Genomic DNA, 57,671 nt, shown 5'->3' with positions numbered 1-57,671 from the left:
AGCCAAGAGGACAATAAATGTATAAACGAGGTTGCTGTCCAATAATACAGAGGGGGCTTTTCCATAAAAGGTTGCCCCGCGTTTTTGGGCACTAACCAATTTCCCGTTTCATACATGGTTTGAATAATACCAAAACTATAATTTTCATCTTGTTTCCAGGGAGTATGCCCATAAATACCAGGTAATAAATAAAGCAACGTGAAAGCTAGAAATAACAGTAATGCTTTGATATCTGTCTGAGTCAGTTTATTGGGTTTATTCATCAATATTTACCAGATTCAATTAACATTTATCTTCTCCATAAAAACCGATAACATCTTATACAATTAAAAATAATAACAAAAGGAACCTGCCATAACTAGATTAGAATTCAATCCATTATAGTTGGTTAATATCATTGATATTAACTTAATAAAATTAAATCTATTGAAATGAATTTCTAAATTTTACTGACAATATTAATTAATAAATACAATTTCTTCAGGGAATTTTTATTCCCACCCCAAGCCTTAATCCCACAAAAAACACTGTATGAATAACCACTATCAGTGCTATGATTGAAATTACCTTTACAAAACCAGATATGGCTGATTGCTTTTAATAAAGAAAACCATGCAGATAAATCACGTTGAACAAGGTTTTATACTGACTCGTCACTGGAAAGATACTTCGTCTGGCATCGAGTTAGTGTATTGGCTGGCGACAGATAACGGGGCACGTCGCATCACAATTCCTCATCAAAAAGCCGTTGCCTTTATTCCTCAACATGATTTACCTAAAGCCAAGCGTTTATTGGCACAAGAAAGACATTGCCAACTGAACGCCTTGCCACTGAAAGATTTCAACCGTCAGCCTGTCTCAGCACTGTATTGTTTACAATATCACCACCTGCAATACCTGGAAAAAAACCTTAAAGAACAGGATATTCCGCTCTACGAGGCTGATATTCGGCCGCCCGATCGGTTTATGATGGAGCGCTTTATTACCGCCCCTGTCTGGTTCGGCCAGAAACCTGACGGAAGTTATCAGATGAAAACCAATCCCACCTATCGCCCTAAGCTGAAATGGGTATCTCTGGATATTGAAACCAGTCAGCATGGGGAGTTGTATTCCATTGGCCTGGCGGGATGTGGTGAGAAAACAGTGTTTATGCTAGGGCCGAAGAACGGCAACCAGCAGGATCTCAATTTCAAACTGGAATATGTCGCCAGCCGTCCACTGATGCTGGAAAAACTCAACGAGTGGCTGGCTCATTACGACCCTGATGCCATTATTGGCTGGAATCTGATTCAATTTGATTTAAGGGTGTTACAGCAACATGCTGAGCGCTATAACGTGCCATTAAAATTCGGCCGTAATCAGGGCCTGCTCGAATGGCGTGAACATGGCTTTAAAGCAGGGCACTTTTTTGCCTCAGCAGAAGGCCGCTTGATTATTGATGGTATCGAAGCGCTGAAAACGGCAACGTGGAATTTTCCTTCATTCAGCCTTGAATATGTTGCACAAGCGCTATTGGGAGAAGGGAAATCCCTTGATAATCCCTATGACCGCATGGATGAAATCAATCGTCGCTTTCAGGAAGATAAGCCCGCCCTCGCCCACTATAATTTGCAGGACTGTATTCTCGTCAATCATATTTTTGAGAAAGCGGATCTCATGGCGTTCTTATTGGAACGCGCCACGGTAACAGGCTTGGCGGTGGATCGCAGCGGCGGTTCTGTGGCTGCGTTCACCCATCTTTATCTGCCAAGAATGCACCGGATTGGCTATGTCGCTCCCGTTCAGCCAACTTATTTCGATGATAACAGTCCGGGGGGTTTTGTGATGGATTCATTCCCGGGGTTGTATGATTCGGTATTGGTGCTGGATTACAAGAGCCTTTATCCTTCGATTATTCGCACATTCCTGATTGATCCCGTTGGCATGGTCGAAGGAATTGCCGCTCCCGACTATGAACATGCTGTCCCCGGTTTTAAGCAAGCCTTCTTCTCCCGTACGCAACATTGCTTACCCGATATCGTTACGCAAATCTGGTACGAACGTGACAAGGCCAAAAAGCAACAGAACGCTCCGCTTTCCCAAGCCCTGAAAATTATTATGAATGCGTTTTATGGGGTACTCGGTGCTTCCGGCTGCCATTTTTTTGATCCTCGCCTGACATCCTCAATTACCATGCGTGGGCATAAAATCATGCATCAAACCCGTGAGTTAATAGAATCACAAGGCTATCAGGTGATTTATGGCGATACAGATTCTACGTTTGTCTGGCTGAAACGCCTCCATTCTGAAAAAGAAGCCAGCCAAATTGGGCATGCGCTGGCGCAATTTGTTAACCAATGGTGGAAAAATCATCTCAAAACCGAATTCAACCTTGAAAGTGTGCTGGAATTAGAATTTGAAACGCACTATCGGCGCTTCCTGATGCCAACGGTACGAGGTGCGGAGCAAGGCAGTAAAAAGCGCTATGCCGGGCTGAGTGGCGACAAAGTGATTTTCAAAGGGCTGGAAACGGTAAGAACTGACTGGACACCACTCGCACAAATATTCCAAAAGGAGTTATATACTCTGATCTTCCATCAGAAACCCCATCAGAATTATGTCCGTGAGTATCTTGCCAAAACGCTGGCAGGTGAGTTTGATGATCACCTTGTTTACCGCAAACGGCTACGCCGCAAATTGTCTGAGTACCAGCGCAATGTTCCCCCTCATGTCAGGGCCGCACGTTTGGCGGATGAATATAACCAACAGCATCATCGCCCATTGCAGTACCAAAACGGAGGCTGGATCAACTATATCATCACTCAATCCGGGCCTGAACCGTTGGAAAATCAGACTTCACCCCCCGATTATGAGCACTATATCAATAAGCAATTGATGCCGATTGCTGATGCTATCTTGCCATTTATTCAGGATGACTTTATGACCTTGCTGACAGGGCAAATGAGCATCTCTTTTGAGTAATGGATATTTTTGCAGGTGACGGCTTGCTCAGCATCAATTAACATATCGCCCCTCTAAAGGGGAATGGTGCTTTTGTGACCTCGTTATCAAAAAACAGGCGCTATAAAGTCCATTGAAAACTATCCCTATCGATAACCAATGATGATCGATATCCAACAAAAGCAGCCATCCTGCAACCATAAATAACATTGTCTAACAGAAAACTGAGCCCAAATTTATGCCATTTACTCTTGGTCAACGCTGGATAAGCGATACAGAAAGCGAACTTGGATTAGGAACAGTCGTAGCGCTTGATGCGCGCATGGTAACGTTGCTTTTTCCTGCCAGCGGAGAAAACCGCCTTTACGCACGCAATGACTCCCCCATTACCCGCGTTATGTTTAATGTGGGCGATACCGTGACCAGTCACGAAAGCTGGAAACTCAAGATCGATGATGTTCAGCAAGATAATGGCCTGCTGATCTACGTCGGTACTCGTCTGGATACCGAAGAAGAAAATATCTGCCTGCGGGAAGTTTTTCTGGATAGCAAACTGACGTTTAATAAGCCGCAGGATCGTCTGTTTGCCGGTCAAATTGACCGCATGGATCGCTTTGCACTGCGTTTTCGCGCCCGTAAGCACCAGAGCGAACAATTTCGGCTGGCTGAAAGTGGGTTACGTGGTATTCGTGCCAGTTTGATCCCTCACCAGTTACACATTGCCAATGAAGTGGGTAAGCGTCACGCCCCCCGTGTGTTACTGGCGGATGAAGTTGGTCTGGGGAAAACCATTGAAGCGGGCATGATTATCCACCAGCAATTGATGGCCGGGCGTGCCGAGCGGGTGTTAATCATTGTGCCAGACAGCTTGCAACATCAATGGCTGGTAGAAATGCTGCGCCGATTCAACCTGCGTTTTTCGCTGTTTGATGATGGCCGGTATAGCGAAGCGCTGCATGACAGTGACAACCCCTTTGAAACCGAGCAATTGGTTATCTGTTCCCTGGATTTTGTTCGCCGCAATAAGCAGCGTTTCGAACATCTGCTGGAAGCGAGCTGGGATTTAATGGTGGTGGATGAAGCTCACCATTTGGCGTGGAGCGAAAAAGCCCCAAGCCGCGAATATTACGCTATCGAACAATTAGCAGAGCAAATTCCTTCTGTTCTGCTGCTGACAGCGACACCTGAGCAGTTGGGGCAAGAGAGCCACTTCGCCCGTCTGCGTCTGCTGGACGCAAACCGCTTCCACGATTATCAGGCATTTATTGATGAACAACAGAAATATCGTCCTGTTGCTGATGCTGTCACGTTATTGTTGTCCGGTGAAACGCTGAATAATGACCAGCAAAATGTGATTGTTGAGCTGATCAGTGAGCAGGATATTGAACCTCTTCTGAAAGCAGCAAACAGCCATCAGGATGAAGAGAGCGAAAATGCTCGCCGTGAACTGATCTCTATGCTGATGGATCGCCACGGCACCAGCCGGTTGCTGTTCCGTAATACCCGTGGCGGCGTGAAAGGTTTCCCTCATCGCGAACTGCACGAGATTAAGTTACCGTTGCCTGCCCAATACCAGACGGCAATCAAAGTTTCTGACATCATGGGCGCCAAAAAAACCGTGGAAGCGCGCGCCAAAGATATGCTCTATCCTGAGCGGATCTATCAGGAGTTCGAAGGTGAAAACGCCACATGGTGGAACTTCGACCCCCGCGTAGAATGGCTGTTGGGTTTCTTGATGGCAAACCGTGACGAAAAAGTTCTGGTGATCTGTGCCAAAGCAGAAACGGCGCTGCAACTGGAGCAAGTTCTGCGTGAGCGCGAAGGTATCCGCAGTGCCATATTCCATGAAGGCTTGTCCCTGTTGGAACGCGACCGTGCGGCGGCTTACTTTGCTTCTGAAGAAGAAGGGGCGCAAGTGCTGCTCTGTTCTGAAATTGGTTCCGAAGGGCGTAACTTCCAGTTTGCCAATCAGCTCGTCATGTTTGATCTGCCATTCAACCCTGATTTGCTGGAACAGCGTATCGGACGTCTGGATCGTATCGGCCAGAGCCGCGATATTAAGATCAGCGTGCCTTATCTGGAAAACACCGCGCAATCGATTCTCCTGCGCTGGTATCACGAAGGTCTGGATGCCTTTGAACATACCTGCCCGACCGGCCGTTCTATCTATGACAAGTATTATGAAGTTCTGTTGAACTTCCTTGCCAAGCCAAACGAGCAGGCGGGTTTCAATGAATTTATTGCGGAATGCCGCACACATCACGAACAACTCAAACAACAACTGGAACAAGGCCGTGACCGTCTGCTGGAAATGAATTCTAACGGCGGCGAGCAAGGCCAAAAACTGGCAGAAACCATTGCCGCACAAGATAACGATACGGATCTGGTGAATTTTGCCCTGAACCTGTTCGATATCATCGGCATCAATCAGGAAGATCGCTGCGATAATATTATCGCCCTGCAACCATCCGATCATATGCTGGTACCTGATTTTCCCGGATTACCGAAAGATGGCTGCTCCATTACGTTTAGCCGTGAGAAAGCGCTATCCCGTGAGGATACTCAATTCCTGAGCTGGGAACATCCAATCATCCGTAATGGTCTGGATTTAGTCTTGTCAGGAGATACCGGAAGCTGCGCTGTTTCTATTCTGAAAAACAAAGCACTGCCGGTCGGTACGCTGTTGGTTGAGTTAATTTACGTTGTTGAAGCACAAGCGCCTAAACATCTGCAATTGACCCGCTTCTTGCCACCAACGCCTGTGCGCCTCTTGTTGGATCTGAAAGGCACCAATCTGGCTCCTCAGGTAGAGTTTGAGAGTTTCAACCGCCAGTTAAATGCCATCAATCGCCACAATGCCAGCAAACTGGTTAATGCGGTACAAAAAGAAGTTCATGCGATTTTGCAGCAATCAGAGCCTCTGATTGAAAAGCAAGCGCGTAAATTGATTGAGAAAGCCAAAAAAGAAGCAGATGAAATCCTGTCAGCAGAATTATCACGTCTGGAAGCCCTGAAAGCGGTTAACCCGAATATCCGTGATGATGAGCTGGAAGCGATTGAATCTGAGCATAAGCATCTGTTGCTTAACCTTGATCAAGCGAACTGGCGTCTGGACGCTATTCGTCTGGTGGTTGTTTCTCATCAATAATAGTTTCTCACCAGTAATAGCGGTTTATCAGTAATGGCTTATCGCCAATCATTGATTTAAACTCAGGGGGTTTTCTTCACGAAAGCCCCCGTCATTTTTCCGATTTGACTATTTTTCGACTTTTCGACATAACTATTTTTCGACATAACTATTTTTCGACACGACTATTTTTCAACACGATCATCCTTCAACATATGGGAGCTATTATGCTGGAGTCTTATAATCCCCCGACAGATCCTTGGTTATATGTGCTGTACCAAGACGAGCACATTATGGTTGTCAATAAACCCAGTGGATTGCTTTCTGTGCCGGGCAAAGCAGAAGAGCACAAGGACAGTATCATGACACGGGTACAAGCGGAATTTCCCACTGCTGAATCAGTACATCGATTGGATATGGCCACCAGCGGTATCATGGTTGTTGCGCTGACTAAAGCCGCCGAACGTGAATTGAAGCGTCAATTCCGCGAGCGTGAACCGAAAAAAGTCTATATCGCGCGGGTATGGGGAAAACTGGAGCCGGAAGAAGGATTGGTGGATCTACCGTTAATCTGCGACTGGCCGAATCGCCCGAAACAGAAAGTCTGTTTTGAAACCGGCAAATCGGCACAAACAGAGTATCAGGTACTGGAGTATGAAGCACAAGCAACGCGGGTCAGGCTGGCACCAATCACAGGGCGCTCTCATCAGCTCCGTGTACATATGTTAGCACTTGGCAACCCTATTCTGGGGGATCGGTTCTATGCCCATGAACAGGCAAGGGAATTGGCACCTCGCCTGCAATTACATGCCCAAGAACTCTTCATTACTCATCCGGCTTATGGCACTCCAATGTATTTTGAGTGCCAGGCAGATTTTTAACGCATGCGCTTTTGGCACATTTGGATAAGCGCTATTTAAAGCCCTTCTCTTTTTTAATTAAATCGTAAGCAGACTGGATGGACTGCGCTTTTTGTTTCGCAAGTTCCATCATTTCTGGTGGTAAACCTTTCGCCACCAGTTTGTCGGGATGATGTTCACTCATTAGTTTTCGATAAGCCCGCTTAATGGTTGTGGCGTCATCCTGTTCATTGACGCCCAATACCTTACAGGCATCTGACAACGTCGCACGCTGCTGCCCACGACCTTGGTAATGCCCGTATTGCTGATTCTGCCCACCAAAATTCTGCCCGTCAAAATGACGCCCGCCTTCCATCATGGCAAGGAACTGTTCAAATTGAATACGGGAAATTCCCAGTTCTTCGGCGATAACAAATAAAACTTTTCTTTCGTTAGGATGCAGTTCACCGTCAGCAAATGCAGCCTGTAACTGAATTTCCAAAAACATCCGAGTCAGGTCAAAACGACCAACGCAAGCACGCCGTAATTGTCGTAATGTTTCACGCAGAGGGAACTGAGGCTGTTTGCCCTCACGAAATGCCTGCTGGGCGGCAAGCCTGGCTTCACCATGCAGTTGCATTCTGTCCATCAGTTGAGTGGCAAGCTGGATATCTGTTTCTGTTACCCGGCCTTTTGCTTTGGTTATATGCCCCAATACTTGGAAAGTACTGCGAAAAAACAGGGACTGTCGGGTCGGGCCTTTAGCATCGGCACCCAAATTTCGGGCCCTGACTTTGTCAAGAATGTGACCCAACAACACGCCAATCACAATCCCCCAAAAACCAGCACCAGACGCAATACCAAATATTAATCCAAATAATTTTCCCCAATACTGCATATAGTCTTCAATTCCCCAATGCCCTTAGCGCAATTTTGCATTATCATACTATTCATTAAGCTCTGTGCCTAACAACAAGATAAGCAAAGTTAAACTTTACTCTGGTGCATATATCTCAACTACGTTAGTCTCTGAACATTTGCCGGCACGATGGCACTGATGACGGAACCGCATAAACATCTATGAACAAATGTTATCCTACCCTGCTGGCCACGATGGTATGGGCCGCACTTTACAGTCAGCAAGCACATGCTGACCTCGCAGCACAATGTATGCTGGGTGTCCCTGTCTATGATAAGCCGATTATCACAGGTGATCCCAATAAAATGCCCGTTAACATTAAATCCGAAGATACTCGTGGCGAATATCCTAATGCGGTTGAGTTCATTGGTAATGTTGATATCCGGCAGGGAAATAAAACGCTGACAGCCGATAAAGTCAGGCTTGAGCAAACACAAGATAAAGAACTCGTTCGTACTATTACCGCAACAGGTAATGTCAGCTATGATGACCCTCAGATCATTTTGAAAGGGCCACGCGCCTGGGCTAATTTAAACAATAAAGACACCGACGTGGAACAAGGCAAATACCAGATGGTTGGCCGCCAGGGACGTGGCAGTGCAGATAAGATGATGTTGCGTGATGAAAACCGCTATACCATTTTAAATAACGGGATATTTACCTCTTGTTTGCCGGGCAACGATAGCTGGAGTGTTGTCGGTTCCGAAGTGATCCTGGATCGCGAAGAAGAAGTGGCTGAAATCTGGAATGCCCGTTTCCGGGTTGCCAACGTGCCAGTGTTTTACAGCCCGTATTTGCAGTTACCGATTGGTGATAAACGCCGCTCGGGTTTCCTGATCCCCAATGCCAGTTTCTCCAATAAAGATGGTTTCCAATTCCTGCTGCCGTATTACTGGAATATTGCCCCTAATTATGATGCCACGATCACTCCGCATCTTATCACTATGCGTGGCTTGAAACTGGATAATGAATTCCGTTACCTGACTAAAGCCGGTACGGGCACTGTTGCGTTGGATTGGATAGGCAACGACCGCCTGTACAGGGAAGACAAAAGACCTGAACGAGAGAGTGATAATCGCTGGCTCTTTTATTGGAACCATAGCGGCGTCATGAATCAGGTCTGGCGTTTTAGCGCCGACTATACCAAAGTCAGTGATCCAAGCTATTTTACTGACTTTACTTCTCAGTATGGTTCTAGCACGGACAGCTATGCGACCCAGAAATTCAGTATTGGTTATGCGCAACAGAACTGGAATGCCACACTCGCAACCAAACAGTTCCAGATTTTTACCATTGACGATAGAAGAAGAGCCTACCGGGCAGCCCCTCAGTTGGATCTGAATTATTATAAAAACGATTTAGGGCCATTTGATTTTCATGCCTATGCCCAAGCAGCTAAATTTACCAGCGTTGGTAGCCAGTGGCCTGATGCAACACGTTTGCATGTGGAACCCACCATTAACTTGCCACTTTCCAATAGCTGGGCCAGCATCAATAATGAATTTAAGTTGATGGCTACGCATTACCAACAGGATCTTACTGCTGCAACCAAAGCCAATAAAGTTACGGCTTCATTGGAGAGATCAGTAAACCGTCTCCTGCCTGTATTTAAATCAGATGCCAAGATGGTGTTTGAACGCGCCATGTATTTTAATCAGGATTATACCCAGACGCTGGAGCCACGCGCTCAGTATTTGTATGTGCCTTACAAGAATCAAAATAACATCAACAACTTTGATTCTTCCCTGCTGCAAGCCGACTATACCGGATTGTTCCGTGACCGCTTCTACAGTGGCTTAGACCGCATTTCATCTGCCAATCAATTTACGACGGGTGTAACTACCCGTATTTATGATGAAGATTTAGTTGAACGTTTTAGCCTGTCCGTAGGTCAAATCTACTACTTTGAACGTCCACGTACTGAAGATACTGAACCTAATTCAGGTTCTAAAGATATCATCGGGAACAAAAAGGGAACGGGCGCCACGACATGGGCTGGCGATACGCACTGGAGAATCAATGATTCCTGGGGATTCAAAGGCGGGCTGCAATATGATAACCGTCTGGGTAGTTTAACCATGGGTAATGCAGTAGTGGAATACCGTCGTGATGCTGATCGCATATTGCAGTTAAACTATCGTTTCGTTGACCGCGATTATATTCAGGCCACGCTCAAAGGCGGTGCGCCAGCTTATCAACAGGGTATTTCGCAGGTTGGAATGGTGGCAAGCTGGCCATTGACGGATCACTGGGCATTTGTCGGAGCGTATTACTACGATACCAAAGAGAAACAACCGGCGAACCAGATGGTAGGTCTGCAATACAACACTTGCTGTTGGGCAGTCAATGTGGGCTATGAACGCAAGATCGTCAACTGGAGATTCGGCAGCAGTCAGTATGACAACAAATGGTCATTCAATGTTGAACTTCGTGGCTTAAGTAACAATCACAGTTTGGGGAGTCAGAAAATGCTACAGCAAGGTATTCTTCCATACCAGCGCGCATTCTGATACCGATAAACTCTAATACCGATATACACAATAACCCCGCCAAGGCGGGATTGATATGATGGGAAATGTATGAAGAACTGGAAAGCGCTCATTCTCGGATTGATGTTTTCAGTAACCACTGTCGCAGTGGCTGCACCACAGGAACTCAATAGGGTAGCTGCCGTTGTTAACAATGATGTCGTACTGGAAAGTGACGTCAACAGCCTCTTACAATCCGTTAAACTCAATGCAAAGCATGCAGGCCAGCAAATACCGGATGAAAAAGCACTGCGTCATCAGATCATTGAGCGCCTGATTATGGATGACATCGTTTTGCAAATGGCAAAGCAGATGCAAATTACCATCCCCGATCAAGCCCTGGATTCTGCAATTACCGATATTGCTGCCCAAAACCACCTGAGCATGGCCCAGCTGAAACAGAACCTGACCGCAGATGGTATTAATTTTGACACCTACCGCAACCAAGTCCGCAAGGAAATGACGATTGCGGAAGTACGCAATAATGAAGTGCGCCGCCGCATCACTATCCTGCCACAGGAAGTTGATTCACTGGCGAATCAGCTCGAAAGCCAAAATAGTCAGGACTCGGAATTGAACATCAGCCATATTCTGATCCCTCTGCCAGAAAATCCAGATCAGGCTCAGGTAGAAAAAGCTGAAACCACGGTCAAAAAAGTTTTGTCTGAACTCAAGAATGGCGGGGATTTCGGCAAATTGGCCATCGCGTATTCTGGTGACAGCCAAGCCCTGAAAGGGGGAAATATGGGCTGGAGCAGGCTGCAAGAATTGCCAACCCTGTTCGCTGAACAGCTCCAATCTGCGCACAAAGGGCAGATTATTGGCCCGATTCGTTCTGGTGTGGGTTTTCACATTCTGAAAGTGAATGATATCCGTGGTGGTCAGACGCCGATTGCAGTCACTGAAGTGAATGCCCGTCATATTCTGCTGAAAACATCACCGGTTATGAACGACGAGCAGGCGCGTAACGAATTAATGAAACTCAGGGAAGAAATTTTAAGCGGCAAAACGACATTCGAAGCAGCAGCAAAAGAGTATTCTGAAGATCCCGGTTCCGCCCTGCGTGGTGGAGAACTGGGCTGGAATTTGCCGAGTGCTTATGACCCGGCTTTCCGTGATGCCTTGACCAAACTGCAAAAAGGTGAGATCAGCCAACCCGTTCACTCTTCTTTCGGCTGGCACTTAATTCAACTGCTTGATAGCCGCAAAGTTGACAGAACTGATACAGCACAGAAAGATCGTGCCTACCGTCTGCTATTCAACCGTAAATTCAATGAAGAGGCACAAAGCTGGATGCAGGAATTACGCGCCTCCGCTTATGTGAAAATTTTAGATGGTAGCGATGCACAACAATAAACCCACTATCAACCCCATTGTCATCACCCCCGGCGAGCCAGCCGGGGTTGGCCCTGATTTAGTTATTGCCCTCGCCCAAAAAGAGTGGCCCATCCAATTGGTAGTCTGTGCTGATCCAGAGCTGATGCTCTCCCGGGCCAGACAACTGAATTTACCTCTGAGACTACAAACATACTCCCCTGAACACATTTCTTCATCACAAGCGACCGGAACCCTGACTATTCTGCCTGTCTCTCTCCAATCTCCGGCTATTGCGGGTGAATTGAACCGAGAAAATGGTACTTATGTCACGGAAACACTGGCAAAAGCCTGCGATGGTTGCCTGAATGGGGAGTTTTCTGCTCTGGTAACAGGCCCGGTGCATAAAGGCGTCATCAATGAAGCTGGCGTGCCCTTTACCGGACATACTGAGTTTTTTGCTGACCACAGCCAATGCTCAAGGGTAGTCATGATGTTGGCAACAGAAGAGTTGCGGGTTGCGCTGGCAACGACACACCTGCCAATTTTAGATGTTCCCAAGGCGATTACCTTTGATTCCCTCAGGGAAGTCGTCACCATTCTCAACCATGATCTGAAAACCAAATTCGGTATCCGACGTCCCCACATCTATGTTTGCGGCCTGAATCCCCATGCGGGTGAAGGCGGGCATATGGGGCATGAAGAAATAGACGTGATCATTCCTGCACTGGAGAGCCTGAGAGCAGAAGGAATTTGGCTGGAAGGCCCATTGCCCGCGGATACACTATTTCAGCCCAAATATTTGGATAATGCTGATGCGGTGCTTTCGATGTATCACGATCAGGGGCTACCCGTGCTAAAATACCAGGGTTTTGGCAGGGCCGTGAATATCACATTGGGCCTGCCATTTATCCGAACTTCTGTCGATCATGGCACAGCACTGGAGCTGGCGGGGACAGGTCAAGCTGATGTGGGTAGTTTTATCACCGCATTAAATCTAGCAATTAAAATGATACAAAACAGTAATGAATAATAAAGTCCATCAGGGGCACCATGCCCGTAAACGTTTCGGGCAAAACTTTTTAACCGATCAGTTTATTATTGACAGCATTGTCGATGCGATAAACCCACAGTCCGGTCAGGCTGTAGTGGAGATTGGCCCGGGTCTGGGAGCACTGACTGAACCCGTTGGTGAGCGCATGGATAAAATGACGGTCGTCGAGCTTGACCGCGATTTGGCGGCCAGACTGCATGTCCATCCGAAACTGAAAGATAAGCTGACAATCATTCAACAAGATGCGATGACTGTTGATTTTGGTCAGATTGCCAGAGAGCGCGGGCAGTCACTGCGTGTATTTGGTAATCTGCCTTATAATATTTCCACGCCATTGATGTTCCACCTTTTCAGCTATACTGATGCTATCGCTGATATGAGCTTTATGCTGCAAAAAGAAGTGGTGAATCGTCTTGTCGCTGGCCCGGGCAGCAAAGCTTACGGGCGTTTAAGTGTGATGGCTCAATACTACTGTCAAGTAATCCCTGTTCTTGAGGTACCGCCTACGGCATTCACGCCAGCACCAAAAGTGGATTCCGCTATTGTGCGCTTGATCCCGTACAAGACCATACCTTATCCGGTTCAGGACATCAGCATGTTAGCCCGGATCACAACCCAAGCATTTAACCAACGGAGAAAAACTATCCGTAACAGCCTTGGAAATATTTTTTCTGTTGAACAGTTATCTGAACTGGGTATTGATCCAACCACTCGGGCTGAAAACATTTCTGTCGAGCAATACTGTAAAATGGCAAACTGGTTATCGTCTCAGTCTGAAGTTGCCTGAAACCAACAAACAGTCGTTACAGTAACAGGAGGCACTTATGCTCAATGAACCAAGAATTTATATTCAAGTACAAAGTACCTATGTAGAAAGTCAATCACAGCCGGAACAACAGCGCTTTGTATTTGCTTATACAATATCAATTCGCAATCTTGGGCATTTCCCAGTGCAACTGATTAGCCGTTACTGGCGCATAACCAACAGTGATGGTCACCGGACCGAAATTCAGGGTGAAGGGGTTGTGGGGAAACAACCTTTGATCCCGTCAGGAACAGAATATACCTACAGCAGCGGGACAATCCTGGAAACACCTCTGGGTACGATGGAAGGTCATTATGAAATGATTGATCACGAAGGCCACCCATTTCGTGCCACCATTCCCGTATTTCGACTGGCAATTCCGACACTGATTAATTAATTATGGCGACATACCTTATCGGCGACATTCACGGTTGTTACCGTGAATTACGTGCCTTATTAGAACAAGTTGATTTTCATTCCGGCAAAGATACATTGTGGCTAACGGGCGATTTGGTTGCCCGTGGCCCTGACTCTCTGGCAGTACTTCGTTATATCAAGCAGCTCGGCACAGCAGTTAAACTGGTACTGGGTAATCACGATCTGCATTTGCTGGCGGTTTACGCAAAGATCAGCCGTAATAAGCCGAAAGACTTGCTGGATGAATTACTCTCTGCACCAGATATTGATGAATTGATAAATTGGCTGAGAAAACAGCCAATGTTACAAATCGATGATGAGTTGAAATTGGTCATGGCCCATGCGGGGCTCACCCCACAATGGGATTTAGAAACTGCCAAAACATGCGCCCGTGAAGTGGAAGCCATTCTTCGCAGTGACAGTTACCCTTTATTTCTTAATGAAATGTATGGGGATATGCCAAATAACTGGGCCCCTGAATTAAGTGGCCTTGCCCGGCTGCGTTACAGCACCAATGCACTGACCCGGATGCGTTATTGTTTTCCAAATGGTCAGTTGGATATGATCTGTAAATCTAAGCCCGAAAATGCCCCTGCTCCGTTGAAACCTTGGTTCGAATTACCGCGCAACATTCCTGAAGATTATGCCATTGCGTTTGGTCACTGGGCTGCGCTGGAAGGGCAAGGTGCTCCCGATGGTATTTATGCGCTGGATACGGGCTGCTGTTGGGGAGGTAAGTTGACAATGCTACGTTGGGAAGATAAACAGTATTTCAGTCAGGATTCAATGCTCACAAAATCAAAAGACTGAATTGACGACGCCGGAGTGCCTAAGCACTCCGCACGTAAAATAAAATCACTTTCTGCGTTCTAAGATTTCAAAACAATAGCTGTGTGAATTGTTTTCGTCTTCATCGTGATATTCAGTAAAAACTGAATTCCACTCATCAGGTTCATAATCAGGGAAATGCGTGTCACCGATCACTTCTGCATCAATGTGAGTCAGATACATACGGTTAGCCAGAGGAATAAACTGCTCATAAATTTTTCCTCCTCCCATCACCATAATCTCTTCAACATCACCAGCCGCAGCTAAGGCAGCTTCGATGGAGCTTACCCAAGTGACCCGATCATCGCTTGCAGGTTGACTGCTGATCACGATATTCAGACGTCCCGGCAAAGGACGGCCAATTGATTCATAAGTAACTCGTCCCATCACAACCGGCTTTCCGAGTGTGTTGCGTTTGAACCAGGCTAAATCACCTGGCAGAGTCCACGGCATGGAATTTTCCATACCAATAACTCGATCCATGGCCATCGCAGCAATCAAGCTGATATTCATTAAGTCACCTTACAGGCAAGTAGTATGAAAATTTGGGACACTATACGGAAAGGGTTACGCTCAGTCGATAAAATTAGCAATTTATTCAGAACAAATTGTTAGACTACACTCTAAATGTTAAGCAATTTATAGCGTAATCAACTTCTGGTTAGCAAAAAAGCACTCTCATCGCAGCCCGGCTCAATCGGATGGGGTATCCACCACCGCTTTTCATTGCCATTCTGAGCTGCTGCCATTTCTCAAGGTTATTTATTTCTAAAGGTTACTATTCCTCAATGCGGTTTTTATCCAATGCCGAAGCTGGCAGGGTTAACAATTAGTCGTCCTGCAACTCCACGATCCGCCATTTCCAGTATCTGGCTGTAATACATGAAGGGGAAATTCTCATAAGAGGGCTGCATCATATTGACCAGTAGTTCTGCCCGTTCATCAATCCAGACAGTATCTTTCCAACCATAATCCTGTGGCTCTGGGCGATTGCCATTAAGGCTGATAACTTTAAATCTTACGCCTTCGATATGGAAAGGCTGGGGTGTTGAGGTTGTGATTATCCAACGTTCCCATGCACCTTGCTGGCTAGCTATGTCGGTTCGATGTTCATTCAGCACTGAACCATTAATCCCCTGCGAATAATCTCCCAAAGCTAGCTGCCTGCTTCGGATAGAAGAATTGATTTGTGTATTATCCAGCACGAGCTGAGAAGGTAATTGATCCGTCACCAGTGGGAGCAAACCACTGGCTTTAAGTGTCAATACTGTGGTGGATAACAATTTGGTTGAAGGTTCAAACAACCCTTTCAGACGATCCATCACGCTTGCGGATTCTCCCGCAGTAATAGTGACACTTTCCACTTTCGACATATCAACCAAGACTTCACGACGTTCGCCCGGGGCAAGTGGCAGTTGCTGTATGGCTACAGGCGCAGGCAACAACCCCTGATCAGTGCCAACCATATAGAAAGGACGCCCATCGCTGAGTTCTAATTGAAATCGCCGGGCATTAGAAGCATTCAGCAAACGTAGCCTGACCCAACCTCTGGCAACTTCAACAAAAGGATTTTCAACCCCGTTAACCACTAAAGTATCGCCAAGGAAACCCTGATTAGCTGGCGGGTCATATTGTGGTACGCCAAAATTATCCAGCCGTTTATCCTGCAAAATAACAGGGAAATCATCAACGCCATAATGTTCAGGTAAAGGCAAACCACGGCTGCTTTCGTCCTCCACCAGCCACATTCCGGCCAGACCAGTATAAACATGCCGTGCCATTCGGTGTGGTGTGTTGGCATGATACCAACAGGTAGCCGCAGGTTGATCTATCGGGATAACCGGCGACCAATTTTCACCCGGTGCTATCAAACGGGACGCCCCCCCCATCAGGGTTCCGGGCACCAGTAAACCACCTACCGTCATTGAAACCGGTTCAGACAGACGGTTGCTATATATCAGTTTGACATCGTCTCCTCGACGAACCCGGATAGTCGGCCCCAGATAGTGTCCGTTGATGCCCCAAACATGAACTTTATTCTGACCATTAAATGACCATTTGGCTTTCTGTATGGCTAAAAAGAGAGGTTGTCCGCCTCGGGGTTCCAGTAAGGGGGGAAGTGGCAATTTCGTTTGTTGATTTTTATTGGCTCGAACCGCAAAAGGAAGCGCCCCTAAACACATTGCCAAACCAGATGCCTGAATAAACTGGCGTCGACTCAGTGACATACTTTCTCCACAGCAGGAATAGTATCTACGACAAGAAATAGTATCTACGACAAGCAATAACAAGAATAGCAACCCACAATGATTGCTTATGTAAACGCAAACACTAACTAATGACTAAAAAACTCAAATAATTACTGGGATGAATATCCCGATATTGTGGCTATCAGGATTTATTATTCTATCGATTGCGTTTAATAAAAACATTAAGTTATTAAACGCAATCATATCGCGAATGGGAAATAAATTCTAAAAATATCTTAAATTGATAGCCAAAATCCATCCAAAGTGTGGGGAAATATATTTGACGATTTCGGCCATTTTATCGTCATCTGAAATTATCCTCGCTTATTCAGCGCCTCAACTTCTTTATCCAATTCTTCAATTTTAGATTGCATCATTTGCCGACAATGCCCCGCCAATTCACGAACCTGTTCTTTGGTATATTTCGTGGTATCAATCGGAGGTAACATTTCGACAATCACAGTGCCATTATTCCAACGATTCAGTTTTATTTTATCGTGTGTTGAAGAAACACACACTGGCACGATAGGTACACCTGCTGCAATGGCGGCATGAAAGGCCCCTGTTTTAAACGGCAATAATCCGCGACCGCGACTGCGCGTTCCTTCCGGGAACATCCAGACAGAAACCTGTTTTTTGGTAATTTGGTCAACAACCTGTGAGATTGTACCGTGTGCTTTTGTGCGGTTTTCTCTGTCGATCAAAATATTGCCTGTCAACCAATAAAGCTGACCAAAAAACGGAATAAAAACCAGGCTTTTCTTGCCCACAGTGACGGTACGTGGCTGCACTGCATTAGACATGGTAACCATGTCGTAATTGTTTTGATGATTAGCGATATAAATGCTAGGCCCGTATTTCTGAGCTTCTGCTGGAATACGTTCCACTAGTTTAATACCAAATATTTTATGCAGTTTGCCAAACGCATGGCCGAAAGTCATCACATGACGTGGATTGCGCGGACTGAATAAACAGTAGATACAACCAAAAATAAAGATCAGGATTGTAAACAGAATAACAATAATTCCACGAATGATTGCTAGCATAACGGCCTCTTGCAGAGCAGGCCAGTATCATACTGGCCCGCAATTATGATTTTTGTTGTTACTTAACTTATTGGTTAGGCGTTTCTACTTCAACACGTTCCACGCGCTGTAATCCACGAGGCAGTGAAGTTCCCTTACGCCCTCTTTCTGCCCTGAATTTCTGTAAGTCCTCTGGGCGGAGTTGCAATTTACGCTTACCAAAGTAGAGCGTAATGGTGGATTGTGGAGGCAGCACCAGCAACCAACTCAGCATATCTTCCCCTGATGCGGCCTGAGCTGCGGGAATAGACACAATCTTGTTGCCCTTGCCTTTGGAAAGCTGAGGAAGATCCGCTACAGGAAACATTAACACGCGACCTGCTTTGGTTATCGCCAGCAGCATATCATCCTGCTCGTTGTTAATTTCCAACGGCAACATCACCTTGGCGTTCTCAGGCAGGGTAATCAACGCCTTACCTGCGCGGTTCTTAGCAATCAGGTCACTGAAAGTACAGATAAAACCATAACCTGCATCTGATGCCATCAGGAGTTTCTGTTCTTCTTTCGCCATCAGAAGATGCTCAACGGATGCTCCAGCCGGCAATGCCAATTTCCCCGTCAACGGTTCACCCTGGCCTCTGGCTGATGGCAAATCCAACGGATCTATAGAGTAACTACGCCCGGTGTTATCAATAAAGACCACAGGTTGGTTACTTTTACCACGTACTGCACTGCGGAAGCTGTCACCAGACTTATAATTCAAGCCGGCCGGATCAATTTCATGCCCTTTCGCACTGCGCACCCAGCCCATTTCAGACATAACAACCGTAATGGGCTCAGATGGCAGGATGTCATGATCGCTCATGGCTTTCGCTTCCATGCGCTCTTTCAACGGGGAGCGGCGAACATCACCGTAGCTTTCAGCATCGGCAATAATCTCTTTTTTCAGCAAGGTATTTAATTTACGTTCGGAACCCAAAATCGCCTGAAGTTTGTCACGCTCTTTCGCTAATTCATCCTGCTCGCCACGAATTTTGACTTCTTCCAATTTCGCCAAGTGACGCAATTTCAGCTCCAGAATTGCTTCGGCCTGCGTTTCGGTTAATTCAAAACGCTGCATCAGCACTGGCTTTGGTTCATCTTCATTGCGAATCATGTGGATGACTTCGTCAATGTTAAGATAAGCCGCTAACAACCCTTCCAGAATATGTAAACGTTTAAGGACTTTTTCCAAGCGGTGATTCAGACGGTTACGCACTGTTTCACGACGGAAAACCAGCCACTCACTGAGGATCTCAACCAAGCCTTTAACCGCAGGACGGTTATCCAAACCGATCATATTGAGGTTAACGCGATAGCTTTTTTCCAGATCAGTCGTCGCAAACAGATGGTTCATGACTTGTTCGACATCAACACGATTCGTGCGTGGAACAATCACCAAGCGGGTTGGGTTTTCGTGATCAGATTCATCGCGTAGATCATCCACCATTGGCAGTTTTTTCGCCCGCATTTGGCTAGCGATCTGCTCCAAAATTTTCGCACCGGACACTTGGTGTGGCAGGGCAGTAATGACAACGTTGCCCTCTTCTTTCGACCAAACCGCCCGCATACGCACCGAACCACGGCCATTTTTGTAGATCTTGCGAATATCTTCTTTTGACGTGATGATCTCGGCTTCGGTGGGATAATCCGGCCCCTTGACATACTCCATTGCCTCATCAAGCGATAGATCAGGCTTATCCAGCATGGCAATCAGCGCATTCGCCACTTCACGGGCATTATGCGGTGGAATATCCGTAGCCATACCAACGGCAATGCCGGTAGTACCGTTCAACAGAATATTAGGCAGGCGTGCAGGCAACATTTTCGGCTCCTGCAATGTGCCATCAAAGTTTGGCACCCAATCCACCGTGCCTTGCCCCAACTCACTCAGCAGCAATTCAGCATATTTGGACAACCGGGATTCGGTATAACGCATCGCCGCAAAAGATTTCGGATCATCCGGGGCACCCCAGTTACCTTGCCCATCAACCAGCGGATAACGGTATGAGAAAGGCTGAGCCATCAGAACCATAGCTTCATAACATGCACCATCCCCATGCGGATGGTATTTACCCAGCACGTCACCCACAGTACGGGCAGATTTTTTAAATTTGGCGCTGCTGCTCAGCCCCAGTTCTGACATCGCATAGACAATACGGCGCTGAACAGGTTTTAAACCATCACCGATAAAAGGCAACGCCCTGTCCATGATGACGTACATGGAGTAGTTCAAATAGGCGTTTTCAGTGAATGTGTGAAGCGGCTGGCGCTCCACACCATCGTGAGTTATCTCACTCATGTATTAATTTCCTCAGAATCTGTATTGACTATCTATTGCGCTATATCTCAATGCGCTAAACTTCAATATCGATGGAATCACCCTTCTCTTGCAGCCAGTTGCGGCGATCTTCTGAGCGCTTTTTCGCCAGAAGCATATCCATGACTGAAAGGGTTTCCTGATAATTATCATCGTCGATAGTCAACTGCACCAGACGGCGAGTGTTGGGATCTAACGTGGTTTCGCGCAACTGCATTGGGTTCATTTCACCCAAGCCTTTAAAGCGCTGGACATTCGGCTTACCCCGTTTGCGACTCAAGCGATCGAGTATGGCGCTCTTTTCCCCTTCATCCAGCGCATAATGCACTTCTTTGCCGAGGTCGATACGGTACAGTGGCGGCATTGCCATATAGACATGTCCACGTTTTACCAGCGTCGGAAAGTGGCGGACAAATAGGGCACACAGCAGGGTGGCAATGTGCAATCCATCCGAATCTGCATCCGCCAGTATGCAGACTTTACCGTAGCGAAGCTGGCTTAAATCGTCACTATCTGGATCGATACCAATCGCAACAGAAATATCATGCACTTCCTGCGAAGCCAGTACTTCATCGGAAGAAACTTCCCATGTATTCAGGATCTTTCCACGCAGCGGCATAATTGCCTGAAATTCACGATCGCGGGCTTGTTTAGCAGAGCCGCCGGCCGAATCCCCTTCCACCAGAAACAGCTCCGTGATACTGAGATCCTGAGCGGTACAATCTGCTAATTTACCCGGCAATGCAGGGCCGTTGGTCAGCTTTTTACGTACAACTTTCTTCGCCGCACGCATTCTGCGTTGCGCACTGGCAATCGCCATTTCAGCCAGTTGTTCTGCTTCCTGAATATGCTGGTTCAACCACAGGCTGAACGCATCTTTCACCACACCAGAAACGAAAGCCGCAGACTGACGCGAAGAGAGGCGTTCTTTGGTTTGCCCTGCAAATTGCGGATCTTGCATTTTTAGGGATAACACGTAAGCACAGCGATCCCAGATATCATCAGCCGAGAGTTTAACGCCACGTGGCAGAATGTTGCGGAATTCACAAAACTCACGCATGGCATCAAGCAAACCTTGGCGTAAGCCATTAACGTGGGTTCCCCCCTGTACTGTCGGGATCAGGTTGACGTAACTTTCTGCCAGTAATTCTCCGCCTTCCGGCAACCAAAGCAATGCCCAGTCAACCGCTTCAGTATCCCCGCGGAGTGTGCCTACAAAAGGTGCTTGTGGCAACGTGACCAACCCATTAACGGCTTCCAGCAGATAATCTGTCAGCCCGTCGGCATAACACCATTTCTGCTCTGTATCGCTCAATTTGTCCTTAAAGACAATTTCAACACCCGGACACAATACCGCCTTGGCTTTCAGCAAATGTGTCAAACGAGTCGCAGAAAAACGGGGGATATCGAAATAGCTTTCATCCGGCCAGAAGTGAACACTGGTTCCGGTGTTGCGCTTACCGCAACTGCCGATAACGTCCAGCTCTTGTACTTTTTCGCCATGTTCAAAAGCGATCTGATGAACCTGACTGTTGCGACGAACCGTGACCTCTACCCGTTTGGACAGGGCATTGACCACCGAGATCCCAACACCATGCAAACCACCAGAAAACTGGTAATTTTTATTGGAAAATTTTCCCCCCGCATGCAGGCGGGTGAGGATCAATTCAACAGCAGAAACTTTTTCTTCAGGATGGATATCAACCGGCATACCACGGCCATCATCTATCACTTCCAGAGACTGATCGCTGTGAAGGATTACTTCAATATGCTTCGCGTGACCAGCCAGAGCTTCGTCCACACTGTTATCGATCACTTCCTGTGCCAGATGGTTCGGGCGGGCTGTATCGGTATACATGCCGGGACGACGACGAACTGGCTCCAGGCCACTGAGGACTTCAATGGCCTCTGCGTTGTAACTAGATTGAGTCATGTTGTAATTCTGTCGGTTGCTTCGTTATTAGAGGGCCAATCAGTATTGATATACTGTTGATAATACCAGTCGCTTACCTATTTTTGGCAATTTTTTTACTATTGCCACTGGTCAGACCCAAGAAATTGATGATTTGAGGGAAATAGTATTCGAGGCCAACAAAAGCATGATTCCCACCAGATTCAACCGTTTGCCGGCACTGCATCAGGTAAGCAACGGCCTGACGGTAGTCGAGCACTTCATCCCCGGTTTGCTGCAATAACCAGATAAGATCGGGCGATTCCAGCGGGTCAATGTGCATCACTTTGAGATCATGTATGTGGCTTTGTTCGAGAGTATACCGCTCTTCGGTATAGGGATTCACGTTTTCCCCGAGATAATCCTGAAGCAAATCGAATGGGCGTACCGCAGGGTTAACGACCACGGCAGGCAATCCAAAACACTGGGAAAGCCAGATAGCCAGATAGCCGCCAAGGGAAGAGCCCACCAGACCGATATTTTCACCGGCGCGCTCCATCACCAGTTCCTCCAGCAAGGTCGCCGTCTCTTCAGGATAAGGCGGTAATTGCGGCGTCAGCATCTCAATTTCAGGATGCTGCTGGTGCAACCATGTTTTCAGCGCATTGGCTTTCGCTGATTGGGGTGAGCTATTGAAACCATGTAGATAAAGTAACGTTGACATTAATACCCGTCCGAATCTAAATCCGGGCAAAACTCGTTACTCTTAAGCCTGTGAACCTGTGTTTGCAAACTTGCTTCTTTGTTGCCAGCCACAGACAGTTCGAGGTAACGCCATCCCGGAGCCACTGTATCAAGCATAAAATTAGTACAATGCGGCTTAAATTGCACACAGGTTGATGGTGTTGCCATAACACGAATGCCATTCCACATTTCATCAACGTCCTGATGGATATGCCCGCACAGTATGGCTTTCACTTGTGTTCTGCCTTTCAAAAACTCTGATAATTCAGGGGCATTACGCAAGCTGTGCTGATCCAACCATGTACACCCAGAAGGAATGGGATGATGGTGCAACATGACAATGGTATGGCGCTCACTGTGCTTATCCAGACATTTATTCATCCATTCGAGCTGATAATCCGTCAATTCTCCATGAGGAACGCCCTGCACCTGACTATCCAACATAATCAATTGCCAATGCTGGCCGATAAATATCTGCTTGGAAGGCGAAATCCCTGCTGCTGCCAACGTATCAACCATCGCCGGCTGATAATCATGATTACCGGGCAGCCAAACACAAGGCGCAGGCAAACGGGCAATCCCCTCAGCAAAATGCTGATAGGCATTGATTGTCTGATCCTGAACCAAATCACCTGTCGCAACGATCAAATCAATATCAAGATTCTGCTCAAGGATCTTATCCAACACAGCATGATAGCTACGATAAGTATTGATTCCCAGCAGTGAATCGCCTTTATTGGCGAAAAGATGCGTATCAGTGATTTGCAGTATTCTGGCTGTGGCGCCTTCTGCCACAGGTATTTCAAGCAGGCTTTCCAAATGGTTTCCTTTTCCTGTCGATCATAAGGATTATTCTAGCGTGTCTTTATGTAAAAGATCTGCTGACTGGGGCACACTTCCCGTTTTCCAGCATAAATTAGGAATTATTCCCCCAACCAATCTCTCTTCAGTTTTTCATGGTGCAACGCAAGCCACTGTATTGCAATAACCGAAGCGGCATTATCAATAATCCCCTCTTCCACCCACTGGTAAGCCTGTTCACGGCTGGCAACCAGAACGCGAATGTCTTCATGCTCACCTTCCAGACCATGAACGCCTGACGCAGTAGAAGCATCCACTTCACCAACAAAGATGTGCATGCGCTCTGTTGTACCGCCAGGGCTGGAAAGATAACTCAACGCAGGTTGACAGCGCTTAACGTCAATACCTGCCTCTTCCACTGCCTCACGGCGCACGACCTGTTCAGCCTCTTCGCCCTCTTCGATCATGCCGGCAATCACTTCCAGCAACCACGGTGTATCACTGGTTTCAACCGCAGGGATGCGGATTTGTTCAATCAAAACGACTTCATCGCGTACCGGATCATAAGGCAGTAAAACCCCCGCATGACCGCGTTCAAAAACCTCGCGTTTAACGGTTTCGCTCCAACCACCCCGGAACAGGCGATGCCTGAATTGATACTCCGTCATGGTAAAAAAACCGCGATAGAGCGTTTTTTGGGAAATAACTTCAACATCTTGTTTTGTAAAAGTGCGTGACGGGGAAAGATCTTCTTTCATAAAGGCTCCTGATTATTTTTAAAATTTCCTATTATTAAAAGGTATTTTTCTACATTGTCTAAATAAATTCATTTTGATGATACAAACAAGTTGAAAAATGAGGCAATATGGCACAAACAGCCACCCTGCCTTATTGGTATTTTCTGCTAGAATCTGTGGTATTTAGTTTTGATGCAGAGGCAACTTAAGCAAAATAGCTGCACAACAAGGAACGCAAATGAAAAAATTGCTCTCTCTTTTTATTGCTATGAATCTGGTAGGTTTTAGTACTTCAAGCCATGCTGCGGATTTACTCCAGATTTATCAGCAGGCAAAAGAAACAAACCCGGAATTGCTTAAGGCACAAGCTGATCGCAATTCAGTAGTTGAAAAGATTAATGAAACGCGTAGTACTTTATTGCCTCAGTTGGGGCTGAGTGCGGGTGTTGATTACAACAAAAGTTTTCGAGTTCCAAAAGATAAACAATCAGAAGGTCGTAGTAGCAGCGCTAAACTGCAATTGACCCAAACCATCTTTAACATGGCGAAATGGAATCAGCTAAATCAATCTGAGAAACGTGCTGGTATTGCCGATATCGATTACCAAACAGCTCAACAAAAATTAATTCTGGAGACCGCCAAAGCTTATTTTGACGTTCTGAATAGTATTGATGCCTTGACATATAGAGAAGCCCAGAAAGCCTCACTATATCGTCAGTTGGATCAAACTACCCAACGTTTTAATGTCGGTCTGGTTGCCATTACTGACGTACAGAATGCCCGCGCCCAGTATGATTCAATTCGAGCACAAGAGGTTTCTGATCGTAACACTCTGGACAATGCGTTGGAAAAACTACGCATGATTACCGGTACTTACTATCCACAACTGGCTTCATTGAATATTGATCAATTTAAAACTAAACAGCCAGAGTCTGCTGATAAAGTGCTAAAAGAAGCAGAAGCCAGTAACCTGAGCCTGCTGTCAGCGCGTTTAAAACAAGATCTAAGCCGCGAACAGATCAAGGAATCACAGACAGGCTATATGCCAACTGTTGAATTAACTGCATCTACAGGCATCAGCAACAGTCATACCCGTGGCGCTCAATACGAAAATACCTACAACGGGAATAACTCTGTTGGAGTATCCTTAAGCCTCCCCTTATTCAGTGGTGGAGCTACCTATTCTCAAGTAGAACAAGCAAAATATAATTTCGTCAGTGCCAGCCAGAACTTGGAAAACACTTATCGCCAAGTCACACAAGAAGTGCATTCCTCTACCAACAATATTTCTGCGGCGATCAGTAGTGTTGACGCCAACAAGCAGGCGGTACTTTCTGCACAAAGCTCATTGGATTCAATGGAAGCCGGTTATCAGGTAGGAACCCGTACTATCGTTGATGTGCTGGAATCGACAACCAAACTTTATCAAGCCAAACAGAATCTGTCTAAGGCACGCTACGATTACCTGCTTTCCCAATTAGGTAACCAACTGGCTCGTGGCACTTTGAATGAAAATGATTTGATAGAGCTGAACAAAATGTTAGGCACGCAAATCTCAACCTCTGCCAGCAATATCATTAAAGAGATGGAAACACCATCAATTCGCTGATTTAATATTCTATCGTTTTACATTAAAAAACGTTATATTAAAGACGCTATACTAAAGAAAGCAGCCCGCCGATTGTGTGGGCTGCTTTTTAAGCATATCCCAGAGAGCCAATCCCCTGGATATCCTACGTGGGACACGCTCTTAATCAGATACCTTTAAGATGGATGCCCCCTATGACAATTATTCCTTTAACACCCAGGAAACGGACAAAAGAGATAAACCGCGATTCTTTCCGCAAAACGTGGCGAAGCTATCGTCTGACACCTGTAGCGCTCGCTGTCAGTGCTGTTTTCATGCTTTCTGCCTGTGAACAAAATGATGAAACGGTGTCACTCTATACCAATGCCGATGAGTGCTCTCAGGCGAATCCTTCTCAAAGTGAACAATGTAAGACTGCTTACAATAATGCCTTGAAAGAAGCGGAAAAAACCGCACCGAAATATGCCTCTCGTGAAGAGTGTGTGGCTGAATTCGGTGAACAGCAATGTACTCAAACCCCTGCTCAGGCAGGCATCGGTCAAACTCAGGCTGAGGCACAAAGCAACAGTGGCAGTTTCTGGATGCCGTTGATGGCGGGTTACATGATGGGTCGCTTAATGGGCGGCAGCTCTGCACCATCACAACCGCTGTTTACCTCAAAATCAGCTTCCAGCCCGGCTAACGGCAAGTTTGTTGATGCGACAGGTAAAAGCTATGGCCCTGCTACCGCAGGTGGTCGCAGCATGACGGTGCCAAAAACCGCGATGGCCCCAAAACCCGCCACCACAACCACGATTACCCGCGGTGGATTCGGTGAATCTGTGGCGAAACAATCAGCCATGCAGCGTTCGTCTGCCAGCTCAAGTTCCAGTTCTTCCCGTTCTATGGGTGGTTAATTAAAGATGAAACGCATTGGTATTACCGAGCGCCCGGATTGGCGCGAAAAGGCTGAAGAATATGGCTTTAACTTTCATACTATGTATGGTCAGCCTTACTGGAGTGAAGATGCTTATTACCAGTTCACTCTGAACCAGATTGAAGACATTGAAGATGCGACAGCAGAACTGCACCAAATGTGTTTGCAGGTCGTGGAAAAAGTGGTCAACAGCGAAGAGCTGCTGACAAAATTTCAGATCCCAAAACACTGCTGGGAGTTTATCCGCTCTTCATGGGTAACCAGCCAACCTTCACTCTATTCCCGTCTGGATTTAGCCTATGATGGCAAAAATCCGCCCAAGTTACTGGAAAACAACGCCGATACCCCGACGTCTCTGTATGAATCCGCTTTCTTTCAGTGGATCTGGCTGGAAGACCAGATCAATGCCGGTAACCTGTCGTCAGATGCAGATCAGTTCAACAGCCTGCAAGAAAAGTTGATTGATCGTTTTGTGCAGTTACGTGAAAAACATGGATTTGGCCTGCTGCATATGGCCTGCTGTCAGGATACTGAGGAAGATCGTGGCACCATCCAATATTTACAGGACTGTGCTGCGGAAGCCGGTATTCCAACCGAATTCCTGTTTATTGAAGATATCGGGCTGGGTGAAAAAGGGCAGTTTACTGACTTACAGGATCAAGTGATCGGCAATCTGTTTAAACTGTATCCGTGGGAATTTATGTTGCGTGAGATGTTCTCCACCAAACTGGCTGATGCGGGTGTGCGTTGGCTGGAACCGGCATGGAAAAGTATTATCTCCAACAAAGCATTATTGCCAATGCTGTGGAAAATGTTCCCGAATCATCCTAATCTGCTGCCTGCTTATTTTGCGGATGAACGCCCTACAGATATGGATAGCTATGTTATTAAGCCACTGTTTTCCCGTGAAGGTGCTAATATTCGTATCATCGAAAATGGACGGGAAATAGCCAGTGCCGATGGCCCCTATGGGGAAGAAGGCATGATCGTTCAGCAATTTCATTCATTGCCAAAATTTGGCGATAGCTATGTGTTGGTGGGGAGTTGGTTGGTGGATGATCAATCGGCGGGTATCTGTATCCGTGAAGATCGAGAGTTAATAACTCAAGATCTGTCACGTTTCTACCCGCATATTATTTTGGATTAATTCAATTATCCAATCTGAATAGACAACATACTCAAGGAGCCGTCTTCAATACCCTCAACCGGGATTGAAATCGGCTCTTTTTTATCCCATGTCCCCATCACATACAGCAACGGCAGGAAGTGTTCTGGTGTTGGATTAGATAGCTGACCATCTTCCCTATCCAAAGCACTAACCAAAGGATGAGGTTCTTCAAAGCTGGTTAAGCTCTCACGCACAAACTGCTCAAAAGAGAGTGCCCATGGGAAAGGCTCTGCCCCCGATACCGCGGCCGGCAAATTATGTACAACATTACCACTTCCCATAATTAAGACGCCTTCATCACGAAGCAGGGCTAATTTTTTGCCTATTTCGTAATAAAAAGACGCAGGCTGAGTGCGATCCATGCTCAATTGGACAACGGGAATATCTGCATCAGGATACATTTTAGCCAATATTCCCCAAGAGCCATGATCCAATCCCCAGTCTTTAAAATCAGTCTCGACTTCAATCGGCTCCAGAATATCTTGTACCAATACAGCGAATTCAGGATACCCTTTGGCCGGATACTGTTTCTCATGTAACTCTCTGGGAAAATTACCAAAATCGTGGATCGTTCTGGGCTGAGCCATGGCTGTCACTGCTGTACCTTCCGTATACCAGTGAGCAGAAATCACAAGAATCGCTCTTGGTCTGGGCAATTTTTTCCCCAGCTCAAACCAAGCGCGTGAATAGCAGTTATCTTCAATGGCATTCATTGGGCTACCATGACCAATGAACAATGCAGGCATTCTCAGGAGACTCATTCTCGCCCCTTATACAGCAAATTAAACATTTAGAATAATGGATTGTGCGTTATGGTAAAAAGACTATGACAAGATTAAGACTTTTCTTCCCTGAATACAGTCAATCAAAAATGATGGAGTGTTTCAAAAATACTGAAAGGCCACAGAAGATGGGCTGTAGCCTTTCATACGTGCATGCGATATTTTTCCCCATCTTTCAAGTTACTGTGACACCGCACAGTAACTCAAAATCTGTTGAGTATAACCGATATACTCTATTTGATTTGTTTTCCATCCACTATTTTCTATCCATATAAGGAAAACAATATCTCTTACACATCATGATGAATTGGTGTCTTAAAGTAACCTAATTAGGGAGGCTATTAACTCGCCGCCTTTGCTATTTTTAAGCGATAGTCCACCAAATCTTCGATAGTGACTACCGGCATACCATGCAGTTTTGCGAATTCAATCACTTCAGGTGCACGGGCCATTGAACCATCGTCGTTTGTCAATTCACACAGTACTCCCGCAGGCCTGAAACCGGCCAATTTAACCAAATCAATGGTGGCTTCAGTATGACCACGGCGAGTCAATACGCCTCCCGGTTGCGCCCGCAAAGGAAAAACATGTCCAGGCCGATTTAGATCGTTTGGTTGAGCACCGTCTGCAATGGCGGCTTGGATCGTGGTGATGCGATCTGCCGCAGACACGCCGGTGGTTACCCCCTGTGCGGCTTCAATGGTGACAGTGAAAGCTGTCTGGTACTGACTGGAATTATTTTCGACCATCATGGGCAAATTTAGCTGCTGACGGCGTTCTTCGGTCAGGCAAAGGCAAACAATTCCACTGCCATGACGGATGGTTAATGCCATTTGCTCTACCGTCATTGTTTCGGCAACGAAAATCATATCGCCTTCATTTTCACGATTTTCATCATCCAATACCATCACACCCTGACCCGCACGCAAAGCAACAAGCGCACGTTCAACACGTTCAAATGGCGTCCCATATGAGGAAAGTAGCGTCTGATTCATGGTAAAGAAACCTCTTTAAATGTATGGATTACCAGAATCAGGGCAATTTTGAGGAGTTCATGCTGCACAAAAATACGGCAACAAAAACAACAGACGAGCGCAAGCACTCGATTGATGCTGTTATTCTCTCCCATCCGGACTATCACCGTCGGCTCCAGAATCACACTGGATCTGCTGACCTCTGTTTTATTTCGTTACGGACAACAACAAACAGAGCGCTCGCGGGCTTCATAAAATTATCATTCGATCATTTCATGTTACCGCCGGTAGGGACTTTCACCCTGCCCTGAGATAAACAATTTCACTATAGCGCTAATAATCTGTAGGGGCAATCTACAAAATCAAATATGAAACCTGGCTCGCAATCATTTATGCTTTCATCATCAAGTATTAGAATACTGCCAACACAATTATGCCTAAAAGGATGATCATCATGCTTGATCCAAAGAAAATTGAACAAATTGCCCGCCAAATCCACAATGCAATGCCAAAAGGTGTCAAAGAGTTTGGTGACGACGTAGAAAAAAAATTACGTACCGTTCTGCAATCTCAACTGAGCAAGCTGGATCTTGTCAACCGTGAAGAGTTTGATGTCCAAACACAAGTTCTTCTGCGTACACGTGAAAAGTTGGTTGCGCTGGAACAACGCCTGACTGAATTGGAAGCCCGTCTGGAAGGTTCAGACAAAAAAACCGAGCAGGCTGAATAATGGTGAGAGGAGAATAGCTATCGTAGCTTCGTTCTCCTCCATCGTTTCCCTTTATTTTTAACATAAAAAATCATCTTATATTTTTCTCTATACATTTCACTCGAATAATATCTCTGTCATTTTGATTTGAGTCTTTCATACACGCCTTATATTTATCTCCATAATCTTTGAATTCCGCCCTTGCTACAGATAATGGTTTTTTTAATAAGTCTTCAATGAAACCGACGCTTCCCACTTCAAAATGTTGGTAATCTATAGGCGTATCCCAATATCCTCCCCACCGCATAAAACCATTCGACAGAAAGATATCAATGACTTTTTCTGCCATCCCTTCTCTGACCTCTTTTCCCGGTCTCTTTTCTATTCTATTGAGATATTTTTCTGCACCCGCTTCGGGTAAAACATAGGGAACACCAGATTGATTAAAGCCTAAGAATGGGTTCTGCACGGGATTAATATCTATAGCGGCACCATACGCATGCTTTGACCATGACGAAGCCCCTGTTATTTTCCTTCCATTAAATGCCGATGAATTATTATCGCGCATAGAGGCTTGATCATCACCATTATAGTGTTCCATGGGTAATGCCTTATGTATCGGAAAATTGGCTAACAACAATTCGTTAAAAATATTCTCAACCTGCGGTGAAAATATATCAAGCACCACTATTTCACCCGTATTTTCATTTCCGGAAAGATCAATGTATTTAAAATTAACGACATTTAATCGGTGACAAGGAATGGGATTATTTTCTGTTATCACACCAGATAATTCCATTTTCTGGCAATCTTTCTGTGTGATTGAAGATATTTTCGCTGAAACATAAACAGGAAACAACATAAAAAATAAGAAAGTAAATTTAAATAGTCTCATAAACCAATCACGAATAATAAATTAAACAATTTATTATCATAATTATTATTTTACCCAAGTAAATTATTCATTTTTGTATTATCGAAAGAAAAAATGATAAGTAACTTAAGAAATAAAAGATATATGCCGTTATGCTCACAAACAAGCATAACGGATACAATGCCAAACTTACTGGCGCTGAATGGTTTTAATGATATTGGTTGTTGAAATACCATCTTCGAAGTTCAATACCTTAACTTCGCCACCAGCCGCCCAAACTTCTTCGCTACCGGCGATCTCTTCTGGTTTGTAATCACCACCTTTGACCAAAATATCCGGCAGGATACCAGCAATTAAACGCTGAGGTGTGTCTTCTTCGAACTCCACAACCCAATCCACGGATTCCAGTGCCGATAACACAATCATACGCTGTTCCAGTGGGTTGACCGGGCGAGTTTCCCCTTTCAGTCGCTTGGTGGAAGCATCGCTATTAACGGCAACAATCAAACGATCACCTAATTTGCGCGCATTGGACAGGTAAGAAACATGTCCGGCGTGAAGGATATCAAAACAGCCGTTAGTCATCACAATACGTTCGCCGCGCTGACGAGCCTGTGCAACCACCTCTTTCAGTTGAGCTTCGCTCATTATGCCAAACCCGGTTTCTGCACGTCCACGCACGGCGTTTTCCAGTTCGACAGGCGAAACAGTAGAAGTTCCCAACTTGCCAACCACAACACCTGCCGCCGCATTGGCAAGGTAACAAGCTTCATTCAGCGGCTTGCCAGCAGCAAGAGCCGTTGCCAATACCCCAATTACGGTATCGCCCGCACCCGTGACATCAAAAACTTCCTGTGCCTGAGTTGGCAAATGCAGAGGTGTCTGCCCGACTCGCAGCAAGCTCATACCACGCTCAGAACGTGTGATCAGCAACGCTTTCAGTTCCAGATCCTGTACCAGTTGCGTGCCTTTCTGTACCAGATCATCATCGTCTTTACAGTGCCCTACAACCGCTTCAAACTCTGACATATTTGGCGTGAGCAATGTTGCACCACGATAACGCTCAAAATCGCTGCCTTTCGGATCGATAAGCACAGGAACGTCGGCTTCGTTGGCAAGCTTAATCATTGCCTGAACTTGGTTCAGCGCTCCCTTTGCATAATCCGACAGAACCAACGCCCCGATATGTGGCAAAAATTGTCGAATTTTCTCCAGCATCGGCTGAGCATCTACGTTCTGGAAACCTTCTTCAAAATCCAGACGAAGCAATTGCTGGTTACGTGACAAAACACGCAATTTTGTGATAGTTGGATGCGTTGGAACAGGAACAAAATCGCATTGGACTTTCACACTACTGAGTTTTTCGTTCAATGCCCTTGCTGCATCATCAACACCCGTCAACCCGACCAGACGTGAATTGGCCCCCAGTGACGCAATATTCATGGCGACGTTCGCCGCGCCACCAGGACGCTCTTCAATCGTTTCCACTTTAACCACGGGAACCGGTGCTTCCGGTGAAATGCGGCTGGTTGGGCCATACCAATAGCGGTCTAACATAACATCACCGACAACTAAAACACCTGCGCGGTGAAAATCAGGGAGTGTTACTTTCATCCCATGCTCCAAATATCAAAATAAACTGTGGTGGATATTACCATAACCCATCTGAATGCCAGTAAGATCAACAGCAAAACCGACAATTTCAACAATTATCTGCTAGCCACTTCTGCCAGCTATCACGCACCAATGTCTGCTGCTGGCTAAAATGGTCAGATGAAACCCGGCTGGGTAGTGTCTGCAAGGCAAGGTGGTGGAGTTCATCACGCATGGTGATATAAGCCTGCGTCAATGCCATCGCTTCCTGCTCATCCATAATATTATGATTCGCCATTAATTCGAAAATTCGCACATTATCAGACCAACGGGTCAATTTGGCATTTTCCGGCGCATAGCGCAGCACCTGATACTGGGCAATAAACTCAATATCCGTGATCCCGCCCGGATCAGCCTTGATATCAAATTGATCTTGTTGCTGACTGCCTAAATGCCGGTGCATTTTTTCCCGCATTTCACGCACTTGCTGGCGCAGAAACGCAGGGTCGCGAGGAATACATAATGTTTCACGACGAATGCGCTCAAAGTCACTACGCATTTTCTCATCGCCAAAAACCATACGCGCCCGAATCAACGCTTGGTGTTCCCAAGTCCACGCTTCATTTTTCTGGTAGTCATCAAAAGCCTCAAGCGTGCTGACCAACATTCCTGATTCACCGGATGGACGCAAACGGGCATCAACGTCATATAATATTCCCGACGCTGTTCGAGTACTGAACAGATGAATGATGCGTTGAGCAAGGCGCAAATAAAACTGACGGGCATCAATAGAGCGTGCACCGTCGGTCACGACCCCCATTGGGCAATCCAACAGGAAAACCAGATCTAAATCGGAACCATAACCCAGCTCCCAGCCCCCCAATTTGCCATAACCGATAATGGCAAATCCTAGCCCCCCTTGCCGGGATAAATGAACAGGAGTGCCGTAGCGCTTGACCATCTGGTTCCACGCCTGCTGCACAACAGCACCAATAATGGCTTCTGCCAGATAAGTCAGGTGATCACTCACTTTCATCACCGGCAAAGCACCTACAATGTCTTCTGCTGCAATCCGCAATAACTGGGCCTGCTTAAATTGACGTAATGCTTCCAGCAATTGCTCTTCATCATCTTCAGGGATACGCAGCAAATATTGATAAAGTTCATCGCGATAGGCTTCCATCGGCAACGGCTGATACAGCGATTTGGGATCGAGCAACTCATCCAGCAGCAAGGGGTGACGGGTAAGCTGGCTGGCAATCATCGGGGAAGCGGCACACAAGCGAATCACGTGAACCATGACTTGCTCTGATTCCAACATCAGTTCCAGATAAGTCGTTCGGCTGACGATACTGAGTAACAGCGGGATAATCCGCTCCAAAACGGTATTAGCATCCTCCCGCACACCAATTTTTGCCAACAAACGTGGCATCAGTTGGTCAAGTACATCTCGTCCCCTTGGGCCGATCGTGCGTTTACTGACGTCCTGACGAAAAAGTGCGATTACATCCAGCATTTTCCGGGCTTCTGCTGCATCAAGATGAGGGATCAATGTGATGAGTTCGTCCCTGTTCAAAGCCTCCTGCCATAAACTTTTAAATGGCACATGGTTAGCTTCCTCACCATTCTCTTCGCTTTCATCGCCTATCAACAGCTGGAAAATACCTCGCACGGCATACATTTTGCGTTCTGTTTCTGCCATCAACGCATCCCAATCCGGAAAACCCATTCCCCAGGATAAACGAGCGCGATCCAATATATTATCCGGCAAGGTTTGTGTTTGTTGATCGCGGATCGATTGCAGCAGGTTTTCCAGCCGACGCAAGAACAGATAACTTTCTTCGAGCTGCCTTACCTGTTCCGGTGGCAGTAACGCCAGGTTTTCGATGGACTTCAATGTTGGCAATAATGAACGGGATTGCAGACTCGGCTCCCTTCCGCCACGAATAAGCTGAAAAACCTGAGTGATAAATTCGATTTCCCGGATCCCGCCCGCGCCTAATTTAATATTGTCTTTTAATCCACGACGGCGAACTTCCCGCTCAATCATGCCCTTCATATTCCGCAAGGACTGGATCACGCTAAAATCGATATAGCGACGGAAGACAAAAGGACGCAACATCTGACGCAATTCCTGTGAATAAGCCTGCTCATCATGCCCCAAAATACGTGCTTTCACCAACGCGTAACGCTCCCAGTCACGCCCTTGTTCCTGATAATAGTCTTCCAGAGCAGGGAAACTGAATACCAAAGGCCCACTGTCACCAAACGGACGCAGCCTCATGTCCACACGATAAACAAATCCATCTGCGGTTTGTTGATCCAACACCTTAATTAGCTTCTGCCCCATGCGAGTAAAAAACTGGGAGTTATCCATTTCACGGCGTCCGCCTTGGGTGACGCCATTTGCCGGATAAGCAAAAATAAGGTCGATATCAGAGGAAAAATTGAGTTCTCCGCCGCCCAATTTACCCATTCCCAGAATTAACAACGGTTGTGCCACGCCATCACTATTGGTCGGCGTTCCCCAATCCTGACAGCAACGCAGGTAAAGCCAATCACGAGCGGCGACAATCAGGGTTTCAGCCAGCATACTTAACTGCTGTAAAGTCTGTTCTGTCGTGCTGCTCTGCAAAGCCTGTGACCATGCAGTCCTGACCAACATCCGATGACGGAACAGGCGCAAAACCCGCATCAATCCATTTTCATCATTTGCCGTAGACAATGCGTGTGCTAACCAGTGGGAATAACATTGCCATTCATCCGGTTGCGGCGGATTCTGGCGGATATCCTCCAGCCATGCGGGGTGAGAAAGTAAATTTTCTGCCACAAAATCACTTAATGACAGGACAGCCTGTTCATGAAGTGAAAAAGGCGCGACGGTTCCCTCTAATGGCTGGAAATTCGCGATGACACGCTGTAATTGCTGAGCTAAAGGTGATGAAAATGGCAACATGACTGGGTTTCCCTTGATTACCGTTTATTACCGCTTATTACCAACATGCTAATCATGATGGTAATAACACTGAATTTATCGAGACTGAGCCATCAAACATTGGGTTAACGCCAGCTTACATTGCAGCCATGAAGCGCTGTAACACAACATTTCTGCTTCTGCATCGGCAGTAGATAAGCGCTTCCTTAATTCGGAGAGTAAATCAGACAATCGTTCCAGTGCGGGTAAATGTCCGGTCTGCTTTTCAGTGAGCTGCATCACCGAATGTACAACACGAATCAATCCCGTTTTACCTTCGTTCAGTCCCGCCAACCATCCTTCTTCCTGTTCCTGCCATTGCATCAAAATTTCAGGCAGAAGCACAGACAATGGCTGCTGCCATTCCAATTCCTCAGGGACACATGATAACGCCTTATGCGACAAACCATGAGCAAGTGCATATCCCCGTGCTGCTTTGCTTTTATTCGCTAAACGCAGCCCATCCTGTGATGCCAGTGTATCCGCCAATGACAGAATATCGGTGATATTGCCGTTTATCAGCTCCAACTCAAACTCACAAATGGGTGATGTCTGCTTTCCAGAACCTGCCTTTCCAGAGAAAATACTTCCTTGATCCAACACCACTTCAATTTCACTCTGCCCATAAGTCACAAGCCATTTTTCACGAGTGAAATCGGTGCTGAATAATACGGTCAATTCAGCTTGCAGCTGTACAAGATCAGTATTTTCAGGCCAGATATGCGAGGGAAACTGTGTTAAATCCAGCTCAGGATGATGCAGGGGAACATTGAATTCGGGACGCTGGTGCAACCCACCAATCACTTTACCTGCGGTTTTGATTGTCATCTCATAGTGCCCGTCAAAACCACGGATGCGCAACCCCATATCCCAGCGCCGCAACTTATTATCCGGCGTCTCAAAATAAATATTTGTCAAATGCTCTGGTGAAGTGTGTTGATGAGGAAGCTGAAATAACTGCTGGCGAACTGCTGATATCGCATCAGGCTTAACAGACAGTTTCAACTCTATCTCTACAGAACTCATATTTTTTTATTCCTCAATTCATATAACAGAATTTTTTATATACTGTTCACACTTGCGTTAACAAAAGAGAAAAATAAACCACAATAGGGTGTTATCTCAACAATCATCATGCTCACCTTGTTAAAAAACCCCCTAACAAGGTCTGTATTCGGTCAGTTGAGAGAGGATTGATTCTGGTTTACTGATTGCACCCACAAACTTAACTCTTTACTATTATTTGAGTAGTTTGAATCACGATTGGTCCATACACAAAGAGACAGTTGAATACAGAATGAAAAAACTACATCGATTATTTATCTTATTGTTGGGTTTCACGCTACCATTATCCGTACACGCTGAAGAAACACGTTATGTTTCTGATGAATTATCAGCCTACATTCGTAGCGGCCCAAGCATTCAAAACCGTATCATTGGCTCACTGAGTTCCGGTGAAGAAGTCATCCTGCTCAGCTCAAAATCAGAAAATGGTTTCTTTCAGGTAAAAGACCACAAAGGACGTACAAGCTGGATCCTCGCAAGTGAACTCAGTGCCATTCCAAGCCTGCGTGAACGCCTGCCAGCTATGGATCAAAAAATCAAAACGCTGACCGAGAATTTGGCAAATATTGATGATACGTGGAATAAACGCACCGCTGAGTTACAAAACAAGGTAGCGACCAGCGATAAGATCATCAATGATCTGAAAAAAGAAAATGCACAGCTCCAGAGTAAATTAACCATCGCTGAGAAAAAGGTAGAAGCCGCTAATTTACAACTGGATGATAAACAAAGAGAAATTATCTTACAGTGGTTTACCTATGGCGGTGGCGTGGCTGGAATCGGCCTGATTTTGGGATTGGTATTGCCGCACATTATTCCACGCCGCAAAAAGAAAGATCGCTGGATGAGCTGATTTAAGGAAGCAAGAGTGAAAGTCTATTTGGTTGGCGGCGCCGTTCGCGATCAATTATTGGGGCTGCCCGTTACTGAAAGGGACTGGGTGATCGTCGGCGGGAATCCAGAGACACTTCTATCAAAAGGATATCAACAGGTTGGGAAAGATTTCCCCGTCTTCCTGCACCCTAAAACCTATGAAGAGTATGCACTGGCACGTACAGAAAGAAAATCTGGTCAGGGGTATACCGGTTTTACCTGTTATGCTGCTCCCGATGTGACACTGGAAGAAGATCTGCTGCGCCGTGATTTAACAATTAACGCCATGGCCCAAACACCTGAAGGCGAATTGTTTGATCCTTATCATGGTGCCGATGATCTCAAAAATCGCACTTTGCGGCATGTTTCCGCCGCGTTTTCAGAAGATCCCTTGCGTGTACTGCGCTTGGCCCGTTTTGCCGCCCGCTTTGCCCATTTAGGCTTTGCCATTGCACCGGAAACCCAATCACTGATTGCAGAGATGGTCGCAAGCGGTGAGTTATCATCATTAACCGCGGAACGAGTTTGGCGGGAAACTGAAAAAGCACTCGCCACACAATCACCACAGGTCTATTTTCAAGTGCTACGCGATTGCGGCGCATTGGCTGTTCTTTTTCCTGAAGTTGATAATTTGTTTGGCATTCTTCTGCCATTACGGGACGAACAACAGGAAAAAACGCATCTCAGGCTTGATGCCGGGCTTCACTCACTGCAAGTTTTGCACATATCTACCCAATTGAGCGAAGAGGCAGATATTCGTTTCGCCTCACTATGCAGCCATATCGGCATCATGTCAGTGAAGCAAATGTGCGAACGGCTGCGTATTCCCAACTCAGTACGCGACTTAGCCACAATTGTGGCGCAATACCACAGTTGGGTACATACCGCAGAGCAATTATCTCCCGAAACCCTATTAGCCTTGTTTAATGCTGTGGATGCCTGGCGTAAGCCACAACGAATCGAACAATTAATTATCTGTAGTGAAGCAGATTACCGTGGCTATACCGGCTCGGAAACGGCATCCTATCCACAAGGCAATTATTTACGCAAAGTGTTTACCCTTGCCAGCCAAGTCAGCGTCCAAGAAGTGATTGCCCGTGGATTTCAAGGCGCGGAAATTCGCACAGAATTAGAACGTCAGCGACGCTTCGCCATTGAAAACTGGAAACAGCATTCAATCGGTTAGTTGCCGATAATAAATAAAAAAGCGTTCCGATAATTCATTAAATTGGGACGCTTTTTTAATATGAGCGACTAAGTAACCAGCTAATTAACCTGCACTCCGCTCAATGACCACACCGACACTTTTTGCCTGTGCAACCGCTCCCGGTTTACTGACTTTGATCCTTACCCAAGGTGAATGAAATTGAGTCAATAAAATGTCCGCGACTTCTTCCGCCACCCGCTCGACCAAGGCAAAACGTTGGTTTTCCACATGGTTAATCACGGCTTGGCTTACCTTGGCATAATCCAGACAGTGCTCAACATTATCACTGGAAGAGGCTCGTTTGTTATCCCATCCCATTTCGATATCGAACACTAATTTCTGCTTAATTGTTTGTTCCCAGTCATAAACACCGATCGTGGTAGTCACTGTTAATTCTTCAATAAATACGATATCCATCACGCCCTTTTCCCCGTTTTTCGGTTCGCCAGATACCACTTCCGACGAAATATGCGTATTATCCACTGTTAGACTTAAGAAAACGACCCTTATCATTGGAGATATCTTATGAGTGCAATCGCGCTTGGCATGATCATCTTCGCGTACTTATGTGGCTCTATATCCAGCGCGATATTGATTTGCCGTTTGGCAAGGCTTCCAGATCCTCGTCAGCATGGTTCAGGCAATCCCGGGGCAACGAATGTACTGCGCATCGGCGGTAAATGGGCCGCATTAGCCGTGCTGATTTGTGACGTCCTCAAAGGGATGGTTCCTGTTTGGCTGGCGTACAAACTGAATATTCCCCCATTTTATTTAGGTGTTATCGCCATTGCCGCCTGTCTGGGACATATTTATCCCATTTTCTTCCATTTCAAAGGGGGAAAAGGCGTAGCAACCGCTTTCGGGGCCATTGCCGCCATTGGTTGGGATCTCATGGGATTAATCGCCGGCACATGGCTGCTGACAGTGCTGTTAAGTGGCTATTCTTCATTAGGTGCCATCATCGGGGCATTAATCGCCCCTTTCTACGTCTGGTGGTTCAAACCTGAATTCACATTTCCCGTCGCCATGCTGTCATGTCTGGTGCTGGTTCGTCACCATGATAATATCCAGCGACTTTGGCGAGGGCAGGAAAGTCGCATCTGGCAGAAGTTGAAAAAGAAAAAAGAAATGACGGATAAAGAGAAAATTCAAGCTGCCAAAGAGCGGGAGCAACAAGACGATTGATGTGGATGGCCTCAACAAGGGTAATAAGACATTTAAAAAGCTGAGCGCCAAATGACGTTCAGCCCATATCAAACTGCGTGTTTTTTATCATTTTTGCAGAGCAGGAAGATCCGCCAATGGCCAGCGTGCTTTCACCGTTACGCCCAATTCACCCGCAGTTCCGCCTTGCAGACGGATCATGCCAGCCAATGCGATCATTGCGCCATTATCAGTACAGAATTCAGGACGGGCATAGAAAACTTCCCCACCCAACTTTTCCATTAATTCCTGCATCTTGGTACGCAATGTCCGGTTTGCACTCACCCCGCCCGCCATCACCAGACGTTTAAATCCCGTCTGTTCCAGCGCGCGCTTGCATTTAATCGCCAGCGTATCCACAACCGCGTCTTCAAATGCACGGGCAATATCCGCTTTGGTCTGTTCATCCTCAACCGTATCATGGCCATGAATATTATTGCGGATTGTATTGGCAGCGAATGTTTTCAGACCGGAGAAGCTAAAATCCAATCCCGGACGATCCGTCATTGGACGCGGGAAGACAAAACGTCCTGCTTTGCCCTGTTGCGCCATACGGGAAAGTACGGGGCCGCCCGGATAATCTAACCCGAGCAATTTTGCCGTCTTATCGAAGGCTTCACCGGCTGCATCATCAATGGATTCCCCCAACAGTTTGTACTCACCAATACCCGTGACACTGATAAGCTGGGTATGGCCGCCAGAAACCAGCAAGGCGACAAAAGGGAACTCTGGGCTATTTTCTTCCAGCATCGGTGCCAATAAATGGCCTTCCATATGATGCACCGGAATAGCAGGCACATCCCACGCAAACGCCAGTGAACGTCCAATGGTTGCCCCAACCAGCAATGCGCCAACCAAACCTGGCCCGGCAGTGTAAGCAACAGCATCAATATCTTTATTTGTCAGGCCCGCTTCCTGCAAAGCCGCCTGAATCAAGGGAACCGTTTTACGAATGTGGTCACGGGACGCCAATTCAGGCACAACACCGCCATAATCAGCATGCAGCTTGACCTGACTGTACAATTGATTCGCTAGCAGACCGGCTTTGTCATCATAAATTGCGATTCCGGTTTCATCGCAGGACGTTTCTATACCTAAAACTCGCATTGCACTATTCGTCTCGTTTCGTCTCGTCACTATACATTCGTATTCCTCTGAACGGGCGTCAGTGTAACACTATCTGCGTAACACTATCCATGAACCATTACATGCTGGCTATTTTTCCTGTTTAGTCTATAATCAGTACCCTACTTGAATATCCTGTGTGGTTAATGTTAATAACGCCGACATCAGATTGCTTGTTTTACATACAAAAAAGCATCCTGTAACCCGTAGCGTTATAGGTTTCAATTTTCCTCGGCACTTTACAAAGCCGTGTTCATTGAAGTAAAATTCCGCACCATTTTAGAGACGGCTGGCACTATCACGCCAGCGACAAACCCGATTTCCATTGAGGTGAGAGGCACATGCCAGTAATTAAAGTACGTGAAAACGAGCCATTTGACGTAGCACTGCGTCGCTTTAAGCGTTCTTGCGAGAAAGCAGGCGTATTAGCAGAAGTTCGTCGTCGTGAATTCTATGAAAAACCAACGACTGAGCGCAAACGCGCTAAAGCTTCTGCTGTTAAGCGTCATGCTAAGAAGCTGGCTCGTGAAAACGCACGCCGCACTCGTTTGTACTAATCCTTGCGGTCAATCCGCTTAGTGGTTGTATTAACAAACTACTGCTGTTAAAGGCCGTGCTTTCCAACAGGAAGCGCGGCTTATTCTCGTTCATCAACAGGCGTAAAAGGGCTTATGGCTGGACGAATTCCACGCGCATTTATCAATGACTTATTAGCAAGAACCGATATCATTGATTTGATCGATGTAAGGGTGCCTCTCAAAAAGAAAGGCAAGAATCATCAGGCGTGCTGTCCTTTCCATAACGAAAAAACCCCTTCATTCACCGTTAATGGCGATAAACAGTTTTACCATTGCTTCGGTTGTGGTGCACATGGCAATGCCATTGATTTTCTGATGAATTATGACAGGTTAGATTTTGTCGAATCCATCGAAGAACTGGCTGCGATGCACGGGCTGGAAGTGCCCTACGAAGCAGGCTCTGGCGGTGGTCATATTGAACGCCACCAAAGACAAAATCTTTATCAACTGATGGATAAGCTCAACGGCTTCTATCAGCATTCACTGACCACCCCCGGCGCTCAGTCAGCCCGGCAATATCTGGCTCAACGCGGTCTTAGTGAAGAGATAACCCACCGCTTTGCCATTGGCTTTGCACCGGCTGGGTGGGACAATGCGCTAAAACGCTTTGCCCATAATGTGGAAGATCGCAAACAGCTAAACGACGCGGGAATGCTGGTCACTAACGACAATGGCCGTACTTATGATCGTTTCCGCGAACGTGTGATGTTCCCAATTCGCGATCGTCGTGGTCGTGTCATTGCATTCGGTGGCCGAGTGCTGGGAGATGCACTTCCTAAATACCTGAACTCACCGGAAACAGAAATATTTCATAAAGGCCGCCAATTATATGGTCTTTATGAAGCGCAACAGAGCCATAACACGCTTTCAAAGCTATTGGTGGTTGAAGGTTATATGGATGTTGTCGCGTTAGCCCAATTTGGCATTGACTATGCCGTAGCTTCGTTGGGAACATCTACGACAGCCGAACACATTCAGTTACTTTTCCGCACAACGGATAATGTTATCTGTTGTTACGATGGCGACCGAGCTGGCCGCGATGCCGCATGGCGTGCACTGGAAACAGCGTTACCCTATCTGAATGATGGTCGGCAGTTACGTTTTATGTTCTTGCCAGATGGCGAAGATCCAGATTCACTGGTTCGCAAAGAAGGACGAGCGACGTTCGAACAAAGAATACAGAAAGCATTAACCTTATCTGAATTCTTGTTTGAATCACTATTACCCCAGGTAGATTTGAGTACCCCAGAAGGTGCGACCAAACTCAGTTCGCTTGCTATGCCTCTGATTAGTCAAATTCCTGGGGAAACACTGCGGCTCTACCTGCTCCAGGAAATTGGAAAACTGCTTGGCATACCTGATACAACACAATTGGAACGATCTTTGGCAAAACTTGTCAAAAAAGATACCAATACATATCAGGCGCTAAAACTGAAACCAACAACAATGCGTATTCTTATCGCATTGCTGGTGCAGAATCCGCATTTAGCGACATTAGTTCCTTCATTACAGGGAATGTTTTCTGCTCAGATAGCGGGGTTACCGTTATTTATAGAGCTTGTCGACACGTGCCTTGCTCAACCAGGTTTAACAACCGGGCAACTTTTGGAGCAGTATCGCGATAATAAATATGCAGCACAGCTTGAAAAACTCGCTGCATGGAACGATATACAGATAGAAGAAATTGCTGAGAAAACTTTCAGCGATGCGCTGAACCATCTTTTCGCGTCAGCCCTTGATGAGCGTTTTAACTTTCTGATGGCCAAAGAGAGGACAGAAGGACTGACACCAGAAGAACGTAAAGAAGTCTGCTTAATTACGGAATCTGGGGCGAGGAAATAAGAAACTGTCTCAACCAGCTATATTATATGAAGACTATATTACTTGGCTGACTTACTCAATACGTTTATGTTCGTAACATCACTGGATGAAAATATGCCTTTGAAAAACATAAATTTTTGAAAATATATTTTTTTAAAGAAATATAGCTTGATGAAACAGGTTCTATACCAAGTGTAAAATCACTGATACAGAATTCACGGCTTAACTGCCGCATTAGGTAGGGAGACAGCCCTACGATTGTCGCTATTGAGGGCAGCGGCAATACAATGAAAACGCCCCCAAATGTTATTGTTGGCATATTTGTTTCGCCGACCGACACCAACCAATACTCTGAAGTGTGGATACCGTCTTATGGAGCAAAACCCGCAGTCACAGCTAAAGCTACTTGTCACCCGAGGTAAGGAGCAAGGCTATCTGACCTATGCTGAGGTCAATGACCATCTGCCGGAAGATATCGTCGATTCTGATCAGATAGAAGATATCATCCAAATGATCAATGACATGGGCATCCAGGTAATGGAAGAAGCACCTGATGCTGATGATCTCATGTTGGCAGAAAACACAAACGACACCGATGAAGACGCGGCGGAAGCGGCTGCGCAAGTGTTATCCAGTGTCGAGTCAGAAATCGGTCGTACCACCGATCCTGTTCGCATGTACATGCGTGAAATGGGTACGGTGGAGTTACTGACTCGCGAAGGTGAGATTGACATTGCAAAGCGCATTGAAGATGGCATCAACCAAGTGCAGTGTTCCGTTGCCGAATACCCTGAAGCGATTACTTATCTGCTGGAGCAGTACGATCGCGTTGAAGCCGGCGAAAGCCGTCTGTCTGATTTGATCACGGGTTTCGTCGATCCTAATGCAGAAGAAGATCTCGCACCAACAGCGACTCACGTTGGCTCAGAACTTCCTCAGGAAGAGCTTGACGACGATGATGACGATGACGATGAAGAGCGCGATGATGATACTGACAGCGAAGATGATAACAGCATTGATCCAGAACTGGCGCGCCAGAAGTTTCTGGAACTACGTGAACAATATGAACTGACCCGTCAGTCAATCAAGAACCACGGGCGCAGTCATCCAAGTACCGCAGCAGAAATATTGACCTTATCTGAGGTATTCAAACAGTTCCGTCTGGTACCGAAACAGTTTGATTATCTGGTCAACAACATGCGTTCCATGATGGATCGTGTTCGTCTTCAAGAACGTCAAATCATGAAGATGTGTGTTGAACAGTGCAAAATGCCGAAGAAAAACTTCATCACGCTGTTCTCTGGCAATGAAACCACTGACACATGGTTCACCGCTGCAAAAGCAATGAACAAACCATGGTCTGATAAATTGCTGGAAGTTGAAGAAGAAATCATGCGTAGCCTGCAAAAGTTACGCCAAATCGAAGAAGAAACCGGCCTGACCATTGAGCAGGTCAAAGATATCAACCGTCGTATGTCAATCGGTGAAGCGAAAGCCCGCCGTGCGAAAAAAGAGATGGTTGAAGCTAACTTGCGTCTGGTTATTTCGATTGCGAAGAAATATACCAACCGCGGTCTGCAATTCCTCGATTTGATTCAGGAAGGTAATATCGGCCTGATGAAAGCAGTTGATAAATTTGAATACCGTCGTGGTTACAAATTCTCAACTTACGCTACATGGTGGATCCGTCAGGCAATCACGCGTTCTATCGCTGATCAGGCGCGTACCATCCGTATCCCGGTACATATGATTGAGACCATCAACAAACTCAATCGTATTTCCCGCCAGATGTTGCAGGAAATGGGTCGTGAGCCTTCACCAGAAGAGCTGGCAGAACGTATGTTGATGCCTGAAGACAAGATCCGCAAGGTACTGAAAATTGCCAAAGAGCCAATCTCCATGGAAACACCTGTAGGTGATGATGAAGATTCACATCTGGGCGATTTTATCGAGGATACTACCCTCGAACTGCCGCTGGATTCTGCCACTTCAGAAAGCCTGCGTTCTGCAACTCACGATGTGCTGGCTGGCCTGACTGCACGTGAAGCGAAAGTTCTGCGTATGCGTTTTGGTATTGATATGAACACTGACCATACACTGGAAGAAGTGGGTAAACAATTTGATGTAACCCGCGAACGTATTCGTCAGATCGAAGCCAAAGCATTGCGCAAACTGCGCCATCCAAGCCGTTCTGAAGTACTGCGCAGCTTCCTTGATGACTAATCAACGAATTTGCTGATCAATCTGAAAAGCGTCTGTTCCGGCAGACGCTTTTTTATTATTCACGGATAAATCCCTGATACTCAAATAATGGCTTAAACCCGACGCGTCGATACAATCCATTACCATCACGAGAAGCCTCTAAATAGCACTCAGTCGCGTCTTGCTGTTTGGCTTCGTGCAAAACCTGATTAATCAAGACAGAAGCATATCTCCTGCCCTGCATTTCCACCACTGTGCCGATATCATCAAAACGAGCAATATTGCCTTGTCTTGATAAGGTTAAAGCGCATACCGGTTGCCCTTCAACATATAACACATAATGTTGTAGATCTTTTCCTGCCTCTAATGCCGCCTGATGGCATTTTCGATATTGCCCAGAGGTAGGCTTTTCTGTCTCAAATGCGTTTTCTATCGGAGTTGCCCAATCATCCAAGCAATGGTCAACACGCCTGATTTCATATTCCATCGCTGATACATCACTCATCTGCCAACCCATCAAATCAAGCTGCATGGCTGTAGTGACACTATCAGGATCGGGGACAAATCCTGCCTGCTGGATAACCGCCAGAATTTGACTATCTGGATCGATGGCAGCAATCATGAAAGGCACGCTAACGTGTTCATCCAGCAGCCGAATAGCTGTTTTAAGCTCTTCTGCTATTTTGACAGAGCTACCTGTTACCAATAGCAAATTTAACGCAGAGGTTTCAACACCGGTCACATAAACCCGAACTTCTTTGCTGATATGTTGATACATTTGGCTGATAGATGAGAAAAAGTGATCTTCTATTTGATGATAGGCCAAGATAGCCGCAGATAAAGGGAATGTTTTCATATTAATTTACAAGGGTATTTTTCGTTGGCTAAAGTCTAATCAAAGGACGAAAAATAATCAGAAAGACTTATTAAAAAAGCAATCAACATCACTAAGAATAATTTTAAACCACGTCCAGTGACGGTAAACATGTTAAAAAATACTAATTATTGTATATAAAACACGCATATGAATTTTGGGGACTAGACCTAATACCAAAGTGTGCCGTATAATCGCTTCACTTCAACGGCCCCTTAGCTCAGTGGTTAGAGCAGGCGACTCATAATCGCTTGGTCGCTGGTTCAAGTCCAGCAGGGGCCACCAGATTTATCAAGGGGTTGCATCAAAAGTGCAACCCCTTAGTTTTTTCTAGGATACCCATAGGATACCTTCTGGCAGTAGCGTGAGGTATAACCGATTAACATTGCTACGGTAATGAACCGTTGTCGTATTTTCCTCTGTGATATTTATCACATTCCTTGAACATTATAGAATTTAGCTTTCTGCTTCCCTAATCACCACTTGAAAAACAAAAAAGCCATGAGTGCTAAAAATGGTTAAGTCTGGATACCATTTCAGTTTCAAGGCTTCGTATCAAAATTTATTATTCACAGAATAAATAACAAGCTGACGGATAATTATTCCTATGGTTTATTGCGAGCATGACGCTCAACAAGCTGACCGTCCATATCAAAATAGCGGCTAGGCCAGATCTCAGAGGGATGTATATTGAGGTAATTAGCGATAATCCACTCACCTTTTGGCCAAGGCCGACTGAGAGTATTTGCTAATGTAGATGAACTGAGTCCGGCTTCACGGGAGACAGCCGCTAAGGTTGTACCACGCTTACGTAATGCAGCAATAATGTCAGCTTGATGCCAATCATTTTTAACGTTATTCATTCCTGCTACCCCTTCCATTAATTGAGAAAATTGATGGTGGCGATTCAAGCAAGGTCATCACAACTGGGAGCTACCTTCCAGCGAGGCCGAAGCCTCCCTTACCTGAACCGCCATTGAAAGGGCGATAGCAGACACACTGGTAGAAACTTCCTACCAGTGGATAGCTCTTTACAAGGGTGATGATCCTTGACCATTGGATTTTGCCAATGGCAGAGCCACTTTAACCGATTGTTTTATCTGACTCAATAAGCGAACTCGTATAAACGCTTAACTTTTTGCGTTATGTGCCATTGATAATGGTGCTACCACTACCTCTCACCTCCGTTCAAAGTGATTTTCGAGCCGTAATAGAATTAAATGCTACGGTAAGATACTATCTTCTCTTGCATGTATTCAGTGAAAGATATGATTTCAGGATACACAAAATCTTTCGAAAAGCCGTATAGCTCCAGCTCTTTTCTTATAGGCTCTATACTTTCTTCAGGTATGATTATTTTTAATAATCCAGTATTTTTGTTAATATTATCTAATGATTTATCATCGATAGTAGTTATAGTATTATCATTATTAAATACGTCAGATGGATAAACCTCATCTTTTATATTATTACAAAACATTAACGCTCCTTGTTGGTTTTTTATCCTCTGATTAATTGGTAATGGTTCGATGATAGTATTATAATTATTGAAAATATCTATAGCAGCAGACGATCTTGAATAATTATCATCTGAAACACTGACAAATAATTTAGGAAAATCATAAGTACTTTCATCGAATTCATCAGTATATTTTTCAGGTAATTTATTTATAATATCAATTAGATGAACTTCTGAATTTAGTCTTACAGGATTGGCATTCTTGAAATATTTAAAATCAACCATAAGCTCATTAATAAGCATCGCAAGATCATATTTAATTGAAGATTTTTCTTTGTATGTTACTTGATCACTCCTTTGAGAAACATAAAAATCACGATGCTTCATAAAAAACCGTCCACAAAGCCCGTGTATTTTTTTATGGAATTTTTTCTCTTCTTCAATTTCTTTAAAAAAACGATCGCTAGAACACACGGCCAGTGGGTTGGATTGTTCATTCCAGATCATAAACACCGCAGCATTTATTATCTCAGATTCATCTTCAATCTTGTCATCTTGGCATTCATTTTCTTTATGTTTACTTTTAAGTTTTTCATACTCCTTTTTAATCTCTTCATATTTTTTTTTAATTTCGTCATCCTTCTTTTTTTCAACTGCGAAATACAATGCAATTAAAGGGCTATTAGTCCAATCAATAACTCGGGTTGATAGTCCATAATGCTGAGCAGTTACATGAAGATCAATATCATTCATCCTATAACCGTTAATAATATTTACATCAGGATAGACTATATGCTTTTCCTTAAATTTTGAGTATAATTCATGTGCCAATTCATATTTTGAAATATCATGGTCTTGATAACTTTCAGTAATTAAATTATACTTTTTAACATAATAATGTTTTAGTTTTGAATCAGAATACTTTAATAATCTACTTAAACTCGAATTAATACCATATTCTGAATTTCTTTGTCCACGGTAAAAAACACGTTTTTCATTAGGAGAAAATTTCTTAACAACACGAAGAAAATCTCCTACACATGTAATTCCTAATTTATTACTCAATTTATTCCCCTATTAAAAATCCCTAGTTCTATATATTTATTACATCAATAAGTAGCTCTTATAGGAGGAAAATATATCATCAGACATTGGCCTTTCAAACACTCATGAAGAAATAAAATTAATGCATTGACTAAATTCCGTTAAAATTATCCAATCGCTGCTTCTGTTCTTCACTCAAGCCAAACGCAAACTCTTCATGCTCTGCCTGCCATGTGCCAAAACTCATCAAAAACGCAATAGCCGGATCGATTTTATTCGCAGACTTCTTCTTATTCGGTTTGATATTGGCGTTCGCATCGGTTTCCATCACCACATTGGACATTGCCCACGCGAGAACCGGATCGCCGTTGTGACGAATGATTTTGCGATTCACGAACACTTCGGCAGATTTAGCCACCGGACTAAACCGCATATAGGTTTGCGGGAACGGCTCCACATCCAGCCCTGCACCCTGTAGCTGGGTGCGTAAGTGGGTGGCGTTCCATGTATCAAAGCCGACCAGTTTGATATCAAAGTGCTGGCTGTCGTTGAGAATGTCATCACGGATACGGTCATAATCAATGCAGTCGCCCGTTGTAGTGCGTATCCAGCCCATTTGTGCCCACTGACGATAAACCGCCCGGTTCTTGTTGGCGGGATTCTGTAGCTGGGCTTCGGGCAGGTAATGGCGGGTCAGTAATAACAGTTCATTGTCCACGGGAAAGGTGTAGCAAATGCTGGTGATATCGCCGGTTGAAGATAAATCGAGTCCGGCGTAACACTCCAGCCCTTTAAGGTCGTTTTCATCGTATTCTGTCTGGCAGGCTTGCCAAGCCCCGTCCCCCATCCACGGCGTTTCGCCCTGGCACCAGATATTAAAGCGTTTGGTGAGCATTTCCGTCCATTGTGAGGGAATGCCCCGCGCTTTCTGGATAGTGTCATGCAACGCGGCACTGTCCACGGACACATTCAGGTTGGGATTAGCCTTTATCCAAAGGGCTTCATCATCAATCTCGTGCTCGTCGTCCAGTTCGTAGATCAGGGCAAGCAGGGAGTCATTTTGCTCTTCCCCGTCCAGTATCTGGCAGCAATAATCATAGTGCTGTTTACAGGCGGAGATCACGTTGCTGCCCGCTGTGGTAATGGCAAACAGCATGCCTTCGGAACGTGCCCCCATGCCCAGTTCAAGAGCAGAGTACACGGCATTATCCGGGTGTAAATGGTACTCATCGACAATCGCCAGACTGGGGTTAGTCCCCTCAATCGTGGCGGCTTTGGCGGCCAGTGGCTTTAACAGGCTGTTACTCTTTGGATAGGTCACTTTGTGTTGCTGGATAGCGACCCGCTTTTTGAGTGGCTTGGAAAGCAGACACATCTGACGGGCATCATCAAATACAATACGCGCCTGATCACGGCTCACGGCGGCGGTGTAGATATCCTGCTGCCCGTTCTCCATCACAAGGAACCAGTTCGCCAGTATCGCGGCCACGGTGGACTTGGCATTTTTGCGTGGCACCTGAATGTAGGCACTGCGGTATTTTCGGCGTCCGGTCGCTTTGACTTTGAAGCCGAACAGGTTGGCAAAGGCAAATTGCTGCCACGGTTCCAAGACGATAGGTTTGCCGCGTAAATGACCTTTGACGTGCGGACAGTGACGAGAGAACGCCACAAAACGCCCGACAACCTCCGAATCAAACGTATAAAGCGGGTTATTCAGGTCGTTATAGTAGCGTTTCACCGCCTGTTTTACCCGTTTACAGGCCGGAATTCTGCTGTTTTCGATATCAAAAGCGTATTGCTCCCAAGCATTCATAGTCGGTCTAACTCGTCCTCTTCCTCAATCTCCACTGGATTTTTACGCCGTGATACGGGATCAAAACCCAGCAGCGAGGACATTTTTATCATGATTTTTTCTGCGTCAGCTTTGGCGCTCAGTGAGGGGTTGCGGCTTTCGCTTCCTTGGCTGTTAACAATACTAAAGCCCCTGATATTAAGGTCTGCCACCGCTTTTCGGTAAATGGCGTAATTGACGCAGTACAGTTCTAAATTGTTCCAGTCGGCGGCGGTCAGATCTTCCCGTTCGCTTAAGGTTTTTGCCTTGGCTTTCCACTGGCTGGCGGCAATCTCATTCAGATACGTCGGGGGTTTGGGTGCTCTTGCCATAATTTTTTGTTTTCCTTGTGATTTTATTTTCAAAAAAAGTGCCGTGCGTAAAAATTGGAGGAGGCGGCGGTTCCGCTGAGGGGGGCATTTGTCATTTTTGATACCCCCACCCCTCTATTTCATTGGGTTATTATTCCGCAACTCACCAACCTTGCCGCTTCTGCTTCTTGCTTCCGATACTCACCGTTCTTGCGCTTCTGTTTGGTGATCGGGTCTGTCTGTACGGTCTTACGGTTATGGCAGGCGTGGCATAAAGATTGATGGTTGGATTCAGGCCAGAACAACACATCACTATCACCCTCTATCGGGATAATGTGATCGACGATGGTGGCAGGTGTGTAACTGTTCTGCTTAAGGCAATGGACGCATAAGGGATTCGCCTTGAGATACATCATCCTGTATTTACCCCATTGATTACTATAACCACGCTGGGTACGTGTGCCGCGTTGCTTGTCCTGCTGTCGGCTGGTTTCTCGTCTGTGCTGCTCACAGCGTCCTGACTTCACCCGCTGGTTACAGCCCGGATAATTACAGCGTCTTAACGGTTGCCACGGCATCAATACACTCCCACATCACGATAAACAGACCACAATGATTTAATGGTGAACGGGATTTCTTTCAGTTCCTTATCAGCCACCATTGTCCGGTTCTCATACAGCAAGCCGATATAGAGTAAACAGCCCACCTTAATGGCGGGTGTAAAGGTCAAGCCTGCATCAAACCGCTTGCCAATATGTTGCTGGCAGACTTCCAATGCCGCATCAGCATAACCTTGAAGCAGGGCATCCTCTAAATCATTGCCCTCATCTATCCGGCAATGCTGCTTGATTTCACTCAGGGGGATTTCAATATCAGGCATATTTCACGCCTCCCTTGCAAAGTAGCTCTAGGTGAGTCCGTTTCGGATCGGGGATAACGGCAACGATGGCAAAAGCCTGACTGTGGGGACTATCACCCTGATAGATAATCCGGTGTGTGGTGGTGATATCGTTCCGGTAGCGCAACCAGATACGTACTGTGGCTTCGGAAAGCATCCGTCCGGAGGCCACCAGTTCCCGACCGCTGATAAATCTCACTTCTGCCCAGACGGTGGCAACGTCCACCCAATGCTTAACCATCGTGCCGTATTCACCACGGGTCGGTTCATTCTTTTGAATCATCACCCGATGCCGTAATCTGCCCGCTTTCATTCCTTGCCCTCCGGTTGTTGCTTGATTTCCACTGTTTGCTTCCATGCCTGACTGAATTCATCACCGCCCTCACGGGGGGATAATCCCTCCCGTTCACGGGCTTCATTCGGGCACATCACACCGGATTTAATCGCCGTCTCATAACTCTGGAAGCGTTCTTTCGGATTGGCACGCAGCAGGTCAGCAGTGTCGAACTCCACTTGGTAACGAATGCCCCGTTTTGGGGACGCCAGCAGCAAGGCGGATTTGATTTGTTGCTCAAAGTTAGCCAGCCACGGGCGCATGGTGATGGTCAGAAAAGCACGGGATGCTTCACTAAAATTGCTGTAAGTGCTGTTCGAATATTCTTGCAGGAAGATCGGGCTGACGTTGAACATGCGGGCGATATCGTCAATCGTGAAACGACGGGAAGCCAGCCATTCCGCATCCTGATTGCTCATCCCTAATTGCTGGTAGTCCATTCCACCTTCAAGAATGGGCGTTTTCCCCGCATTGCGGGCGCCCTTGTAACGTTCGAGGGCTTCCAGTGCCTTATTGCCCTTGACCCCATCCAGCCAGTCAGTGGATTTAATCACCCCGGCGGCCATCATGCCGTCTTTCATGATGCTGGCACCGTGGCGCTGTTGTGCCAGCCCCAAGCCCAAGGTTTCACGGCAAATGGTGACAGGTGAGCGCCCCAGAAAGCCGTCTTCGGTGGCATAACGCAGATGCAACACTTCTTCCTGTAGGTAGGTTTTCACCTTGCCGCTATACGGTTCTGTGATGGTGTAGGCGAAGCGGTGATCGGATAAGCGTTGTGCTACCACCGCTGACGGCGGGTAAGGGTGCAAGGATTGCGGCTGGCCGTCTTTGCCCCAGACAATCACCGCATAGGCATTGCCATTCAGCAAACAATGACGCATCAGGGTGCGCTTGAACTGAAACGGCGTCTGGCAGTCATTCGGGCATTCATTCAGCAAATAATCCACAGGGTGATCACTGAGCCACTCGCGGGATTCTTTGCCGTGCTGGTGCTGTACCCGATAGAGGTAACAAGGCATGGTGGCGACGGCTTCACTGATCACCGTGACCGCATTCATCACCGCAGGCAAGCCCTCCGCCGTGGACGGGGAAACATGTTCACCGGATTTGGTGTTAGCCATGCCCGCCAGAGAAAGAAACTCATCCATCGTCATGCTACGGGTTTCAGGCGATTTTCGCTTAAAAGGCCACATGGTTACACCTCGGACAGTTGCAGCCAGTAATGACGCAAATCGGCATCACAAGGTTTGGCGGCATTCAGGGAACGTTTGGCAATCTCTACGTTGCTTGTCGGATAGGCCGGAATACTGGTCAGGCTAATTTCTCGTAGCTCTGCCTCTAAGACGGTTCTGATATAGGGTGTTTGACCCGTATCCCACTGATCTTTAATGGCACGAAAACCAAAGGACATGCCTTGTATATCACCACGCTCAACCAGTGTCAGTACATCACGCCCCAATTGCGTATCAGGCGGGGTTAACTCGAAGCGTAATCCAATGGCATCTTCGGCAAGCTGCAATGTGCCCGATGTAGTGCGGCCTAACAGGTTCGTGTGATCGTGTTCATAAAGCGCCCTGACATCCGTATTCGCCGTTAAACTGGCGCTAAAGGCATTGGCGGCGAACTGCTCCACAAACTCATCCCACAAGACTTGTGATCGGCTGTTCCACTTAATCACATAACCCGTGAGCTTTTTATCACTGGCAGAAAGTGATGCCGTTCTTAATTCAATATCATTCATTTGAGAGACTCCAAGACAAAAAAGGGGCGCTGTGCCCCTCTTGCTTATTTACTGGCTGCTTTCACTTCCAGCACTTTGATGGCGTTGGAGTCCACCAGACCGCCGCCCAAGTATTTATCGGTGTGTACCTTATAAAATCCCGGTTCGGTAATATTGTCGGGACGGGTACGGGTGCCTGTTTGATGGTCAACAATGAAGTAACCGCGTTTGAAGTCACCCAGACCAATCACCCCCTCCGGCATAAATTCGAGGTAATGAACCGGCAAGCCCAATAACATATCAGGGTCACCCGCCTGTAAACGCTCGCGCCAGATATAATCGCCGTTACCGTTTTTCAGCTTCTGCACCTTCGCGGCGGTCGTGGAGTTCATCACCCACACGGCGTTCTTGCGGTATTTGTTCCTGAGCAGGAATTTCAGGTCAATCAGGCTATCGGCCTCAAGGGTGCTGACTTCCAGCTTTTGCAGCGTGCCGAAAGCACGTACCTTGTCGGCTTGGGGATCACGGGGATAAGACAGGAAGCCCCTGGCTTTTTTGCTGCCATCTCCACTCACAAGGTCGGTTTCTTCGGTATCGACAAACGTATCTGCAATCTCGGTGGTCAGCCAGCCCAAGATATCCACATCGCTAAAGTCGATAATCTCTTGGGTGGTTTTAGGGTAAGCGTAAATCGGGAACAGCTTAATGCTAACTTCTTCCATCTTCGGTGTCGTCGTTTCACTGCGTGCCTTGCCTTCTTCCCCGTGGGTGACGGCTGCACCACCGACCGAAACAAGCTGTTTATACTCATTGCTGCGAGTGGTTTTAATCGTACAGATCCGACGCATGACCGACTCATCAGCCAGTTGCTGCATGATCTGCTTGTTCAGTTCCGGGATAACGGTATAGCCACCGTCTGACGGGACACTTGTAGACAAGGTGCGGGTTTCCCCGGTCAGAACATAGTGGCGCAGTTCGTCATTGCTGAGTGGTTCACTGGTTGGCTGGTTCTTCGCCTGATTGCGTTCTTCATCAGACAGCGCTTCATAACGGGCAATTTCGGTATTCAGGGGGTCGGACTGGCTGCGCAGCTCGTCAAACTGTTTGTCTTCATCTTCGGTGAGTGAGCGCTTTTCAGTTTCGGCTTGGGTGAGCAGCGAACGCATTTGATTGGTCAGGTCGGCTTTTTGTTGGCGTAATTCGAGCAGTTTTTTCATGGTGTTTTTATATCGATTTATTTTTGATGGAATATATTTAACAACATGAAAAACAATAAGAAAGTAGATTTACTATGGTGTTCAATCACACAATAATAAAAAAGCCTCTGAAACTCAGAGGCTAAACAGAGATAAACATGAAAACAAAACATTTACAAAAAATTATTTTAATTTATTTACATAGATGACTTCATATCCGTCATTTGTTGGATAGATAAAAGCATCTTTATTAGCGGTTGGAAGGCTAAATGAGGCAGAAAATGCCCCATATGATATTGACGTAAAAGGAGAACTTTTCCAGATATCTCTGTTTTTATTATCATATAAAACAATAAAATATTTGTCTCCCAAAATGACATACTTCCACATTGCATATGGAGATATTGGCAACTTCTTATATACCACTGCAGTATATTGACCATCTTCACCCTTCTCCTCAAAACATTTATTCCAATTACCGAAGAATAATGTTGATGGAAATAACACCCACATTATAAAAATAATGATAAAAAATAAAACCAGCCATGGTTTTCTAAAAAAGTATTTACATTTATTTTTCATAGGTGAATAATTTTATGTTGTGGTAACGGGCTCAGCCATAAAATATCAGAAAAAACAATAAAATCACCACCTTCATTATGTTTTTTCTGCCATTTTCTAAAACCATCATTAATTACAGGAACATACCCATTATATTTAATCCATAAAGCCAGCCAACTTCCAGTCGCATAAAGAGCGGCATAATCAACGGAACCAATTTTATCTAATATACCATTTTTACTCCAAATGCCTAAAGGTTCATTAGCGCCAACAAAATCATAGGTATCTTTTAAATACATGCCAATCTGTTCGGTGACAAAAACATCTTTACTGTTTAATTTATCCACATATCCCTTAACGGCCACCTTCATATTGGAATTACCCATAGCCCCATACCAATCATCAACCGTATCCAACTTAGAACCAAATTGCCTAACATTGACTACTGAAAACGTGTCTATTTCCCGTATATCATTTTCATATCCTAATTCTTTTTTTCCACCTTCTTTCTCTAGCTGTTCTTTTAATTGCACGATACCCGCATTACTTGCCCATCCATTAATTAATACAGACATCACGTCTTGAGGTTGTTTATATTTCATTGCCCATTCCATTTTTATGATGGAATCATTAACCAGTTCATTTGGTATATCTATTGCGCGACCTCGAAAATATTCTGTTTTTATTTTTTCTGTAAAATAATAAGCAGGCTTTGTATTAAACCAATGCCGCATTAATTTCGGTGCCATTTCCCAACCCATTTTTTCCATTGCATTCGGGTTCTGGTTTAAATAGAAGATATCCATTTCAATTTCTGTATTTTTGCCGCCTTTAACGGTTTTGGTTTTAAAAATCGACATTATCAAATCCCTATTTTTGTCTGAAATAAATATTTAACTTCAAGATTTTCTTCTTTTTTGGCGTCAAACTGTTTTGTCATTCCCGATGTTTGACATATCCCTTCAATCAGTCCCTTGTCCGTTTCCACTCCATACGCTATATCTTGGCAAATATTTCCTTGATGTTTCAGAGTGAATTTATGGCTAAATAGAGCAACAATAACTTCTTCAATCAGTGGCTGAATATGATTAAACCCAGACAAAAGCGGCCTTTCCTCTTCACGTCCAACTAATTGCGAAATACTGTAACCCGACGTTCCGGCGGCGAGGTGACTGCATGAAATAGATTTGTAATCCAGCATCACCACTTCATGC

At 45.9% G+C, this 57,671-nt stretch carries 49 protein-coding genes, 1 tRNA gene, 1 pseudogene and 1 riboswitch; of the genes and pseudogenes, 20 read left to right on the top strand and 31 right to left on the bottom strand.

Annotation, left to right across the window (positions count from 1 at the left end):
- Positions 1-618: 618 nt before the first annotated feature.
- The 3 genes from Xmir_RS35285 (at position 619) to rluA (ending at position 6,948) form a co-directional block, all read left to right on the top strand.
- Positions 619-2,961 carry a DNA polymerase II gene (locus Xmir_RS35285; RefSeq protein WP_422646039.1) on the top strand — a complete coding sequence of 781 codons (2,343 nt, stop codon included), beginning with the start codon at positions 619-621 and terminating at the stop codon, positions 2,959-2,961.
- A 217-nt stretch (positions 2,962-3,178) separates the two neighbouring features.
- Positions 3,179-6,088, top strand: a complete 2,910-nt coding sequence (gene rapA, locus Xmir_RS35280) for an RNA polymerase-associated protein RapA (RefSeq protein WP_099113992.1) — start codon at positions 3,179-3,181, stop codon at positions 6,086-6,088.
- Positions 6,089-6,294: 206 nt separating this feature from the next.
- The gene (gene rluA, locus Xmir_RS35275) at positions 6,295-6,948 is read left to right on the top strand and encodes a bifunctional tRNA pseudouridine(32) synthase/23S rRNA pseudouridine(746) synthase RluA (protein ID WP_099113991.1); all 654 of its coding nucleotides are present in this window, start codon (positions 6,295-6,297) and stop codon (positions 6,946-6,948) included.
- A 31-nt stretch (positions 6,949-6,979) separates the two neighbouring features.
- Here rluA and djlA read toward each other — a convergent pair whose 3' ends face one another.
- A complete protein-coding gene (gene djlA / locus Xmir_RS35270) occupies positions 6,980-7,804 on the bottom strand; it encodes a co-chaperone DjlA (protein ID WP_099113990.1) in 825 nt (274 codons plus the stop codon).
- A 182-nt stretch (positions 7,805-7,986) separates the two neighbouring features.
- On the opposite strand from djlA, the gene lptD reads away from it, so the two are divergent.
- The 6 genes from lptD to apaH all read left to right on the top strand — a co-directional run bounded on the left by lptD (position 7,987) and on the right by apaH (position 14,753).
- The gene (gene lptD / locus Xmir_RS35265) at positions 7,987-10,335 is read left to right on the top strand and encodes an LPS assembly protein LptD (RefSeq protein ID WP_099113989.1); all 2,349 of its coding nucleotides are present in this window, start codon (positions 7,987-7,989) and stop codon (positions 10,333-10,335) included.
- Between the two features lie 69 nt (positions 10,336-10,404).
- Positions 10,405-11,709 (top strand): peptidylprolyl isomerase SurA, encoded by a 1,305-nt coding sequence (gene surA / locus Xmir_RS35260; protein ID WP_099113988.1) that lies wholly within the window; start codon positions 10,405-10,407, stop codon positions 11,707-11,709.
- Complete coding sequence (gene pdxA, locus Xmir_RS35255; RefSeq protein ID WP_099113987.1) at positions 11,687-12,700, top strand: 4-hydroxythreonine-4-phosphate dehydrogenase PdxA; 1,014 nt, start codon at positions 11,687-11,689, stop codon at positions 12,698-12,700. The genes surA and pdxA overlap by 23 nt, the downstream gene beginning before the upstream one ends.
- A complete protein-coding gene (rsmA, locus tag Xmir_RS35250; RefSeq protein ID WP_099113986.1) occupies positions 12,693-13,508 on the top strand; it encodes a 16S rRNA (adenine(1518)-N(6)/adenine(1519)-N(6))-dimethyltransferase RsmA in 816 nt (271 codons plus the stop codon). Before pdxA ends, rsmA begins: the two co-directional genes overlap by 8 nt.
- Positions 13,509-13,545: 37 nt before the next feature.
- Positions 13,546-13,923: a Co2+/Mg2+ efflux protein ApaG gene (gene apaG, locus Xmir_RS35245; RefSeq protein ID WP_099113985.1), complete on the top strand. Its 378-nt coding sequence runs from the start codon at positions 13,546-13,548 to the stop codon at positions 13,921-13,923.
- 2 nt (positions 13,924-13,925) lie between these two features.
- Positions 13,926-14,753: a bis(5'-nucleosyl)-tetraphosphatase (symmetrical) ApaH gene (apaH, locus tag Xmir_RS35240; protein ID WP_099113984.1), complete on the top strand. Its 828-nt coding sequence runs from the start codon at positions 13,926-13,928 to the stop codon at positions 14,751-14,753.
- A 45-nt stretch (positions 14,754-14,798) separates the two neighbouring features.
- Here apaH and folA read toward each other — a convergent pair whose 3' ends face one another.
- From folA to nudF, 8 genes are all read right to left on the bottom strand, one after another.
- Complete coding sequence (folA, locus tag Xmir_RS35235) at positions 14,799-15,284, bottom strand: type 3 dihydrofolate reductase (RefSeq protein ID WP_099113983.1); 486 nt, start codon at positions 15,282-15,284, stop codon at positions 14,799-14,801.
- Positions 15,285-15,568: 284 nt separating this feature from the next.
- Positions 15,569-16,999, bottom strand: coding sequence for a cell division protein FtsP (ftsP, locus tag Xmir_RS35230; protein ID WP_099113982.1), 1,431 nt, complete (start codon positions 16,997-16,999; stop codon positions 15,569-15,571).
- Positions 17,000-17,334: 335 nt separating this feature from the next.
- Positions 17,335-18,066, bottom strand: coding sequence for a 1-acylglycerol-3-phosphate O-acyltransferase (locus tag Xmir_RS35225; RefSeq protein ID WP_099113981.1), 732 nt, complete (start codon positions 18,064-18,066; stop codon positions 17,335-17,337).
- Positions 18,067-18,133: 67 nt separating this feature from the next.
- Positions 18,134-20,386, bottom strand: coding sequence for a DNA topoisomerase IV subunit A (gene parC, locus Xmir_RS35220; protein ID WP_099113980.1), 2,253 nt, complete (start codon positions 20,384-20,386; stop codon positions 18,134-18,136).
- Positions 20,387-20,441: 55 nt separating this feature from the next.
- On the bottom strand, positions 20,442-22,337 hold the full coding sequence (parE, locus tag Xmir_RS35215) for a DNA topoisomerase IV subunit B (protein ID WP_099113979.1): 1,896 nt from the start codon (positions 22,335-22,337) through the stop codon (positions 20,442-20,444).
- Between the two features lie 73 nt (positions 22,338-22,410).
- A complete protein-coding gene (gene yqiA, locus Xmir_RS35210) occupies positions 22,411-23,019 on the bottom strand; it encodes an esterase YqiA (RefSeq protein WP_099113978.1) in 609 nt (202 codons plus the stop codon).
- Positions 23,019-23,858 carry a 3',5'-cyclic-AMP phosphodiesterase gene (gene cpdA / locus Xmir_RS35205; RefSeq protein ID WP_099113977.1) on the bottom strand — a complete coding sequence of 280 codons (840 nt, stop codon included), beginning with the start codon at positions 23,856-23,858 and terminating at the stop codon, positions 23,019-23,021. Before cpdA ends, yqiA begins: the two co-directional genes overlap by 1 nt.
- A gap of 104 nt (positions 23,859-23,962) precedes the next feature.
- Positions 23,963-24,598 (bottom strand): ADP-ribose diphosphatase, encoded by a 636-nt coding sequence (nudF, locus tag Xmir_RS35200; protein ID WP_099113976.1) that lies wholly within the window; start codon positions 24,596-24,598, stop codon positions 23,963-23,965.
- A 217-nt stretch (positions 24,599-24,815) separates the two neighbouring features.
- Here nudF and tolC point away from each other — a divergent pair, with 217 nt between their 5' ends.
- From tolC to Xmir_RS35185, 3 genes are all read left to right on the top strand, one after another.
- Entirely contained in the window at positions 24,816-26,186 is a 1,371-nt protein-coding gene (gene tolC / locus Xmir_RS35195) for an outer membrane channel protein TolC (RefSeq protein ID WP_099113975.1), read from the top strand.
- A gap of 173 nt (positions 26,187-26,359) precedes the next feature.
- Complete coding sequence (locus Xmir_RS35190; protein ID WP_099113974.1) at positions 26,360-27,061, top strand: DUF1190 family protein; 702 nt, start codon at positions 26,360-26,362, stop codon at positions 27,059-27,061.
- 6 nt (positions 27,062-27,067) lie between these two features.
- Positions 27,068-28,228, top strand: coding sequence for a glutathionylspermidine synthase family protein (locus tag Xmir_RS35185; protein WP_099113973.1), 1,161 nt, complete (start codon positions 27,068-27,070; stop codon positions 28,226-28,228).
- Between the two features lie 5 nt (positions 28,229-28,233).
- On the opposite strand, the gene ygiD is transcribed toward Xmir_RS35185, so the two are convergent.
- Complete coding sequence (gene ygiD / locus Xmir_RS35180) at positions 28,234-29,010, bottom strand: 4,5-DOPA-extradiol-dioxygenase (RefSeq protein WP_099113972.1); 777 nt, start codon at positions 29,008-29,010, stop codon at positions 28,234-28,236.
- Between the two features lie 362 nt (positions 29,011-29,372).
- On the bottom strand, positions 29,373-30,026 hold the full coding sequence (gene ribB / locus Xmir_RS35175; protein WP_099113971.1) for a 3,4-dihydroxy-2-butanone-4-phosphate synthase: 654 nt from the start codon (positions 30,024-30,026) through the stop codon (positions 29,373-29,375).
- Between the two features lie 118 nt (positions 30,027-30,144).
- Positions 30,145-30,324, bottom strand: a riboswitch (FMN riboswitch).
- A gap of 135 nt (positions 30,325-30,459) precedes the next feature.
- Between ribB and ubiK the strand changes: the two genes are divergently transcribed.
- A complete protein-coding gene (ubiK, locus tag Xmir_RS35170) occupies positions 30,460-30,735 on the top strand; it encodes a ubiquinone biosynthesis accessory factor UbiK (protein WP_099113970.1) in 276 nt (91 codons plus the stop codon).
- A gap of 70 nt (positions 30,736-30,805) precedes the next feature.
- Here ubiK and Xmir_RS35165 read toward each other — a convergent pair whose 3' ends face one another.
- From Xmir_RS35165 to Xmir_RS35150, 4 genes are all read right to left on the bottom strand, one after another.
- Positions 30,806-31,609: a M15 family metallopeptidase gene (locus Xmir_RS35165; RefSeq protein ID WP_099113969.1), complete on the bottom strand. Its 804-nt coding sequence runs from the start codon at positions 31,607-31,609 to the stop codon at positions 30,806-30,808.
- Positions 31,610-31,777: 168 nt separating this feature from the next.
- Complete coding sequence (gene hldE, locus Xmir_RS35160) at positions 31,778-33,202, bottom strand: bifunctional D-glycero-beta-D-manno-heptose-7-phosphate kinase/D-glycero-beta-D-manno-heptose 1-phosphate adenylyltransferase HldE (RefSeq protein ID WP_099113968.1); 1,425 nt, start codon at positions 33,200-33,202, stop codon at positions 31,778-31,780.
- Between the two features lie 88 nt (positions 33,203-33,290).
- Complete coding sequence (glnE, locus tag Xmir_RS35155) at positions 33,291-36,137, bottom strand: bifunctional [glutamate--ammonia ligase]-adenylyl-L-tyrosine phosphorylase/[glutamate--ammonia-ligase] adenylyltransferase (RefSeq protein ID WP_099113967.1); 2,847 nt, start codon at positions 36,135-36,137, stop codon at positions 33,291-33,293.
- Positions 36,138-36,212: 75 nt separating this feature from the next.
- Positions 36,213-37,181 (bottom strand): CYTH domain-containing protein, encoded by a 969-nt coding sequence (locus tag Xmir_RS35150; RefSeq protein WP_099113966.1) that lies wholly within the window; start codon positions 37,179-37,181, stop codon positions 36,213-36,215.
- A gap of 271 nt (positions 37,182-37,452) precedes the next feature.
- On the opposite strand from Xmir_RS35150, the gene Xmir_RS35145 reads away from it, so the two are divergent.
- Both Xmir_RS35145 and Xmir_RS35140 read left to right on the top strand, forming a co-directional pair.
- On the top strand, positions 37,453-38,073 hold the full coding sequence (locus Xmir_RS35145; protein WP_099113965.1) for a TIGR04211 family SH3 domain-containing protein: 621 nt from the start codon (positions 37,453-37,455) through the stop codon (positions 38,071-38,073).
- A gap of 15 nt (positions 38,074-38,088) precedes the next feature.
- Positions 38,089-39,279: a multifunctional CCA addition/repair protein gene (locus Xmir_RS35140; protein ID WP_099113964.1), complete on the top strand. Its 1,191-nt coding sequence runs from the start codon at positions 38,089-38,091 to the stop codon at positions 39,277-39,279.
- 84 nt (positions 39,280-39,363) lie between these two features.
- Here the strand turns inward: Xmir_RS35140 and folB are convergent, their stop codons facing one another.
- Positions 39,364-39,717, bottom strand: a complete 354-nt coding sequence (gene folB, locus Xmir_RS35135) for a bifunctional dihydroneopterin aldolase/7,8-dihydroneopterin epimerase (RefSeq protein ID WP_099114110.1) — start codon at positions 39,715-39,717, stop codon at positions 39,364-39,366.
- 108 nt (positions 39,718-39,825) lie between these two features.
- On the opposite strand from folB, the gene plsY reads away from it, so the two are divergent.
- On the top strand, positions 39,826-40,485 hold the full coding sequence (gene plsY, locus Xmir_RS35130; protein WP_099113963.1) for a glycerol-3-phosphate 1-O-acyltransferase PlsY: 660 nt from the start codon (positions 39,826-39,828) through the stop codon (positions 40,483-40,485).
- An 87-nt stretch (positions 40,486-40,572) separates the two neighbouring features.
- On the opposite strand, the gene tsaD is transcribed toward plsY, so the two are convergent.
- Complete coding sequence (gene tsaD / locus Xmir_RS35125; RefSeq protein WP_099113962.1) at positions 40,573-41,610, bottom strand: tRNA (adenosine(37)-N6)-threonylcarbamoyltransferase complex transferase subunit TsaD; 1,038 nt, start codon at positions 41,608-41,610, stop codon at positions 40,573-40,575.
- 359 nt (positions 41,611-41,969) lie between these two features.
- On the opposite strand from tsaD, the gene rpsU reads away from it, so the two are divergent.
- From rpsU to rpoD, 3 genes are all read left to right on the top strand, one after another.
- Positions 41,970-42,185: a 30S ribosomal protein S21 gene (gene rpsU, locus Xmir_RS35120; protein WP_001144069.1), complete on the top strand. Its 216-nt coding sequence runs from the start codon at positions 41,970-41,972 to the stop codon at positions 42,183-42,185.
- Positions 42,186-42,299: 114 nt separating this feature from the next.
- Positions 42,300-44,048 (top strand): DNA primase, encoded by a 1,749-nt coding sequence (gene dnaG / locus Xmir_RS35115; RefSeq protein WP_099113961.1) that lies wholly within the window; start codon positions 42,300-42,302, stop codon positions 44,046-44,048.
- A gap of 351 nt (positions 44,049-44,399) precedes the next feature.
- A complete protein-coding gene (gene rpoD / locus Xmir_RS35110; RefSeq protein ID WP_099113960.1) occupies positions 44,400-46,250 on the top strand; it encodes an RNA polymerase sigma factor RpoD in 1,851 nt (616 codons plus the stop codon).
- 55 nt (positions 46,251-46,305) lie between these two features.
- Here the strand turns inward: rpoD and Xmir_RS35105 are convergent, their stop codons facing one another.
- Positions 46,306-47,085: a GNAT family N-acetyltransferase gene (locus Xmir_RS35105; RefSeq protein WP_099113959.1), complete on the bottom strand. Its 780-nt coding sequence runs from the start codon at positions 47,083-47,085 to the stop codon at positions 46,306-46,308.
- 227 nt (positions 47,086-47,312) lie between these two features.
- Between Xmir_RS35105 and Xmir_RS35100 the strand changes: the two genes are divergently transcribed.
- A tRNA-Ile gene (locus Xmir_RS35100) sits at positions 47,313-47,388 on the top strand.
- A 320-nt stretch (positions 47,389-47,708) separates the two neighbouring features.
- Here the strand turns inward: Xmir_RS35100 and Xmir_RS35095 are convergent.
- The 13 genes and pseudogenes from Xmir_RS35095 to Xmir_RS35035 all read right to left on the bottom strand — a co-directional run.
- Complete coding sequence (locus Xmir_RS35095; protein WP_099113958.1) at positions 47,709-47,966, bottom strand: helix-turn-helix domain-containing protein; 258 nt, start codon at positions 47,964-47,966, stop codon at positions 47,709-47,711.
- A 353-nt stretch (positions 47,967-48,319) separates the two neighbouring features.
- Entirely contained in the window at positions 48,320-49,627 is a 1,308-nt protein-coding gene (locus Xmir_RS35090) for an FRG domain-containing protein (protein ID WP_099113957.1), read from the bottom strand.
- Positions 49,628-49,757: 130 nt separating this feature from the next.
- Positions 49,758-51,419: a terminase large subunit gene (locus Xmir_RS35085; RefSeq protein WP_099113956.1), complete on the bottom strand. Its 1,662-nt coding sequence runs from the start codon at positions 51,417-51,419 to the stop codon at positions 49,758-49,760.
- Positions 51,416-51,769, bottom strand: a complete 354-nt coding sequence (locus Xmir_RS35080) for a phage terminase small subunit P27 family (protein ID WP_099113955.1) — start codon at positions 51,767-51,769, stop codon at positions 51,416-51,418. The genes Xmir_RS35085 and Xmir_RS35080 overlap by 4 nt, the downstream gene beginning before the upstream one ends.
- Positions 51,770-51,888: 119 nt before the next feature.
- A complete protein-coding gene (locus Xmir_RS35075) occupies positions 51,889-52,326 on the bottom strand; it encodes an HNH endonuclease (protein ID WP_099113954.1) in 438 nt (145 codons plus the stop codon).
- Positions 52,326-52,628 carry a head-tail connector protein gene (locus Xmir_RS35070; protein WP_086113125.1) on the bottom strand — a complete coding sequence of 101 codons (303 nt, stop codon included), beginning with the start codon at positions 52,626-52,628 and terminating at the stop codon, positions 52,326-52,328. The genes Xmir_RS35075 and Xmir_RS35070 overlap by 1 nt, the downstream gene beginning before the upstream one ends.
- Positions 52,621-52,959, bottom strand: a complete 339-nt coding sequence (locus Xmir_RS35065; RefSeq protein WP_099113953.1) for a phage head closure protein — start codon at positions 52,957-52,959, stop codon at positions 52,621-52,623. The genes Xmir_RS35070 and Xmir_RS35065 overlap by 8 nt, the downstream gene beginning before the upstream one ends.
- Positions 52,956-54,173, bottom strand: a complete 1,218-nt coding sequence (locus Xmir_RS35060) for a phage portal protein (RefSeq protein WP_099113952.1) — start codon at positions 54,171-54,173, stop codon at positions 52,956-52,958. Before Xmir_RS35060 ends, Xmir_RS35065 begins: the two co-directional genes overlap by 4 nt.
- 2 nt (positions 54,174-54,175) lie before the next feature.
- Positions 54,176-54,721 (bottom strand): HK97 family phage prohead protease, encoded by a 546-nt coding sequence (locus Xmir_RS35055; RefSeq protein ID WP_099113951.1) that lies wholly within the window; start codon positions 54,719-54,721, stop codon positions 54,176-54,178.
- A 44-nt stretch (positions 54,722-54,765) separates the two neighbouring features.
- Positions 54,766-55,917, bottom strand: a complete 1,152-nt coding sequence (locus Xmir_RS35050) for a phage major capsid protein (protein WP_099113950.1) — start codon at positions 55,915-55,917, stop codon at positions 54,766-54,768.
- A 162-nt stretch (positions 55,918-56,079) separates the two neighbouring features.
- Positions 56,080-56,478, bottom strand: a complete 399-nt coding sequence (locus Xmir_RS35045) for a DUF6201 family protein (protein WP_244170901.1) — start codon at positions 56,476-56,478, stop codon at positions 56,080-56,082.
- Positions 56,475-57,317: a DUF6402 family protein gene (locus Xmir_RS35040; RefSeq protein ID WP_099113949.1), complete on the bottom strand. Its 843-nt coding sequence runs from the start codon at positions 57,315-57,317 to the stop codon at positions 56,475-56,477. Before Xmir_RS35040 ends, Xmir_RS35045 begins: the two co-directional genes overlap by 4 nt.
- Positions 57,318-57,319: 2 nt before the next feature.
- A pseudogene (locus Xmir_RS35035) lies at positions 57,320-57,671 on the bottom strand (Hcp family type VI secretion system effector); the annotation flags it as partial.

It is taken from the genome of Xenorhabdus miraniensis, assembly GCF_002632615.1.
The sequence above is the reverse complement of the archived record's forward strand: the minus strand, read 5'-3'. Positions and strand labels throughout refer to the sequence as shown.

Coding starts and splice junctions, on each gene's coding strand:
- tsaD (WP_099113962.1), bottom strand. CDS start 41,610: ATGCGAGTTTTAGGTATAGAAACGTCCTGCGATGAAACCGGAATCGCA.
- Xmir_RS35040 (WP_099113949.1), bottom strand. CDS start 57,317: ATGTCGATTTTTAAAACCAAAACCGTTAAAGGCGGCAAAAATACAGAA.
- plsY (WP_099113963.1), top strand. CDS start 39,826: ATGAGTGCAATCGCGCTTGGCATGATCATCTTCGCGTACTTATGTGGC.
- hldE (WP_099113968.1), bottom strand. CDS start 33,202: ATGAAAGTAACACTCCCTGATTTTCACCGCGCAGGTGTTTTAGTTGTC.
- apaG (WP_099113985.1), top strand. CDS start 13,546: ATGCTCAATGAACCAAGAATTTATATTCAAGTACAAAGTACCTATGTA.
- folB (WP_099114110.1), bottom strand. CDS start 39,717: ATGGATATCGTATTTATTGAAGAATTAACAGTGACTACCACGATCGGT.
- Xmir_RS35145 (WP_099113965.1), top strand. CDS start 37,453: ATGAAAAAACTACATCGATTATTTATCTTATTGTTGGGTTTCACGCTA.
- Xmir_RS35060 (WP_099113952.1), bottom strand. CDS start 54,173: ATGTGGCCTTTTAAGCGAAAATCGCCTGAAACCCGTAGCATGACGATG.
- Xmir_RS35105 (WP_099113959.1), bottom strand. CDS start 47,085: ATGAAAACATTCCCTTTATCTGCGGCTATCTTGGCCTATCATCAAATA.
- Xmir_RS35190 (WP_099113974.1), top strand. CDS start 26,360: ATGACAATTATTCCTTTAACACCCAGGAAACGGACAAAAGAGATAAAC.
- rsmA (WP_099113986.1), top strand. CDS start 12,693: ATGAATAATAAAGTCCATCAGGGGCACCATGCCCGTAAACGTTTCGGG.
- Xmir_RS35075 (WP_099113954.1), bottom strand. CDS start 52,326: ATGCCGTGGCAACCGTTAAGACGCTGTAATTATCCGGGCTGTAACCAG.
- rpoD (WP_099113960.1), top strand. CDS start 44,400: ATGGAGCAAAACCCGCAGTCACAGCTAAAGCTACTTGTCACCCGAGGT.
- Xmir_RS35095 (WP_099113958.1), bottom strand. CDS start 47,966: ATGAATAACGTTAAAAATGATTGGCATCAAGCTGACATTATTGCTGCA.
- ubiK (WP_099113970.1), top strand. CDS start 30,460: ATGCTTGATCCAAAGAAAATTGAACAAATTGCCCGCCAAATCCACAAT.
- Xmir_RS35045 (WP_244170901.1), bottom strand. CDS start 56,478: ATGAAAAATAAATGTAAATACTTTTTTAGAAAACCATGGCTGGTTTTA.
- folA (WP_099113983.1), bottom strand. CDS start 15,284: ATGAATATCAGCTTGATTGCTGCGATGGCCATGGATCGAGTTATTGGT.
- Xmir_RS35055 (WP_099113951.1), bottom strand. CDS start 54,721: ATGAATGATATTGAATTAAGAACGGCATCACTTTCTGCCAGTGATAAA.
- Xmir_RS35050 (WP_099113950.1), bottom strand. CDS start 55,917: ATGAAAAAACTGCTCGAATTACGCCAACAAAAAGCCGACCTGACCAAT.
- Xmir_RS35085 (WP_099113956.1), bottom strand. CDS start 51,419: ATGAATGCTTGGGAGCAATACGCTTTTGATATCGAAAACAGCAGAATT.
- apaH (WP_099113984.1), top strand. CDS start 13,926: ATGGCGACATACCTTATCGGCGACATTCACGGTTGTTACCGTGAATTA.
- rapA (WP_099113992.1), top strand. CDS start 3,179: ATGCCATTTACTCTTGGTCAACGCTGGATAAGCGATACAGAAAGCGAA.
- rluA (WP_099113991.1), top strand. CDS start 6,295: ATGCTGGAGTCTTATAATCCCCCGACAGATCCTTGGTTATATGTGCTG.
- glnE (WP_099113967.1), bottom strand. CDS start 36,137: ATGTTGCCATTTTCATCACCTTTAGCTCAGCAATTACAGCGTGTCATC.
- Xmir_RS35065 (WP_099113953.1), bottom strand. CDS start 52,959: ATGAAAGCGGGCAGATTACGGCATCGGGTGATGATTCAAAAGAATGAA.
- Xmir_RS35185 (WP_099113973.1), top strand. CDS start 27,068: ATGAAACGCATTGGTATTACCGAGCGCCCGGATTGGCGCGAAAAGGCT.
- djlA (WP_099113990.1), bottom strand. CDS start 7,804: ATGCAGTATTGGGGAAAATTATTTGGATTAATATTTGGTATTGCGTCT.
- ftsP (WP_099113982.1), bottom strand. CDS start 16,999: ATGTCACTGAGTCGACGCCAGTTTATTCAGGCATCTGGTTTGGCAATG.
- Xmir_RS35150 (WP_099113966.1), bottom strand. CDS start 37,181: ATGAGTTCTGTAGAGATAGAGTTGAAACTGTCTGTTAAGCCTGATGCG.
- parC (WP_099113980.1), bottom strand. CDS start 20,386: ATGAGTGAGATAACTCACGATGGTGTGGAGCGCCAGCCGCTTCACACA.
- Xmir_RS35225 (WP_099113981.1), bottom strand. CDS start 18,066: ATGCTAGCAATCATTCGTGGAATTATTGTTATTCTGTTTACAATCCTG.
- nudF (WP_099113976.1), bottom strand. CDS start 24,598: ATGAAAGAAGATCTTTCCCCGTCACGCACTTTTACAAAACAAGATGTT.
- yqiA (WP_099113978.1), bottom strand. CDS start 23,019: ATGTCAACGTTACTTTATCTACATGGTTTCAATAGCTCACCCCAATCA.
- tolC (WP_099113975.1), top strand. CDS start 24,816: ATGAAAAAATTGCTCTCTCTTTTTATTGCTATGAATCTGGTAGGTTTT.
- Xmir_RS35070 (WP_086113125.1), bottom strand. CDS start 52,628: ATGCCTGATATTGAAATCCCCCTGAGTGAAATCAAGCAGCATTGCCGG.
- pdxA (WP_099113987.1), top strand. CDS start 11,687: ATGGTAGCGATGCACAACAATAAACCCACTATCAACCCCATTGTCATC.
- ribB (WP_099113971.1), bottom strand. CDS start 30,026: ATGAATCAGACGCTACTTTCCTCATATGGGACGCCATTTGAACGTGTT.
- rpsU (WP_001144069.1), top strand. CDS start 41,970: ATGCCAGTAATTAAAGTACGTGAAAACGAGCCATTTGACGTAGCACTG.
- ygiD (WP_099113972.1), bottom strand. CDS start 29,010: ATGAGTCTCCTGAGAATGCCTGCATTGTTCATTGGTCATGGTAGCCCA.
- lptD (WP_099113989.1), top strand. CDS start 7,987: ATGAACAAATGTTATCCTACCCTGCTGGCCACGATGGTATGGGCCGCA.
- Xmir_RS35080 (WP_099113955.1), bottom strand. CDS start 51,769: ATGGCAAGAGCACCCAAACCCCCGACGTATCTGAATGAGATTGCCGCC.
- surA (WP_099113988.1), top strand. CDS start 10,405: ATGAAGAACTGGAAAGCGCTCATTCTCGGATTGATGTTTTCAGTAACC.
- parE (WP_099113979.1), bottom strand. CDS start 22,337: ATGACTCAATCTAGTTACAACGCAGAGGCCATTGAAGTCCTCAGTGGC.
- dnaG (WP_099113961.1), top strand. CDS start 42,300: ATGGCTGGACGAATTCCACGCGCATTTATCAATGACTTATTAGCAAGA.
- Xmir_RS35165 (WP_099113969.1), bottom strand. CDS start 31,609: ATGAGACTATTTAAATTTACTTTCTTATTTTTTATGTTGTTTCCTGTT.